The 57,671-nt window shown below is 31.9% G+C and carries 46 protein-coding genes and 1 pseudogene (1 of these 47 running past the window's edge); 22 read left to right on the forward strand and 25 right to left on the reverse strand.

Annotated elements, in window-relative coordinates:
* Positions 1–760 precede the first annotated feature (760 nt).
* The 3 genes from Q4Q35_RS19560 (at position 761) to Q4Q35_RS19570 (ending at position 3,088) form a co-directional block, all read left to right on the forward strand.
* Positions 761–1,702, forward strand: coding sequence for a hypothetical protein (locus Q4Q35_RS19560; RefSeq protein WP_303279720.1), 942 nt, complete (start codon positions 761–763; stop codon positions 1,700–1,702).
* Entirely contained in the window at positions 1,695–2,270 is a 576-nt protein-coding gene (locus tag Q4Q35_RS19565; RefSeq protein WP_303279721.1) for a hypothetical protein, read from the forward strand. Before Q4Q35_RS19560 ends, Q4Q35_RS19565 begins: the two co-directional genes overlap by 8 nt.
* Positions 2,271–2,665: 395 nt before the next feature.
* The gene (locus tag Q4Q35_RS19570; RefSeq protein ID WP_367892762.1) at positions 2,666–3,088 is read left to right on the forward strand and encodes a helix-turn-helix domain-containing protein; all 423 of its coding nucleotides are present in this window, start codon (positions 2,666–2,668) and stop codon (positions 3,086–3,088) included.
* A gap of 7 nt (positions 3,089–3,095) precedes the next feature.
* Here the strand turns inward: Q4Q35_RS19570 and Q4Q35_RS19575 are convergent, their stop codons facing one another.
* Entirely contained in the window at positions 3,096–3,524 is a 429-nt protein-coding gene (locus Q4Q35_RS19575; RefSeq protein ID WP_303279723.1) for a helix-turn-helix transcriptional regulator, read from the reverse strand.
* Between the two features lie 701 nt (positions 3,525–4,225).
* On the opposite strand from Q4Q35_RS19575, the gene Q4Q35_RS19580 reads away from it, so the two are divergent.
* From Q4Q35_RS19580 to Q4Q35_RS19595, 4 genes are read left to right on the forward strand one after another with little or no spacing between them, the layout of a single operon-like run.
* Entirely contained in the window at positions 4,226–4,840 is a 615-nt protein-coding gene (locus Q4Q35_RS19580) for a hypothetical protein (protein WP_303279724.1), read from the forward strand.
* 16 nt (positions 4,841–4,856) lie between these two features.
* Complete coding sequence (locus Q4Q35_RS19585; RefSeq protein WP_303279725.1) at positions 4,857–5,360, forward strand: hypothetical protein; 504 nt, start codon at positions 4,857–4,859, stop codon at positions 5,358–5,360.
* A 12-nt stretch (positions 5,361–5,372) separates the two neighbouring features.
* Positions 5,373–5,885: a hypothetical protein gene (locus Q4Q35_RS19590; RefSeq protein WP_303279726.1), complete on the forward strand. Its 513-nt coding sequence runs from the start codon at positions 5,373–5,375 to the stop codon at positions 5,883–5,885.
* 4 nt (positions 5,886–5,889) lie between these two features.
* A complete protein-coding gene (locus tag Q4Q35_RS19595; protein WP_303279727.1) occupies positions 5,890–6,381 on the forward strand; it encodes a hypothetical protein in 492 nt (163 codons plus the stop codon).
* 447 nt (positions 6,382–6,828) lie between these two features.
* Here Q4Q35_RS19595 and Q4Q35_RS19600 read toward each other — a convergent pair whose 3' ends face one another.
* The 6 genes from Q4Q35_RS19600 to Q4Q35_RS19625 form a co-directional block, all read right to left on the reverse strand.
* On the reverse strand, positions 6,829–7,170 hold the full coding sequence (locus Q4Q35_RS19600; protein ID WP_303279728.1) for a hypothetical protein: 342 nt from the start codon (positions 7,168–7,170) through the stop codon (positions 6,829–6,831).
* Positions 7,167–7,328: a hypothetical protein gene (locus Q4Q35_RS19605; RefSeq protein ID WP_303279729.1), complete on the reverse strand. Its 162-nt coding sequence runs from the start codon at positions 7,326–7,328 to the stop codon at positions 7,167–7,169. The genes Q4Q35_RS19600 and Q4Q35_RS19605 overlap by 4 nt, the downstream gene beginning before the upstream one ends.
* Positions 7,329–7,340: 12 nt before the next feature.
* The gene (locus Q4Q35_RS19610; RefSeq protein ID WP_303279730.1) at positions 7,341–8,174 is read right to left on the reverse strand and encodes an FRG domain-containing protein; all 834 of its coding nucleotides are present in this window, start codon (positions 8,172–8,174) and stop codon (positions 7,341–7,343) included.
* Between the two features lie 38 nt (positions 8,175–8,212).
* On the reverse strand, positions 8,213–9,382 hold the full coding sequence (locus tag Q4Q35_RS19615) for a hypothetical protein (protein ID WP_303279731.1): 1,170 nt from the start codon (positions 9,380–9,382) through the stop codon (positions 8,213–8,215).
* 246 nt (positions 9,383–9,628) lie between these two features.
* A complete protein-coding gene (locus Q4Q35_RS19620; protein WP_303279732.1) occupies positions 9,629–10,573 on the reverse strand; it encodes a hypothetical protein in 945 nt (314 codons plus the stop codon).
* Positions 10,574–10,740: 167 nt separating this feature from the next.
* The gene (locus tag Q4Q35_RS19625) at positions 10,741–11,169 is read right to left on the reverse strand and encodes a helix-turn-helix transcriptional regulator (protein WP_303279733.1); all 429 of its coding nucleotides are present in this window, start codon (positions 11,167–11,169) and stop codon (positions 10,741–10,743) included.
* Here Q4Q35_RS19625 and Q4Q35_RS19630 point away from each other — a divergent pair.
* Positions 11,170–11,883: pseudogene (locus tag Q4Q35_RS19630) on the forward strand (YifB family Mg chelatase-like AAA ATPase); the annotation flags it as partial.
* Between the two features lie 305 nt (positions 11,884–12,188).
* On the opposite strand, the gene Q4Q35_RS19635 reads toward Q4Q35_RS19630, so the two are convergent.
* Positions 12,189–14,036 carry a M56 family metallopeptidase gene (locus tag Q4Q35_RS19635; protein ID WP_303279734.1) on the reverse strand — a complete coding sequence of 616 codons (1,848 nt, stop codon included), beginning with the start codon at positions 14,034–14,036 and terminating at the stop codon, positions 12,189–12,191.
* Positions 14,037–14,038: 2 nt separating this feature from the next.
* Positions 14,039–14,398 (reverse strand): BlaI/MecI/CopY family transcriptional regulator, encoded by a 360-nt coding sequence (locus Q4Q35_RS19640; protein ID WP_303279735.1) that lies wholly within the window; start codon positions 14,396–14,398, stop codon positions 14,039–14,041.
* Positions 14,399–15,336: 938 nt separating this feature from the next.
* On the opposite strand from Q4Q35_RS19640, the gene Q4Q35_RS19645 reads away from it, so the two are divergent.
* Positions 15,337–16,875 carry a sulfatase family protein gene (locus tag Q4Q35_RS19645; protein ID WP_303279736.1) on the forward strand — a complete coding sequence of 513 codons (1,539 nt, stop codon included), beginning with the start codon at positions 15,337–15,339 and terminating at the stop codon, positions 16,873–16,875.
* Between the two features lie 148 nt (positions 16,876–17,023).
* Here Q4Q35_RS19645 and Q4Q35_RS19650 read toward each other — a convergent pair whose 3' ends face one another.
* The 6 genes from Q4Q35_RS19650 to Q4Q35_RS19675 all read right to left on the reverse strand — a co-directional run bounded on the left by Q4Q35_RS19650 (position 17,024) and on the right by Q4Q35_RS19675 (position 26,153).
* Positions 17,024–17,245, reverse strand: a complete 222-nt coding sequence (locus tag Q4Q35_RS19650; protein WP_303279737.1) for a hypothetical protein — start codon at positions 17,243–17,245, stop codon at positions 17,024–17,026.
* An 89-nt stretch (positions 17,246–17,334) separates the two neighbouring features.
* Positions 17,335–19,446 (reverse strand): geranylgeranyl reductase family protein, encoded by a 2,112-nt coding sequence (locus Q4Q35_RS19655; RefSeq protein WP_303279738.1) that lies wholly within the window; start codon positions 19,444–19,446, stop codon positions 17,335–17,337.
* 3 nt (positions 19,447–19,449) lie between these two features.
* Positions 19,450–20,427 carry a polyprenyl synthetase family protein gene (locus Q4Q35_RS19660; RefSeq protein WP_303279739.1) on the reverse strand — a complete coding sequence of 326 codons (978 nt, stop codon included), beginning with the start codon at positions 20,425–20,427 and terminating at the stop codon, positions 19,450–19,452.
* 1 nt (position 20,428) lies between these two features.
* Positions 20,429–21,898: a chymotrypsin family serine protease gene (locus tag Q4Q35_RS19665; protein WP_303279740.1), complete on the reverse strand. Its 1,470-nt coding sequence runs from the start codon at positions 21,896–21,898 to the stop codon at positions 20,429–20,431.
* Positions 21,834–25,583, reverse strand: a complete 3,750-nt coding sequence (locus Q4Q35_RS19670) for a PKD domain-containing protein (protein WP_303279741.1) — start codon at positions 25,581–25,583, stop codon at positions 21,834–21,836. The genes Q4Q35_RS19665 and Q4Q35_RS19670 overlap by 65 nt, the downstream gene beginning before the upstream one ends.
* A 6-nt stretch (positions 25,584–25,589) precedes the next feature.
* The gene (locus tag Q4Q35_RS19675; protein ID WP_303279742.1) at positions 25,590–26,153 is read right to left on the reverse strand and encodes a hypothetical protein; all 564 of its coding nucleotides are present in this window, start codon (positions 26,151–26,153) and stop codon (positions 25,590–25,592) included.
* 555 nt (positions 26,154–26,708) lie between these two features.
* On the opposite strand from Q4Q35_RS19675, the gene Q4Q35_RS19680 reads away from it, so the two are divergent.
* From Q4Q35_RS19680 to Q4Q35_RS19715, 8 genes are all read left to right on the forward strand, one after another.
* Positions 26,709–29,249, forward strand: coding sequence for a TonB-dependent receptor (locus Q4Q35_RS19680; protein ID WP_303279743.1), 2,541 nt, complete (start codon positions 26,709–26,711; stop codon positions 29,247–29,249).
* A 403-nt stretch (positions 29,250–29,652) separates the two neighbouring features.
* The gene (locus Q4Q35_RS19685) at positions 29,653–30,762 is read left to right on the forward strand and encodes a DUF2891 domain-containing protein (protein ID WP_303279744.1); all 1,110 of its coding nucleotides are present in this window, start codon (positions 29,653–29,655) and stop codon (positions 30,760–30,762) included.
* Between the two features lie 102 nt (positions 30,763–30,864).
* Entirely contained in the window at positions 30,865–34,098 is a 3,234-nt protein-coding gene (locus Q4Q35_RS19690; protein WP_303279745.1) for a S41 family peptidase, read from the forward strand.
* Positions 34,099–34,132: 34 nt separating this feature from the next.
* Positions 34,133–35,362: an Nramp family divalent metal transporter gene (locus Q4Q35_RS19695; protein WP_303279818.1), complete on the forward strand. Its 1,230-nt coding sequence runs from the start codon at positions 34,133–34,135 to the stop codon at positions 35,360–35,362.
* Positions 35,362–36,102 (forward strand): 5-oxoprolinase subunit PxpA, encoded by a 741-nt coding sequence (pxpA, locus tag Q4Q35_RS19700; RefSeq protein ID WP_303279746.1) that lies wholly within the window; start codon positions 35,362–35,364, stop codon positions 36,100–36,102. The genes Q4Q35_RS19695 and pxpA overlap by 1 nt, the downstream gene beginning before the upstream one ends.
* A complete protein-coding gene (gene pxpB, locus Q4Q35_RS19705; RefSeq protein ID WP_303279747.1) occupies positions 36,099–36,830 on the forward strand; it encodes a 5-oxoprolinase subunit PxpB in 732 nt (243 codons plus the stop codon). The genes pxpA and pxpB overlap by 4 nt, the downstream gene beginning before the upstream one ends.
* Positions 36,823–37,671 (forward strand): 5-oxoprolinase subunit C family protein, encoded by an 849-nt coding sequence (locus tag Q4Q35_RS19710; RefSeq protein ID WP_303279748.1) that lies wholly within the window; start codon positions 36,823–36,825, stop codon positions 37,669–37,671. The genes pxpB and Q4Q35_RS19710 overlap by 8 nt, the downstream gene beginning before the upstream one ends.
* A 66-nt stretch (positions 37,672–37,737) precedes the next feature.
* Positions 37,738–38,496 (forward strand): DUF6503 family protein, encoded by a 759-nt coding sequence (locus tag Q4Q35_RS19715; protein WP_303279749.1) that lies wholly within the window; start codon positions 37,738–37,740, stop codon positions 38,494–38,496.
* A 108-nt stretch (positions 38,497–38,604) separates the two neighbouring features.
* On the opposite strand, the gene deoC (Q4Q35_RS19720) is transcribed toward Q4Q35_RS19715, so the two are convergent.
* From deoC (Q4Q35_RS19720) to clpB, 6 genes are all read right to left on the reverse strand, one after another.
* Positions 38,605–39,270 carry a deoxyribose-phosphate aldolase gene (deoC, locus tag Q4Q35_RS19720; RefSeq protein WP_303279750.1) on the reverse strand — a complete coding sequence of 222 codons (666 nt, stop codon included), beginning with the start codon at positions 39,268–39,270 and terminating at the stop codon, positions 38,605–38,607.
* 151 nt (positions 39,271–39,421) lie between these two features.
* On the reverse strand, positions 39,422–40,075 hold the full coding sequence (gene deoC, locus Q4Q35_RS19725) for a deoxyribose-phosphate aldolase (protein ID WP_367892764.1): 654 nt from the start codon (positions 40,073–40,075) through the stop codon (positions 39,422–39,424).
* A gap of 196 nt (positions 40,076–40,271) precedes the next feature.
* Positions 40,272–40,787, reverse strand: a complete 516-nt coding sequence (locus Q4Q35_RS19730; protein ID WP_303279751.1) for an acyl-CoA thioesterase — start codon at positions 40,785–40,787, stop codon at positions 40,272–40,274.
* A gap of 49 nt (positions 40,788–40,836) precedes the next feature.
* Positions 40,837–41,433, reverse strand: coding sequence for a TetR/AcrR family transcriptional regulator (locus Q4Q35_RS19735; protein ID WP_303279752.1), 597 nt, complete (start codon positions 41,431–41,433; stop codon positions 40,837–40,839).
* 332 nt (positions 41,434–41,765) lie between these two features.
* Positions 41,766–42,161 (reverse strand): hypothetical protein, encoded by a 396-nt coding sequence (locus tag Q4Q35_RS19740; RefSeq protein WP_303279753.1) that lies wholly within the window; start codon positions 42,159–42,161, stop codon positions 41,766–41,768.
* Positions 42,162–42,456: 295 nt separating this feature from the next.
* Positions 42,457–45,063 carry an ATP-dependent chaperone ClpB gene (gene clpB / locus Q4Q35_RS19745; protein WP_303279754.1) on the reverse strand — a complete coding sequence of 869 codons (2,607 nt, stop codon included), beginning with the start codon at positions 45,061–45,063 and terminating at the stop codon, positions 42,457–42,459.
* 518 nt (positions 45,064–45,581) lie between these two features.
* Here clpB and Q4Q35_RS19750 point away from each other — a divergent pair.
* From Q4Q35_RS19750 to Q4Q35_RS19765, 4 genes are all read left to right on the forward strand, one after another.
* A complete protein-coding gene (locus Q4Q35_RS19750; protein ID WP_303279755.1) occupies positions 45,582–48,611 on the forward strand; it encodes a DUF8693 domain-containing protein in 3,030 nt (1,009 codons plus the stop codon).
* Between the two features lie 132 nt (positions 48,612–48,743).
* Positions 48,744–49,133 (forward strand): bacillithiol system redox-active protein YtxJ, encoded by a 390-nt coding sequence (gene ytxJ / locus Q4Q35_RS19755; protein WP_303279756.1) that lies wholly within the window; start codon positions 48,744–48,746, stop codon positions 49,131–49,133.
* A 60-nt stretch (positions 49,134–49,193) separates the two neighbouring features.
* Entirely contained in the window at positions 49,194–50,405 is a 1,212-nt protein-coding gene (locus Q4Q35_RS19760; protein WP_303279757.1) for a DUF3089 domain-containing protein, read from the forward strand.
* A 59-nt stretch (positions 50,406–50,464) separates the two neighbouring features.
* Positions 50,465–51,097: a LysE family translocator gene (locus Q4Q35_RS19765; protein WP_303279758.1), complete on the forward strand. Its 633-nt coding sequence runs from the start codon at positions 50,465–50,467 to the stop codon at positions 51,095–51,097.
* A gap of 140 nt (positions 51,098–51,237) precedes the next feature.
* On the opposite strand, the gene Q4Q35_RS19770 is transcribed toward Q4Q35_RS19765, so the two are convergent.
* The gene (locus Q4Q35_RS19770) at positions 51,238–52,419 is read right to left on the reverse strand and encodes an outer membrane protein assembly factor BamD (protein WP_303279759.1); all 1,182 of its coding nucleotides are present in this window, start codon (positions 52,417–52,419) and stop codon (positions 51,238–51,240) included.
* Positions 52,420–52,534: 115 nt separating this feature from the next.
* Positions 52,535–53,815, reverse strand: a complete 1,281-nt coding sequence (fahA, locus tag Q4Q35_RS19775) for a fumarylacetoacetase (protein ID WP_303279760.1) — start codon at positions 53,813–53,815, stop codon at positions 52,535–52,537.
* Between the two features lie 204 nt (positions 53,816–54,019).
* Here fahA and glyA point away from each other — a divergent pair, with 204 nt between their 5' ends.
* The gene (glyA, locus tag Q4Q35_RS19780) at positions 54,020–55,291 is read left to right on the forward strand and encodes a serine hydroxymethyltransferase (RefSeq protein ID WP_303279761.1); all 1,272 of its coding nucleotides are present in this window, start codon (positions 54,020–54,022) and stop codon (positions 55,289–55,291) included.
* Between the two features lie 118 nt (positions 55,292–55,409).
* Here glyA and Q4Q35_RS19785 read toward each other — a convergent pair whose 3' ends face one another.
* The gene (locus Q4Q35_RS19785; protein ID WP_303279762.1) at positions 55,410–56,420 is read right to left on the reverse strand and encodes a hypothetical protein; all 1,011 of its coding nucleotides are present in this window, start codon (positions 56,418–56,420) and stop codon (positions 55,410–55,412) included.
* A 475-nt stretch (positions 56,421–56,895) separates the two neighbouring features.
* A protein-coding gene (locus tag Q4Q35_RS19790; protein ID WP_303279763.1) for a hypothetical protein crosses the window boundary here: on the reverse strand, positions 56,896–57,671 show its final stretch. It continues 805 nt past the right edge of the window; the window shows 776 of its 1,581 coding nt (coding positions 806–1,581); its start codon lies off the right edge, out of view; the stop codon is at positions 56,896–56,898.

Below are 57,671 nucleotides of genomic sequence, written 5' to 3' on the forward strand. Positions count from 1 at the left end.
TTATTTAAAGAAAACCAAATACCCATAAGACCTAATCGCTCTTTTGAACGAAATTCAGGAAAATACCGCTCTCGAATCAAACCTAAAATATCTAAAAATCAAAAAGATAGCATATGATGAGGGCTTAACTTTATGACATTGGACGAGCGCTAACAAGGGGCTATGTCACCAAATTTGTTGAGGTAGATTTAATACATGAAAAAAAATAATTTATACTATAAAGAATAATATGTTGTGATATATATTATTAAAAGCAGCTATGATAGAGATCGTGCTTACCCGATCCATTACAATTTGAACATTTAGCACGAATTGGATCACCGCAATTATCACAATATCTAGACGGAAAGAGATTCTTTCCAGTACCATTACAAGGACCACATGTCAACTTCACATTCATTCCGCATTTTGGACAATTATCTGGGCTTAGATTTAAAGGTTTAAGAGGTTCAAAAAAAGTACATTTATAACAACTCATATTTTAATAATTTTTTAATTTCTATACCTTAATGTGTTTGCGTTATATTATTGTCTTGAGTAATTGTATGACTATAATTGCTTATATAGACAATTCCTTTACAAATATAAGTAATAGGTTGATTCATTTCTTTTTTTGATTTCAATGTTTTATTTTCTTATATTTAGCGCATATTGTATTGTAAACCAACAAAATAAACTATTATGAATAAGATTTGGCAAGACTAACAATTTTACAATCGGTTGATTTATTTAACCGATTTTTATTAAAAATATAAGCAGAATGGATTATTTTCTTATAGGTTGCCCTTATACAAAAATGAAACATTTGAGAAGAGCATTCGAAACTAATTCTTACCCAGATATTAGTATAATTAATATAGAAAATATTGGTAAAATAGATAAAAAATTTATTTATCTTAAGAATACAAATATAAAGGTGAAATTGTCTGACATAAAAAGCTGTCATATAAGATATCCCTATGATCTTATACCTCCTTTAACAGCAACTTTTAAGAGAAGAGAAGAAACCGAGTTTATTAAAACAATATGTTTATTATTTGATGAAGTTTCTGTTAATTCTTTTACGGCTTCATGGGTTTTTAGAAATAGAGCTTTTTCGTTATTAACTGCTGAAAAATATGATTGTAAAATAGCCGATTTTGAAATAATTAAAGAGGATAAATATTCAAAAATTAAAAGTTTAAAAGCCATAAAAGCTTTGGGTAACTGTTTTGTTTCTGAAGATTTAAAACCAACAAAAACATTGTTTTCAAAATATATCGAAATAGCTCAAGATGGAGAAGATGTAGCTGTAATATTTCCGGCATCCAAATTTGATAATAAAATGTTGTCTGAATATATAAAAGTCAATGGAATAGCTTTTATTCAAAACATTGTTAATTCTATAAATGAATATAGGACATACATTATAGGAAAAAATATTTTTATTTATAAAAGAGGTAAACATGATTCTTTTGACAAAAGTCCAGCTGAATATATTAAATCAGATTATAAATGTTCAGAAACAACAGAAGTTGGACTAAAAAATATGATGTCAGATTATAATCTTAATTATTTGTGTTTTGATATGATAGTAAATTCAGACGGTAGTGAGTTTATTATAGATATTAACCCATTTGGTGGGTTACCAAATTTTGAGGTTTTTCCAGAACCATCTATGGCATTATTTAATTTAATGCTTAAATCAGTTTATAGTGATTAATAAAAATATAATTTATAAACTAAAGGATTCCTTATTGGCTATTTATTCTGGTAATTCTGATGGTATTATTCATTTAAAAAATGCGATTGATTTCAATCTTAATCAAGAATCAATAGATGAAGTAAAGTTATTAAATTTTGAAGAGTCAAAATTTAATAATAGAATTGCTAGGTATGAAATTACTTTAGATAATGAAACTAATAATATTGTTCAACAATTATCTACGAAACTAATTTTTGTTCGAGATTATTTGAATTTAAGTTTAGATTATTCTTTTGAATCATTTGCATTTAAATATTATAAAGGACATTTTGTTCCCGAACATATTGATAGGGATAGGCACAAACTAATAGCCTTAACCTATTTTGGTGATTTCACAGGTGGAGATTATGTTTATTTAAGTAAAATATTTAAAAGAGAAATTAAAATCTTTCCAAAAATAGGAGATGTAATAATTTCTATAAATGAGGGAACAAAGTTTGATAATTTAAAATTGAAACATAAGGTCGACCTAATTCAATCGGGTATAAGATATACAATTGCTACTAGTTTGGTTTCTAATAAATAAAAAGATCACAAGAGTATAACTAATTTAATTTATTAAATCTTAATTTTTCAAGGAATGATATAATAATATCTTTCTTACAGGTACTAAAACACCATATACTATTAAGAAACCCACTAAATTCTCTCAATAGTTAACTCTGTGTGTTAATTAAAATAGTTGTAATTGTATATCTTTGAATTGAGTAAATGAAAATTCAATATTTTTTAGTTAATTTCTACTAATTATTGTATCCTATTTGTACCTCAAAGATATTTAGGTACTATAAATGTTAACATAATACATTTTGTATCAAAGTGTTAAAGCAAAAAGGATAACAATCTCAAATCATTGAGAAGCGCCTAGCACATGAAAAAATCTGATATAGATTTTCTTACCTTTCGTACCCCATTTTACCATTGCATCTAAAGTCGCCAAAACCCAAGCATTTTAAGTATCCCAAAGAAGTTATTACCGTTGGAGATGAACTAAGAAAAGTTAGGATGGATAGAGGTCTTACTCAACATAAAGTAGCTAAAATGATTGGGGTTAATCGCAACTTTGTATATGAAATGGAACTAAATCATCATACTAATACCATTTATGCTCTGCATAAAGTTTTTACATTTTTTGGATATACTCCAAAAACATTGAACATTAACGAATCTACACTGCAAGGTCAATTTTTTTCTCATCGAATTAAATATGGATTTACATATAATGTGATGGCACAAAAAATCGGAGTAGATAAAAGTACCATTGCTCGATTTGAGAGAGGAGGAAATATTAAAAAAGAGACAGAAATTAAAATCAATAACTATGTTGCATCAATCGAAAAATAAAGTTTGGTTATTTAATATATTCTTTAACTTTTTTACTCATTTCATCAGATATATACATTTCATTATTTTCAATGCGCTCAATAGTTCGTACTGAAACATTAATTTTTTGAGCAAGTTCACTCATAGTTAATCCATATTCTATGCGATACAATAAACATTTATTTGATAGTGAATTAGTATCATCATACCAATAGTTGAATCCTAAAAACTCAACTACCTTTTTTCTGTTTTTAATATGCGGTAAATATTGATTCCATTCCCAATATTGATAAGAATCTTTAAGTACTCCAAAGTACTTAGCTGTGTCGTCCTGAGACCATTCTAAGTCTAAACGTTTTCTTTTGAGTTCTGCACCTAAGCTTATATCGTTAGTGGCAGGAAAGGGAAGTCTATGTGGTTTTACAGCAGTTATAGTGATGTTACAAATGGGCGCCACACCACAAGTTTTTCATTGTGGCCAGAGGAAAGGATAAATCCACAATTAAAAGGAAACAGAAATTTATTATTAAAATGCAGCTACTCAAATCTCTCAACTAACTGTCCAGTTTTTTGTTGCAAGTCCAATTCAGTATAGGAGCTTGGATCGTGAGGGGTGGCTGGGGTGAAAACCTATTCATTATTTCTACGAAGTTACAAACTTCGCAGAGCTGGTAGTTTAAAATCTAATGATTGATAGAGCTTTTTAATTGTTAGTTATATTCTTACAAATTTCGATTGTTTTATTTATATTTAGAGAATTACAATAATTTAAACTACATCAAAAAATGATGCAAGCCTGTTATACTGTCGAAAATAAATAATAATGAACAAATGGATAATAGTAATTTGATAAAATTGAGCTATTTAAGAAAGCCATAGAACTTCTCATTCCATTTATTAAAGGGATTGTCATGATTCTGATAAAACTCTCTTAGAAAGAGTCTTTGATAAAAGATTTTCCACTTCAACATCAATTGATACGTTTTATAGAAAATTGTTAATTTCCACAAGAACCATTTTAAGTTGATAAGTAACAAAAATTCAGAAATAAAGACATATAAAAGAAAGTTCAGGGTGAGAAAACTATGTTGATTGTATTTATTCGTTATTTAATAATCACTAATAGATTTATACTAAAGACAAGAAAAAGAATTCATAATGAAAGAAATATTTAATAGAATAATAATTGATGGGGCAATAATTGCGGTATGTATAGGTGTTGTAGCTTTTGTGTTAAAACAATACTTAACTAAGATTATAGGATTTAAAATAGATGAAAAACTTGAAATAAAAAAAGTAGAATTAGAAATAAAAAAGGAGAGAGAATTAAACAAATTGAAACAAATAGGCTCAATATATCCTAAGGTTTTAGAATCAACTTATCGGCTTAGAAACATCGTAAGAGATTTTGTTAATCATATTAACTCAAAGAATTTCAACAACTCTTATATTAAGAAAAGAGAGTTTTCAAAAGATTTGGTTCAAAATATTAAACTTTTGAGGAAAAATTTTAAAACTTTAGATGATTTAGTAATTACTTCTAAAGCCTTTCTTGATACTGAAACTCATGATAAATTTCATGATTTTAAAAATCATGTTTTACAAATAGAAAAAGATATTACTTTATTAGAGTATAAAACTGATACCGATGATTTTGATTTAGATGAATTAATCTTTATTACTAACCAAATTAAAGAAGAGAGAGTAAAAATAGAAGCTCTTTTTGAAAAGATTACTGGGAATGTGAAAACTAAATTAAATACTTCTAAATAGCTTTATGAGTAAAAAAATGATATTAAGAAAAGCTGAGAGAAGTTATAAAGAATCTATTACAAAATTAGTTCCCTTTAAATTGAAGATTAGAGAGCTTTTCTCTTCTGTTTTGTTTGAAATAGGAGAAAAATATCCAACAAAATTTAATGGGCTTTTTGATGAACTCTTTTATCAATTTTATTCTTTTGAAAGTTGGTATAAATATGATAAATTCAATCAATTAGGGTTATCAATTAACCATGGTTTACCCAATGATAAGTCTAGAGAAGAATATCCGTCAATGTGTAACTCGAAATATGACGTATCTCATTATTTAAAGGCTGAAAGTAGTTTTTTAATTAATTGGGAGGAAGACTTTCATATAACCTCATTTAGTGAAGGAGATGAAGAGTTTATATATCAAATTTGTTTAACTGTTGAGGAGCAGTATGTAAAGCGTGTCTATTTGTTTTACAATATTTTAGATGAAGATTTTAATAGATTATTACTTCATCTTAAAAAAGTTAATGAGAGAAAGTAAAAATAATTTTAAATGAATAAAGAGCATTTCTTAAAAAAATCTGAAAAATGTAGCCTGGCTTATTTAGATATAACTGTACCAATAATTCTTGAGTTTAGGGATTATATATCAAAAATTGAACAAAAAATTACAGGACATTACCCAGAAAAATTTGAAAGCCTTAATCATGAATTGTTTTATCAAGTGACATGGTTACAAAATATATATCTTAATTATTCCAAAGGTTATTATCCAGCTAAAGACCGCATGAAAATGACAAAATATTTAAAGGATGTTTTTAAAAATTTAAAAGATACACAAGAAAAATATAATAAATCCCATAAACTTAGAGTGGGAGTTCATTTTACATTATGGATGTTTATTGAATTGAAAACACCCAAGGAATATGGTCACTTTATTCATGGGAACCATGAATTTTTTTATGAAATATTTAAGTCTTTCTCAGATGAACTAGCCCCTGAATTATATCAACTTTATCATCAAGTTAAGAATGATTTAACTATGTTAACTAAAAAAGTAAATTAATTTCATGTCAAAAGAAGACCTTTACTTATTAAAATCAGAAGAAAGTTATAAAAAATATATTGAACTAATAATTCCTCAGATACTAAAAATCAGAGAACTTTTCACTCAGATAGACCAGCAAATTACAGATGAAAAATATCACTCAAACTTTACTAATATACATGAAGAGTTGTATTATCAATGTCTCAATATTGAAGATTGGTATAAATTTGAATGGTGTAAACGTAACTTATCTATTTCAAATAAACGGAACAAATATGATTTAGCACATAAGCTAAAACATACTGCTGGATTTTTGTGCTATTGGCATAAGGAAATACAAAAACCGTTAAGGGAGCAGGAATTTACAGATGGTAACCCCGAAGTTAATTATGAGTTTCATATTGGGTTAGTGGAGGAATTTATTCCAGATATCGAATTGCTTTATGACTTTTTAAAACTGGACCTTGAACATTGGTTGATTTTTATGAAAAAAAAACTTGATGGAAACAAATGATTATTTGATCAGGGATTTAGAGATCTATTAAGGTTAATTGTTACTATAAAACTAATTATCTTGGGATTAAGAGAGTTAATCGGAAAAATTTCATAAAAAAGTAGCTTTATCTTATATTGATACTGAAAACCCATTTACTGGTTATTGGTTAATAGCAAGAAATGTTGAGTTTTTATTTGAAGGTATATTTTTAACTTTCTTTATATTGGCATTACGTAAACAATTTAAACAATAAAGTTTTAAGATTATCATGAATGATGTATTTCTATCCCAATCGAAAAAAATTTGTTTTGAAGATATTTCTCTAATTATATTTTTCTTTTTTTATATACATAGGTTTTCCCATTATTATTGCAAAATTTTTTAATAAGGAATTTTGGAATGTAATGATGTCTAGATGAATTATTGTTCATTGGACTTTGGATATTGGAATACCTCTACAGTTTATTAATAATCCTTCAATATAATGGAATTAATACTCTCTAATGCATTTAATTCTATAAAAACTTCATTGTACGAAGCATAATTCATTATCAACTTTAATTCTCCATAAAATTTCCCGTCCATAGATTCAAAAGATAGAGATTTTATATTCAAATTCATTTGATCAGAAACTATTTTAGTTATTTGGTTAACTAAATGAAAGTGCTGCGCTGTGTCTTTCTGTGTCCATTCTAGGGCTAAACGCCTCCTTTTTAATTCCGCTCCGAGTGAATGGTCATTTTCGGTTGGAAGTGGTAGAGCGTTTGGTTTTTCAGCCTTCAATTGAATGTTACAAATGGGCATCATACCACCTGGTTTTCGTAGAGGAAAAAGAAAAGGGCTAATCCATAATTAAAAGGAATACGAATATCTGTTGTTAAATAGTTGTATAAAAAGACACCAATATCATATACAGTAGCTTGTTTTTCTTTAAAAGATAATATGTTGAATTCGTAGAGTGTCATTAGGTATTTGGTTTATAACTCCCATTTTTTTGTTATGTCTTTTTCACTATACCATCTTGAAAGCCATTTCGAAATTCCATCCAACCCAGGATAAATAATACGTTCAGTAATATTAGCTTGGTCAAGTTTATCTCTTATTTCCCATTTTAACGAATGAGGAATAATAATTTTTTTATAAAGCTTAGGATGTTTTTTTAACCAATCCAATTTGTCTGTATCTGGATTTAACATGAATGAGAAAAGGGCAAACTGATTTACAATTCTATCATCAATAGATGGTGGCTCGAAAAAAATCAACCCATCTCCATTGTTTTTATTAAACTCAACAACCTCTTCGATGGTTTCTCCTATTTCCGTCTTTAACTCTGTTGAAGTAAAGGATAATGTCTTTTTCTTTGAAAAAGTATTCTGTAATTTTTTAGGTAAATGATTTTTCATTTCTATAAAATCGACCATCCAAATAACTCCATCAACATTAAATGTGGAAATGTTGTCTGTCATAAAGTGTAAAGCTACATTTGGCGAAAAAGTCCAATCTAAAAGTCTAGTGGGTAAGCCATGATGTTGACCTAAAGCAATCCAATTCCAAATGTTATTATAATTATCTATTAAAGTGTTAATAGGAGAATATTTTTGGAAATTTCTGATTAAATGATGCTCAACTGTCGATGGTTGTCTGCCAATTCTTTGTAAACTCGTTTCTAAACCATAATTTAAGTTAGCAACACCTCTATAAGCATATTTTGAACGATATCTATCTTTATCACTCTCATATACATCAAACATATAATTTTGTAAATCAATCCAACTTTCAGCTCGATATGTGTTTTTATCAATTTTTACCATAATAGAAATATACTTAAATATATAGTTTTTTTAATTTATTAATCATGTTTATACCTTGCAAAAGTATTGAAAGGAAAGCGGTCTAATTTATCTTTACCAATATCAACCAAAGCCTTGTAAAAAGGGTCTTCTTCTGGAGGAGGGATTAAGTAGTTTTCATTTGAAACCCCTTCAATGTCAAAATCCTTATCGAGATACATTATGAAATCACAATCAGTTAGAGCAGAGTTAAAATTATAATCGTTGAAAATTGGTAGAGCACACGATTGACGTATTGGTCTTTCAGGCTTTAGATGATCGAAAAGTGGCACATTATTTACCATATCCCTAGTTTTAACCAAAGAAGGATCTCTAAATCGAAATCCATAGAGAACGCCTTGATGTTTCCCCTTCTCGATAGGCTCATAAAAAGAATACCCTTCTTTATCAGTTTTAAATTTATGAGATGCGAAAAACAAAGCTGTACTTAATTCAAATGTAACATCCAACCCATAAGTAGGCATTCCGTAATGTTGCTCTATCAAAGGTAGTTGTCCAGTTAGATCTCCACTAACTTTTATTTTGCTCCATCTTTTACCATACTCTTGACTTCGTTTATCAGGAAACGACTCTAAGTCTGACATTGTATGAATACCATACCTTTTAAAATTTTCTTCTCCCAAATTATGCCAATTCTCAATTCCATAATAAACAAATTCATCTCCATAAATACTCTGAAAAATTGATTTCTGAAATCTTTCATTAAACCGAAGACTAAAATCATTAACAAATTTTCTGTAAAAAGATGGAATAACTAGCCTTTCTTTATTATTTGTATCAGCCATAAAAGGGTTTGGTATCTCTCGTTTAGTATGATATTCTCTAGCCTGACCTCTAAATGAAAGTAATCCCTCTTTAAACAATCTAGATGTTCCTTCTGCCTCATTTATTTGCTGCAAAGCATCTTTTAAACTTTTTACTTTATAAATAGGAGGGCTAAACTTTGGCGTGTTGTCATTACCTTTTAAGTAGGAAACAAAGGTTTCAAAATTAATATAACCGATCATCATTTTACTACCGTAAAAAGTATCTGAAATACAAGGCATACCATCTCCCAAGCCATAAAGTTTAACATTGGCTTTGTAATGGTAACCAGAATTAATAACTTTTTTGATAGTAATATCATCAATGCCAGCTTTTGAAAGAATTTCGATAGTCTGCTGTTTCATATGTATTCTTAGCTTTGGGTTATTTTAATAGATTATTCCATAGAAGTATGATTAAGATAATTATTACAACCCAAAACAACCTTTAAAGATTTCTTTTGTGAAGCTATTTGATTACTTAATAATAGTTTTTCATTCTCTACCTGTTTCCTATATGTCAACGTTTCCAAGTCTTTGTTACTAATTAGCTTCAATCGTTCCTTATGAATATTTCAAATTATTGTAAAATTATTTTTGAAACTAGCCTAGTTAACAATCAAGAAAGTCACAAAATGCTTTTTCTTTTTTAGATATACATTCCTCAAAAGTTTTAATATTCAATATTGTCTTTTTTCTGATTTTTACGGGATAATTCATGTAATCGGGGTTTATTATACATATCTTTTTATTGCTATTCTGAATGACTTCCCAAATATGACTATCTGATTCATTATAATGTACTCCAATTATTATAATTTTTTCGCACCAATTAATAATTGAATCATATTTTTTCACAAAGAAGTCGTGCATGTCATTACCTTGGACTTTTACCATAAATTTTTTTCCAAAAGTATAGAATGACATTAAGGGTATATAATAATCATTATTCCTATTTAAAATATCGATTGATTTTAGACGATCGTGAACAGTTAGAGAATCAATATTTAACTCGCCCATCTTTCTAACTCTTAAATTGTAATTTTCTTTAATAGAAGGAAGAAAATTGCTTCCTCCATGTAACTTTAATACATGTAATCTATCTGATGAAGGAGCTATTTGATTTTCGTTTAAAATATATTGAACAATGTAGTTTTGAGAGGCCGCAGTTTCTGCTAACATTTCATAATTTAGGCTAACTAAAAAAGGTTGAATGTTTTTACTTGATAGAATTTCAAATAGTTTACAATAATGATTATTTTCAATCGATGATATATTAAATTGCAAGAAATATTTTGCCAAATCAACCATGCTTTTTATAGGCGTTAAGTTCTCTATTAACTTTAGAAACCCTTCTTCAAAAGAATCATTTTTTTTGAAGAAGTTTTTTGCCTTTTCTGGTAATTGATTATAATAATCTGAGTAAGAGATAAGCTTGTCAAACAATTCATTTCCAAGTGGTGGTAAATATGGACTAACAGAATCTTTTCCACAAAAACTACTTGCTCCAGCTCCAACTAAGACACAAACTTTTTGATTGTAATTGTTTATTAACATATTTTATAAATTGAATTTTATTTATTTAGAACCGATTTATTATACTTTTGATTATTATTATAATTATAGTTTTTTATTGGAATTTCATATATACTTTTTAGTTCCGAAGTCTTCAATGTTAGTACAATAAAAAAATGAAAAGGGTGGTGTCTTTAATATAAAAAGTCTTAGTGATTAATATGCTCTTCAACTTTTTTGTTCATTTTTTCAGAAATATGTATTTCATTATTTTCAATGCGTTCAACAGTTCGTACTGAAACATTAATTTTTTGAGCCAATTCACTCATGGTTAATCCATATTCTATTCGATATAGCAAAACTTTGTTTGAGAGTAATTCTGTCCCATCATCCCAAAAGTTAAAACCTAAAAAACTAACTATTTTTTTTCTGTTTTTAATATGCGGTAAATATTGATTCCATTCCCAATTTTGATAAGAATCTTTAAGTACTCCAAAGTATTTTGCCGTGTCGTCCTGAGGCCATTCTAAGTCTAAATGTTTTCTCTTGAGTTCAATACCTAAGCTTACATCGTTAGAGTCAGGAAAGGGTAGTCTGTGTGGTTTTATAGCAGTTATAGTGATGTTACAAATGGGCAATACACCATTTCGGATGTTGCTTTAGTTGGAGGTGGTGCATTTCCACAACCCGGAGAGATTTCTTTATCGCATAATGGCGTGTTGTTTTTAGATGAATTGCCAGAATTTAAACGTGGTATTTTAGAGGTGCTACGTCAGCCATTAGAAGATAGGGAAGTGACTATTTCGCGTGCTAAGTTTACGGTAACATATCCCTCGTCGTTTATGTTGGTGGCGAGTATGAATCCGAGTCCAGGTGGTTATTTTAATGGTCCCAATGCTCCAGTAACTTCCAGTCCTTCGGAAATGCAACGGTATTTAAGTAAGATTTCTGGGCCTTTATTAGACCGAATCGATATTCATATTGAAGTCACGCCTGTGCCTTTTGAAAAGCTGTCGGAAGATAGAAAAGGGGAAACTTCGGTAGATATTAGAAAGCGTGTTACAAAAGCTAGGGAGGTTCAAACGGTTCGTTTTAAAGAATCGGATGTTGTGCATTATAATGCGCAAATGAATACGAAGCAAATTCGAAAATATTGTTTGTTGGATGAAGCATCAAAACAATTATTAAAAACGGCTATGGAGCGTTTGAATTTGTCTGCTCGTGCCTATGATCGTATTTTGAAAGTTTCTAGGACTATTGCGGATTTAGAGGGTGTGGAAGACGTTAATGGTTCTCATATTAGTGAGGCGATTCAATATCGAAGTTTAGATCGTGAGGGGTGGTTGGGGTAGTGAATTCCTGCGACATGTGCTGAACTTGTTTCAGTAAGGCAGGAATCTATATCTATTTTAAGATTAATGTAAAATATGTAGACTTTTTTTAGAACTAAACACTCATAAACGCCACTAGTTTTGGAAACTAGCGAAGAGCTAGGAAGCAGTGAGGATTTCTTAGCTTCATTGTTTAACAAAGTTGTTAAAGAAAAAAATGTTATTAAAAAGAAATAAAGGGCTGTCTAAAAAGCGATGAACTTTTTCATTCAGGATGACACTTTTTAGACAACCTCTTTATTGATTATTGGAGTTTTAAAATTAAGTTATTTCTTCTTTTTAGCAAGATTTACATCAATAGTTTTGTTCTTTTTTACCTCAAATTTTTGAGTTTCCATATCTTTAAAAGAAAATACAAGCTCATCACCTTCTATAGCTTTAATAGCATACTTACCAGTAGAATTAGTCATTACTCCATTGCTGGAGCCATTAAGAATCATAGCGCCTTGTATAGGCTTTCCTTTTTTATTAGAAACTATACCTGAGATTAAAAAGGTATTTTCATTTTGATTAGCATCTTTGGAATTCGGTTTATCATTTTTCGAACTCTTAGCTTTTTTCATGCTATCATGAAGTATTGTTCCAAATTCCTTTTTTGAAATTTTTTTGTCATTTAAATAATATATCGGTTTTTTTGGATTTGAAGCATCAATTGACAAACCGTTAGATGTTCTAAGTATTACATTTATATTTTCTTTATTCTTTACTTCAACTTCTTTAGAGACTAAAGATTTGCGTGAGAATGTAATTTTATCTCCTATTGAAGCTCTAATTTTATAGTTTCCATTGGAGTCAGTTATTACACTTCGACTCTTTTCTTTTATAGTAACACTACTATTTTCTAACCCTATTTTGTTATGTAACATAACCTTACCAAGAATAATAAATTCTTCTTGATTTTTAATTGAATTTATGGGCTTTCCATTTTTAGAAATATAACCAGTATCTTTTAAAACAGTAGTAGAATAAACATTGTTTTTAGCAATTTTTTTAAAGTCTTTTTTTGATAATTCTTCACCATCTATAATGTAAGGAGAGGTATTACCAGATTTAATGGTAGTAGGTTCTAAGACATTGGGTTTTAATTTACCTAAAGAGTTAGTCATAACGTCAGGCAAAGTTTCTTTAATTTCAATAGATGATTTTGGAACTGGGTTATCATAGATATCGGTAACTGTTCCATTAACAATAAATTCATCATTTTCTTTTTGAAATATTTGTTTGTCATTTTTTATAATTTTAGACTCTTCTTCAAGTGATGTTTCTACATAAACCTCTTCCGTGTTATAACTCATTAAGAGTAGAGCAAGAAAGGGTAAAACTAGAGCGTACTTAAATAGGTTGCTTTTTTTTGATTTTGATTTTTGTAACATAATGATTCGTTTTTTGATTAATGAATTATAAAAATTATTACTTAAAGTTATTTGATGAGTTGATATACTTGCTTTAAGTAAGGTACATTGATAGCTTTTTTTGCAATGAGATTGACGTTGTGCATTTTGGTCAGCAATAAACTCTAGGTTTTGTTTTAAATCTTTATTATAAAGCCATACAAAAGGATTAAACCATAGTACAATACATGCTAATTGCATTAATAAAATATCGATAGAATGGTATTGTCGTGCATGGACTTTTTCATGTGTAATTATTTGTTCTAACTCCGTTGTGTTAAATAGTGTTGGGTTATAAACAATCCAGTTGAAAAATGAAAAAGGAGATACTGTGTTTTTAGTTTCAATAAGTTTAAAATTATCTTGATTTTCTTTTTTATTATTAATTAATATGAGGCTTAATGAGACAAATTGAAATAGAAAACGTAAAGTAAAAAAGACGATGCCGAGTAAATAAACAAAGGGAATATATTCGAAAATATTAAATGGTTTTTCTGTAGTTTCAATAATAGTGAGGTCTTCACCTAATTCGTAATTTGTAATTGGAGTAGGGGAATATTCAATATATATGGGAATAACCAAAAAAGGGATTGTAAAAGCAGTAATTAATCCTAATAATAAAAACCCTCTGTTAGCTTCAAAAAAAGTATCAAGTTGTAAAAATAATTTATAACACAAATAAAATATTGTAATAACTGCACTTGCTTTAAGTAAATACTCCATAATTAATTGTTTTTTTCAATTAATTCTATAATCTCCTTAAGTTCATCCACACTTATCTTATCTTCTTTAGCAAAAAAAGAAACCACGTTTTTGTGAGAATTATTAAAATAATTATGAACAGCTATATTCATAAAACGTTTTCTATAATCTTCCTTGGTTATAATAGGATAGTATTGATGGGTCTTCCCATAGGCTTGGTAAGCAACAAATCCTTTCTCTTCTAAATTTCTAATATTGGTTGATAACGTGTTATAATGTGGTTTGTCATCCGTTATCTCGTTAAGTACATCCCTAACAAAAGCCTTTTCTAGCTTCCATAAAATATGCATTATTTCTTCCTCTTTATTTGTGAGTTTTTCCATTGCAAGTGTTTATTTATTATTTCCTCAAAAGAGAAAATCTTATTAATTCAAGTTTTCTTTGCGTAGCTATTGGGGGATATCTAAAACGCATTACAAACATACAACTATTTTTTTAGTTATACAACTAAATATACAGTTATATAACTAATATTTTAGTTTTAAGCCACGACCAGGTATAGTATATTGTTATCTAAATTTTTTAACTTGTGGCGTTAAATATTGGCAGTTAAGGGTATAGTAAGGAATAAAAAAAGAGAAAGCTTTTACAATTAATGATAGATAAACTGTATTTAAATAAATTTAAGTGTAGCTTTTTTATATGTAACAACTATTATTCTTTATTATTAAGAAATTGCAAACTTCGCAGAGCGGAGGTAACTAATTCCTGCGACACGTGCTGAACTTGTTTCAGTAAAATAAGAATATTATTTGATTTTTATGAGAAAGATGAAATTTATATACGTGTACACTCATAGGTCAATATTATCTACAAAGTCAGTAGCTTAACAGATTTAGGGTATTAACTTCTTAACAATTATATAAGTACTTTTTCATTTAAAAAAAGACCTTCAATAAAGATGAGTTATTCTTTTGAAGTATGATCGGAACGTACTTAGAATACAGAATCCATAGGCTTTAAATATTCTGTAAATTTATACTTACAATTAATAGTAAATCTCAGTATAGTTATAATTTAACACTAACACATTTACAAGTTGTTGAAAACTTTATTTGTAAAAATAAGACTACATGTTGATTCTTGAATTCTAATAAGCTAGTTTAGTAAAAAAATTACATATCAAGTAGTTATGTTTAAATAAAATGACAATGTCATACTCCTAGGAATTCTGTGTCTAATAGTAAAACAGAAATACAGAGAACCACAACTACTAACAATAAAGTAACATCATTATTTAACACTAAACTAAAAAAGTAAAATGGACACTATTAAACAAAAACTATCACAAATTGGTGATAAACCAGACATGATCTTAATCATCACAGATGAGCAACGTGCAACACAACATTTCCCGCCAGGATGGGAAGAAAAAAACCTTCCTACGCTTACTTTTCTTAAAAAGAATGGATTTAGTTTCGATAGAGCTTTCTGTAATACCTGTATGTGCTCACCAAGTAGAGCTACTTTATTTACCGGTCTTTACCCTGCCAAGCATGGTGTTACTCAAACATTAACCGAAGGCGGTCCTTTATCGCCGTCTGAAGGAACTCTAGACACTTCTTTACCAACCATTATGAATGTGCTTTGGGGAGATGGTTATGATGTACAATATCGAGGTAAATGGCATATGAGTAAGGGGGTTGCTGCCAATGGTGCCACTACAAATTATGATCAACTTGACGATGCCGATATTGCGCTTTTTGCAGCAATGGGTTGGGAAGCTCCAGATGCTGGAGAAGATGTAGATCCATTGAATTTTGGAGGCGGTTATGCCAATCACGATGCAAAATATACAGCACAAGCTATAAAGTTTCTTAAAGAAGTAAAAGCCAAAAGAGCAAAGGGTATACATCAACCTTACTGTCTTGTGCTTTCTTTGGTTAATCCACACGATGTATTAGCATATCCAAAAACAGCAGGTACCTCAGGATACCATCAAGATAGCTGGTCTGGTAGAGAAATTGGGCTTCCTGATACAGTTAATGAGCAGTTATTACGAAATAAAAAGCCTATGGCTCAAGAACAAATTCTAATTGCTATGGCTGGAGGATTAGGCGCTTTACCCACTGATGAGGATAAACTAAACTACGTTAATTTTTATGGCCATTTGTTAAAGCATGTCGATAAAGAAGTTGGTGCTTTTATTAATGAATTATACGCCGAAGATGCTTCTGGTAAAAGATTAGCAGATTCTGCTATAGTTACCTATACTTCCGATCATGGAGAAATGGGACTAGCTCATGGTGGTTTGCGTCAAAAAACCTATGTTGCTTACGAAGAGGCTATAAGAGTGCCTTTGGTTATTTCTAATCCTATATTATTTAATGACCGTACTATACAAAACACTTTTTCCTTAGCAACTTTGGCTGATATTTTTCCAACATTTATCGACATAACGAATGTTCAAAACCCTCCTACAGGTCTTGCTGGTAAAAGCTTACTCCCTGTACTGGAAGATGGAACTCCGGTTCAAAAGAGTATTTTGTTTACTTATGATGATACTAAAGCAGGATCTAACAACAGTTGGTCGTTAGTAAAGGCTGCAAACCGTATTCGTTGTATTAGAACAGAAGAATGGAAGTATGATATTTACTTTGATGCATTAGGCGCTTATTATAACCAATATGAACTTTATGATCTTATAAACGATCCACAGGAAATCACCAATTTGGCCTATGACCCGGCTTATAAAGAAATAAGAGAGAAATTAGAGAAAGAACTTCATGAGTTAGAAATTAAAAAACTAAGGAATATTTCTATTAATAAAGAGAAGGAAGCGTTAGTATTTGCTAATTAGTTTCTGCCCAATTTCTCTTACTGTTTTTTAACATAGAGGAATGGCTGAGTGGTTTTGAAAAAGCTTAACTGATATGTTAAGCTTTTTTTAATTTGTATTTATCCGAAAGAAGTAAATAGATTGAATTATCGAAGCCTAAAGTATAAATTTATTGAGGTTTTATCGTCCCAATAAATTCTAGTTTTATAGGAATACCTTTCCAATTTGATATAACTTTTTCGTTTGGTTTTAGTTTATTTTCGAGATAAACAACAATGACATATTGCGTTCCATCTTTACCTATTCCAGCACCCGTGGCATTATATTTTTCTATAATGAGGGCTTTGTCTTGTTTAAATACAGCTCTAATATCTTCTAAAGGATGGTTCATGACATTTTTTTTGTTTTTGCAATTGATAAATAATAATCCAATTAGTATGAAACTCCCGAATATTAAAATAATTCGCATCAGTCTAATTTTTATAAGGTGATTGTTTCATTCTTCTCTAATATTAAATCACACAGGTTTCCTAAAGTAGTCTTAACAAATATATCTTCTATGTTTTTAAGGTGCTTTTTTGCCAATTTGATCTCATTAATTGCTGTTTCTTGACAAATATTTACACTTAATCTTTCTTTTTCTTTAGGAGTTCCTTTTTGATCTTTAAGTAAAACTTCAATCAATCGCATCTCATGATTACCTAAAGATATAGAATTTAATTCGGTTTTAGAAACAGTATTTTTGTTTTTAAGGTAGTTGAGAGTATCTTCCACTATAAAATATGCCGTTCCGAAATGTTTTCCAAATTCTTTAAGTATTAGAGTCTCCTTTTTGGTGCTTTTTTTAGCCATACTTCCCAATTGTAAACACAATTCAAAAGTATATTTGTTTTTTAAATAGTACAATTCCAGAAAATCATTAATGGAGATTGTTTCTTTATTTTGAATTTTATTCTTCAAGAGAATCATTCCTTGATTTGATTTGCTAATTCCTTCAGAAATAATTTTTGTATAAGATTGATCATAAAATGAAATAATTTCAAAAGACCGACTTAAAAGATAATCTCCTACCAAAATAGCTATCATATTACCCCAATTTCCACTGCTAGTGGTATCATCATTTTTCTCTTCAGAAACGCTATCGTGACATATAGCTGCAGCCAAACCTAACTCAACAGCCATTCCCAGTTGGGTCAATTCGTTTCGGTTCGTTTGTGTAGAATACCCAGCAATAAGAATTAATAAAGAAGGTCGAAAAGGAATACCAGGTGTTATTTGTCCTGCATTAAAAAGTCTCGATAAAAAAGGCCAATCTTCTCGGGTCATTTGAATGAGACCTTGACCTACAGATAGCATATCCGAACGAATATGCCCTCGATGCTCAGAAATTTGATCACTTACATTTTCTGTATAATAATTAAAAAAGGATTCATTAACACCTTCTGGGAAAACTGTCGCTTGTCGAATGGCATTAAATAAAGGCTTATCATTTTGAAAGGTTCCTTTTAGTACTTTCCAAATAAGGTGATATCGGTTGATTGATTCTGTACCTGCTTCAAAATAACCTTGATATTTTGAACCTAATAGATCGCCATATTTTGATAAGTCATTAAAATCTTCGTTAGGATCTTTTTTCAATTCTAAATAAAAATTAGCTGCATGAATTCCTGTTTCTAATGCATACCCGATACCTTCACCAGTAAATGGATTAATCATCCCTGCAGCATCTCCTACCAGTAAAATTCCTGGAGCATAAGTGCGTTCTGGTTTAAAATCAAAACGCATAGGACCACTCATAAGAGTGCCTTGTAATTGTAAGTTGCTAAATCGGGAATCTTTCTTTTTTAACGTGTTCATGAACATATTAAAAATAGTATCGATATCGTAAATTTCGTTTTGTTCGATAAGCCCAACTCCAATATTTACAATATTTTTTTCAACAGGAAATACCCATCCATAAGAAGGAAGTACCCGTTTATTGGAACGATCTAAAATAGGGAGAAACATTTGAAGCGTATCGTCTGTTTCTGCAATCTTAAAATAGCCACGAGTTCCGATTCCCATTTTATCAATAGGAGTTATAGGTAAAGAAGCTTGGTAAGCAACATTGGAAGTAGCTCCGTCGGCACCAATCACAATATCGGCATAAAACGTATTGCCATTTTTGAGGCGTATTCCTGCTGCTTTTTGGTTGATGTAGATCAAGCTGTCAAAAAGAACATCCCCCATAAAGAAGACGCCCTTTTCTATGGCTTTTTTTACCAATAGATAATCTAATTCCTTTCGTGGAATCACCAATCCATAATTGGGATCGGTCATATGGTCAGGGTATTTAAAATTTCTACTTCCTTTACCCTTTACGGTTATTCTTGTGTTTTCAGTTCTTTTAAATATAGAAAGTTCTTCTTTAAGTCCTAAATCATAAAGAATTTTGGTAGCTGTTCTAGTAAGCCCATCTCCACAGCTTTTTGTTCTAGGAAAGGAGTCTTTATCTACTAATAGAACATCATATCCTTTAGCAGCAATCTTTAGGGCTGAAGTACTTCCTGCTGGACCAGCACCTACAATAATGACATCGTATTTAGTTTTCATGGTTTAATGATCTCTTGCAAGTATAAAATGGGTTAAATTCAATAAAGATGTTTTGGTATTATTATCTGGAAGTATAGACAAAGCATTTTTTGCTATTTCTAAATGTTCTTTAGCTTTTACTTTTGCAGCATTAAGGCCTCCACTAAGACTAATTAATTCAATGGCTTCCTGAATATGTATTGGCTTCATATCATCAAGCGTTAGCAGATGAGTTAGTTTATTGGCGTGATCTGTTTCATGTAAGGTATAGAGTGTCGCATAAGTATATACGCCTTCTATAAGATCGGTTCCTACTGTTTTTCCTGTTTTATGTGGATTGCCCTTAAGATCTAAAAGATCGTCGATTAATTGAAAAGCAATGCCCATATGTTTACTATAATTGGTTATGGCCTCAAGAATATCGTCACTGGCTCCCGATAAGAGTGCTCCAAGTTTACATGGAAGCTCAAAAAGAGACGCCGTTTTTTTTATAAGGACATCGATATGATCCTCATAACTCAATTTTAAATTATAAGCATTCTCTGCTTCTTTGAGCTGACCTAAACAAAGGTCTGAAATGTAACCACAGGTTATTTGGTTTACTGTTGTATCATATTGAGACAATATAGAAATTGCTTTTGAAAACAAATAGTTTCCAGAATAAGTGGCATTCAAATTTCCCCATTCAGCATTAACACTCGTAGCGTTTCGTCTTAGATCGGCTCGATCCATTACATCGTCGTGGTGTAAAGACGCCACATGGATCAATTCTAAAGCTGCTGCTGGTGTTAAAAGCTCTTTGCCATAATAATCACCTGTATTCAATGCCAAAAGATATAAGGATGGGCGGAGTTTTTTTCCACCCATCCTTGCTGTATGTAATGCCAATTTTTTAAAATTGGTATCTGAGGCATCAATGATCTCTTCCATGATCGCATTTATAGAAGCCAATCTGGCTTTCGAAATGTTGCATAGTAACCAATCGGATGATGCTTTACTCATTTTAACAATCTTTTTTTCTTAATGTATCATTTCCAGAAACGATCTTCACAACTTGGTTGTAGAGCCTTTTATCGTCTAACATTTTTAAAGCTTCTTGAGTTGTTTTTCCTTCAAACTCATAGGCTAATTTAAACAGACTTTCAGCCGAGCTTTGCTCACTCTTGCTCAAATATCTTTTTAATCTGCCAAAGTTTTTCTCAGCTTCTTTGAATACGTTAGAAGGAATCTTCTCATTACTTTCTATATCCAATGCCATATTTCTGAATGTTTTAGCATACTTGTCGTATAAGTAACGTGCATATTCAGCATCTTCTTCACCTATTTTTTCATCTTTGAATCTTTGATTTAGATAGTCTTCATTATCAAAGAATGTATCTACGACATAACGCCCAGTTAGTGTATGGATTAAATGTTTTTCTCTAAATGATTTTTCAGCGGCAACATCAGAACGAAGGTCTTTCTTTAGAAAAATAGAAGCACTTTGTGTTGATTGACAGCTCCCACAATGATCTTCATTTCCTCCTTCTCCTCCTCGGCAGACAATGGATCCAGAATCTCCTCCATCAGACATCCAGGCTGTTACTATTTGATCGTCGAAAGTAGCAGATCCAAAATCATAACCAATCGTTACAGTAGCATCGATTTCCATAATAGTAGAAGATGTATATTCTGTGGTTCGTCCTACTTTTTCAACATTCATATCTATTTCTCCTGGTACAGTAGCTCCAGGACCTCCATTAATGAAATCAACCTGAAGTGTATCTAACACATCTTGAATCGGATTCATTATTGTACGACTACATGATCCAGCAAAAAGTAAGCCTACAGCAGGGTGATTGGGGGAAGGTACGTCCATCAAATTGTTTTTCATCTGATTGATTACGTCTGCAATATTATTGACTTCCGCAATAGCAGCATCCATAATGTTTCCCGTAGCGTTAATGATTTGAAACCTCTTTAACTGAGCAATGACATCGCTAGGAACAACGCCTCCGTCTGCAGATCCAGGTTGAATAATATTATCACCTATGCTTGCTGCATTTTGATCGGCAAGCACATGATTATTACTCAAAATACAAGTGGAACCATCGGTAAGATCTTTTACCAGACACCCTAATGTACCTGCGGTGATATTTGGATGTCCAATACTAATTCCAGAAGGAGCAGGACGTTCTCGAGCTGTAAAAGCAAGTGGGTTAAAAGGACCTGTCTCTACAACATCTACATGAATGTAGTCGCCACCAATAAAAACTTTGCTCGGTAGAAGTTGAGACGGTGGAATAAATTGCTTAGGTAATTTTTTCATGACATAGACAACCAAAGCAGGTTCGTCTGTAATTTTATTGTGTACAATTTTACGTCCGTAGGACATGCCTACCACGTTTTGGTTTTTAAACAACCATTGATCAATGTGTTGTTTCTTTACTGTTCTTGTAAGCAATCGATGCTTCTGAAATTTGTTTACGTCCATTTTCTGTTATTTTATTTGTTAGTACTAATGTTTGATTGGTAGATCTGTTCCTTTTTTGAAAACAGAGTCCGGCCAAAGCAGCTTCTTCACCTCTGATAAGAAGCTGTACTCTTTTGATTTCATTTCCTGAAATACGGAATGTGGTATTGGGGTGAGTCAATTCTTGTTGATCGACCGCTAAGAGGTTTCCTTTTACATCTTGTGAAACGGTCTTTATGTAAAGGCTTTTATAATACCTTAAGGAGAGTACCAGTTCGGAAACAGGTTCATCAAATTCTAAAATAATCCCTTGTGATAGATGCAAGGATTGTATTTGATCGGGTGGGAGGTTTTGCACCAATCGATGTGGTTCTTTTCCCATTGCTAAAAAATCTACTTGTTTGTAAGACCATTGATAAGGTTCAACACTTTCTGGATTAACGTTTTTAAAGTCAATACAGGTTTTTTCCTCAGTTGGAGGAGTTACAAGCGCTTCGCAGTGTATGTTTTGCATGGCAGTGAGTTTGATCTCATCAAAACAACAGTCGACTTCTGCTTCAGATAAGGCTTTGACTCCTAGGAAAACAGTAATGAGATCGGCTTTTGCACACGTTCGTTGTAGTAGGTGTGACCATTTTTTGTCTGTGATACCTTCTGCCCAAACAATATTTGGTGAACTAGGGTCTGTTTCTCCATACGGATCGATTCCCAGTTTAGCGACACCCAATTGTTCTTGAAGCATATAAAGACCTTCTACTTGATAAGTCCAATCTTTGTTAGCTCCTAATTGTTGATAAATTCCGATAAATGCTTCTCTTACAGTTTTAATTTTCTGTGAACTCAATCCGTCATAGACATAGCATTTTTCACAGAAAAAAGCTTCTTTGAGTGAAAGGGTGCTATTTTGACGTAATGCGATTTCAGATTTTTTTAAGGAAGTTATAAAAGGAGCCCAGAAATTAGCTATTTTTCCAGCACGATGAAAACTGAATCCATCATTAAAAGCAGCATTCTTTAAATCGATAACCTCTACTATCGTTTGTGCTTTTCCAATAGCTCCATCGTCATCAATAATTGTGTTTTCTGCATAGTAAGTGCTACATTTTTTATAAGTGTGTGATGCCGTAGCAGTACCTTTACCTGCGGGTGCATTATGAGTTTCTTTAATTACAGCCATCTTAGTTTCAGAACAATCTCCAAAACGCCAAGTGCCAGTGTGTGTATCGCACCATCCAGGATCCATAAAATGACTCACTAATGTAATAGGACTACATGGGTATGCATATATCTTTTTTTGAGTTTTTACAATAGGAGCAACATTTAGCACATTAACGATCATAGAAGCTGTACCAACCCCTCCATTATTATCGATAACTTGTACCCCTACATGATAGATGCCATTATCACACCAAGCATGTTGTACAGTGGTTGTACCAATGGCTTTGGGTTTTGTATGAGTCTCTTCTATAAATCCTTTTTTAGGGGCATGATTGTCTCCGAAACTCCATATAGACCAATGCGTATCGGTATATTCTATATCTTCAAAATGTGCTTCTAATGTGACAACCTCTCCTTCATTCACTGTAATCTGAGGAATCATGGTTACTATGGGTGGTACATTTTTTACTCTAATAGTTGCAAAATGACGAGATTTGGCACCTCCATATTCAGTGACTTTTACACCATGTTTGGCAAGATATATGCCGCTGATATCATAAGAGTGATCAATATCTCTAAATAATTGATCAGCTCCACCGTCTCCAGTATTCCAAAAGAAATCAGCTTTGTTATAGAATTGCAGGGCTTTCAATTGAATATTTTGAGCAGCTTCTACAGTATATTTCCCTGCGGTGGTTGCAGGCACTACTTGTGTGGATTCACACGAACTGATAATCTCCATCTGTCCAGAGATAACAAGTCCAGTAGTAGAAATGTCTATAGGATCAAAGAAAACAGCTTTAACTCTACCAATATTGGATAATTCTGGAGGCCAAGCAGTGATGCCGTCAATGGCTCCTGTAACACCATCGACTAAAGAATCACTCCCGATGTTTTCAACAATCGCTTTAACAATTAGAATTACAATAATGGTAATAACACCAATTAAAACACCTCCAACGCCAAAAGAAATGATGGCTAAGATGATGGCAATGATCCAAAAGGCAATGCCTTCATCTACATCTACATCGGGATCTCCAATCATATGATGATCCATGGCTTGAAACCCTGAAGCATTTAAAACGCCGTCGGGTGTCCAGTGAAACCCTACATCTGTAGTAAAAGAAGCATCCACGTCAATGCTTCCTAAAACAGCATCGATCACTGTTACGGTACCTTGTAATCGTACGGCATTATTGATTATAGAGATATTCAACGTATTTAGGTCTACATCTTTACCATCTTCTTCAAATCGTTTGGGTAGATTATTGAAACCACTATCTACTAGTGATTCATCAATTTTTTCTTGTAGAGAATCTCTGCTCATAGCTATACTAAATTCCATTCCAGCTGGAATAAAATTGGTAATGGCATTGCTGTCTGCACCTCCAGTATTATTAAGTGCAATGTTCAAAGAATCTGAAAAAACCTTTACATCAACTGAGTCTACAGCAAATTCATCATTACTGGCAGATGGTGACCAAATGGCTAGATAGTCTCTAGATACTAATTCATCGAAGAAGATATCGGCCACCTTTTCTTCAATATCTGCTTTTGAAGGGATATCAACTTCTTGGTTACCAAGATCGTTGGCAAATTGTAACCCTTTGTTTTTTAATTCTGTACTTAGTTGTGCGTCTAGATCTTGTGCAAAACCAGCCAAAGTGGTTTTATTATTTTCATAATAAGTAGCTTCGTTAGGATTCCCAGCAATATCTGCTCCTGCACCTGTAATACTACCGATGCTTACATCACTACTTGTGACATCTGCAAATTTTGCAATGTATTTATCTGAAAGCCTTTCAAAAGGAACTTTGATAATGATCCTGGTTTCTATTCCCATAGGAGCATCCAAATTGAATGTATTTGGAACGAAGGCGTACATTCTTAAATAGATTGGAATTGAAACTTCCAAAGTATTTGGGTCTGGAAAAGACGTAAGGATCTTTCTGGCAAGATTGGAGGCATCATCAAAGATCTGGGTAGTAGCCCCCATAGTATCTAGAGGGCCAAAAGGAATGTTGCTTTCCGTGATTACATGAGGAATCTCTTCATTTTCATAAGCCACATGTATATAATCGTTTAATAACTCCTCAATGCTATCATCTAGTGGGTGTCCTTGATCTAAATCTGCCCATACATTGGGTCTTAAAATATCTTTTAATAAGATTCCTACATCTTGAGAATCTGGTAAAGTTCCAATTGGTGCTTTTGCATGTACTATGGTATGAAAATCTAGGAGTTGAGCAGAAGGAACAGGTGGGTTTCCAATTTCTATCTGTATATTCATTCCTAAAATCAATTCTACACCATTGACATCGGTCGCAAACTCAGCATTTAGTTCTTCTTGTGGAATCTGTAGTTGTCCATCTACGATGGTAAAGCCTCCAATATCATCCCCAGCTGGGATATCCATAAATTCTGGGATTCTTCCTGTATTATCGATTTGATCTGGACAATCGGACGATTTCCAAGCTCCTTTTAGAGCTTTTACTACGACGCTTTTAGCGGTTTGGATGATTAATTCAAATCCATGTGTATCTGCCATGATTTTTTATTTTTTGTTCTTTTTTAATTGAACCTTTAATTGTAGGTTCGAATGTTTTCCATAATTCCCTTTACGTATTTTTTGATACGTATAAGAATCGCAGAAACTAAATACAGAAGCATCTATTTGCCTAAAAGCCAGAAGCGGTTCAATGATAGGGTGTAGACCTGTATAAGTTTCAAGAGAATCATTATCATTTCCTTTTTGATAAGGAGGTAGAGACTTACAGATAGGACATCCGTTTGCATCATAAGCTTCTAACTGAAAATCTTCAAACAAGACCTGTTCTAATTGCTCTTTAGATCGAATATCAAAGTGCTTTCCTGCTATTTTAATAATGGTTGCCCTCAATTTTTTTAGCTTGGCAACTTGTCGGGTCTTAAACCTCATTTTATCTTCAATGTGTCCAAGAATATCGTTATGAATTTTATAGCCTAATTCTTCAAGAGCAAAAATTGGATTTGAAGCAGCGGCAATCAATAAATTTTGGTCTTTGTTCAACCGTCCTGTTATGGTGGTTACATTTTTTTGTAAATCCTCCCATGAATTTATAATATTTGTCTTTGCCATATTTTAAGTCTTAATTTCTTTGTATGGTAGTTGTGATAATTGATTGCAATAACCAAAAAAGATGACTGAAAAGCGTAGGAGAACTCCCCTTTTTGGTTAAGGTAAAACACCCACTTTTTTATGGTTTTTTAACTAGCTTTTTTGTGTAGGGCAAGTTATATAAGGAGTTAAGAGGAATTGAATAATTGGATTTAAATTTGGGGATAATTTAACGTAGAAGATTGGATAGGGAGGAGTTGTTTGGATTTATTTGGTTTATATTCAATTGTTTACATCTTGCAATTAAAGAGCTAAGGAAGCGATTAGCTTTTAAAGAATGTGAACTCAAACACCTATAAGTCTTAAAGAAATGCTAGTGCTGTAATTGATTTCAATACCCCCTTATTTAGAATCCCAATTTATGAAATCAATAATATTTTAGATTGATTGTTTAGATTCTTTTAATAAAACTGTTTTAATAAAAATAATCCCTGAAATTTTATTGATTTCCCAGAAGCATTATGCTTCAAAAACACCTTATTATTTACATTTACTGTCCCTAAAACTTAAACACGTATGTATAACATCATAAGGTTAGATAAGATGAAATCAATACAAGGTATTCTACTAGCTGCAATATTTTTTTTAATAGTAAATAATCTATCGGCTCAAATCTCAGGAAAGATTATTGAATCTGAAGATAACTACCCACTAGAGTATGCCACAGCGGCCTTATATAAGAATCTAGATAATAGTTTAGTAACAGGTGTTATAACCAATGTAGATGGTGTTTTTTCTATAGAAGGCGTAAAACCAGGTAATTATTATTTAAAAGCGTCTTTTATGGGGTACACCACGAAACGAATAGGAGATGTTATAATAAGCAGAAAAAATGAAATCATTAAATTAGGTGTTATAACGTTACAATTAGGAGGACAGTTAAATGAAGTCGTTGTAAAAGGACAACGTGCTTCGGTTGTACATAAGATAGACAGACAGGTATTTGATAGTAAAAAGTATCAAAATAGTCAAGGAGGTAATGCTATTGATGTGATTAAAAACTTGCCATCGGTAACCATTGATGGTCAAGGAGGTATAAGCGTTCGTGGAAGTCAAGGTTTTGCTGTTTTAGTAAACGGAAAACCTACCCAAGGTGATGTAAGCGCTATTTTAGCACAACTACCGGCAAACGCTTTAGAAACAGTTGAGTTAATTACAGCACCTTCATCAAAATATGACCCGGAAGGTAAAGGCGGTATTTTAAATATAATTACTAAAAAGGGAGCTGTTAATGGTACCTATGCACAAGTTAATATTCGTGGTGGATTTCCATCAATAGAAACATACGATACCCAAAAAGCAGCACAACGATATGGGATTGATGCTACTTTAAATAAACGTACAGATTTATGGAATATCTCGTTAGGAGGCAGCTATCAAAGAAATGATAAAACAGGTAGGAGAGAAGGCGACATGTTTATAGTAAACAATGCAGAAAATACTACGACATTCTTACCTTCGGACGGAGAGCGAAGTTTTGATGAAATTACATATAACGGTCGGTTAAATGTAGATTTTACTCCTAATGATAACAATACCTTTTCTTTAGGCTTTTTTGCTGGGAAGCATACCAAAGAAAGACTTGCCGATATTGTGTATTTCGACAATCATGCGGTATCTCCAATAGGAAGCGAAAACAGGCTTTATACCTTTGCGTATTTCAATCATAATTTAAGAATTAGAAAAGGTGATTTTGCTCTGGGAAGTTTTGATTATACTCATACATTTAATGATAAATCGGAGCTATCTACTTCATTTTTATATGAATATACTTTTTTAGGAGGTCCAACCGAAAACGATAATGTAGGTTTTCCAGATAATAGCATTGTTTATCAACAAGAATATAACACTAATGATAACCCTTTATACGGTACTCGAATCAATGTAGATTATGCGTTGAAGCCTTTGTCTTTCGGAACCATTGAAACCGGTTATCAATACCGGGATTTAGATCATACAGGCGATTTTGTTTACGAACGTGATGGTAATTTAGTTCCAGAATTCTCTAGTAATATCAAGTTAAAAAGAACGATTCACTCGGGGTACGCGCAACTTACAGGAGCAAAAAACAAATGGAATTATGCTGCAGGCGTGCGTTTAGAATCTATGGATAGAACTTATACAGAGGCTTTAGAAAGTGAAAATAACAGCAATGTTTTTAAATACGATTTTCTAAAATTATTCCCTTCAGCATCTGCACAATATGCCGTAAATAAAACAACCGATTTAAAAATGGCGTATAGTAAAAGGGTAGAGCGTACCACCACATTTAAGATGAACAGTTTTGCCGAACGTGAACATTCCGAAGTTTTTGAACAAGGGGATAACACCCTGCTTCCAGAGTTTATTGATTTGGTTGAATTAGGAGTGACAAAAAAGTTGAAAGGCGGAAATTCAGTATATGCTACTACATATTTTAGACACGTAGATAACGTAATAAATCGCGTAAATACGTTAGCTTACCAACCAAACGGTGTAGTTATAGATAGTATTATAAACAGAGTTTATTCTAATGTTGGAAAAAGTAATTCGATTGGTTTAGAAATTGGAGCTACCATAAAACCTACTAGAAACTGGACTAATTTTATAGGTGCGAATATTTACAATTATGCTATAGACGGTGTTTTAAATTTTAGACACAGAGACGGTATAGACAGATCGTACGATATAGATACGAAATCGACCATTTACTCTATAAATCTAAATTCAACCGTTAGCTTTTGGGAAAATGCCTCTTTACAATTTACATTTAATTATTTATCAGACAGAAATACAGCTATGGGGGAAGATTCCAGATATTATTCGCCTAATCTAGTCTTTAGAAAAACGTTTCTTGATGATAAATTAGTGGCGACCCTACAATGGCAAAATATAGATATGGGATTATTAAATACTAACGAACAACGTATTACGACATCCAGACCCAATGAGTTTTTTACCACCACCAATTATGTTTACGAAGTAGATATGGTGTTTTTAAATCTGTCGTATACATTTAATAAAGTAAAAAACAAATCGAAGTTTATTGAAAGCGAATTTGGTAAACGCGAGTTTTAGCTCTATTTATATTATTCTGTGACCTTCAAAAAGTTAAGTTATTACTCTAAATCTTTCCCATTTTTACAGAATCGCTAAGATATAAGTAGTAATTGCCATTATTTTTAAATATATATACAAAACTTCCCACCCGTTTTTATTTTTTATTGTATTAAAATTAGTACAAACAATATAAGAATAATCTTTTGTTTGTATTTAAGTAAATATCCTCAAAAGATAAATATCATAATACAGAATAGAAACTGCTTTAACACAAAGGTTAATAAGTATTTCAGGAGGGCTTTCTGCTAATATAAATCCTAAAGCAGTTTCTATTCTGTATTAAGTTGTTTTAGAATAATTTACTCTACTTTATAATATAACTATTATTGTATAATAGGGCTGTAATGCTTAAATTTACGGCATGAAAAAACATATTATGTTATGGCTAGTCGTTTTAATATTTGGCTGTCAAACTTCAAAAAAAGAAGAACAAAAAGAACCATCTGCTTTAACCCAAATTCAAGATATTCCAAAACTTAATTTAAAAGGCGCTAATACTTTAGCAGAACTGCCTTTGCATTGTATGAATACCGAGTATCCAAATAGGCTGTCTCAAACTTTAGGAGGTGAAGATGATTTAAAAACACCGAGTGTATTGCATCCCGCTTTTTATGGTTGTTTTGATTGGCATTCGGCAGTTCACGGACATTGGAGTTTAGTAAGTTTACTAAAATCATTTCCAGAAATGGATAAAGCCGAAACTATTAAGCAAAAATTACTTCAAAATATATCAAAAGAAAATATAGAAATAGAGGTATCTTATTTTTTTGGAAAGCATAACAAGTCTTATGAGCGTACATATGGTTGGGCTTGGTTATTAAAATTGGCAGAAGAATTGCATTCTTGGGATACAGAAATAGCAAGAGAATTAGAAAATAATTTACAACCTTTAACCGATTTAATTGTCGGGAAATATATTGAATTTCTTCCTAAATTAAATTATCCAATTCGAGTAGGAGAACATCCAAATACTGCTTTCGGACTTAGTTTTGCGTGGGATTATGCCAATACCGTAAAGAATGATACGTTAAAATCTTTAATAGAGCAACGTGCTAAAGATTTTTATTTAAAAGATGTTGGCTGTCCAATAATTTGGGAGCCTAGTGGTTACGATTTTTTATCACCCTGTTTAGAAGAAGCTGCTTTAATGAAACGCGTGTTAACTACCGCAGAATTTAAAGTATGGATTCATATGTTTTTACCACAATTAAGAGATGAAAACTTTGCATTGGAAACAGGAAAAGTATCCGATAGAAAAGATGGAAAGTTGGTACATTTAGATGGTGTTAATTTTTCGAGAGCATGGAGCTTAAATAAGATTGCTGAAGGCTTATCTGAATACGCACATCTTAAACCTATCGCAAATCATCACATAAACCATTCATTGCCAAGTATTGTTGGAGATAGTTACGAAGGCGGACATTGGTTAGGAAGTTTTGCTATTTACTCGCTAAATTCGGTTAAAGAATAAATTGATAAGTAAAGCTTTAGCAAGTGTTAAAGAAACCCTAATAAACGATTCATAAAACATAATATTTCTAGATTTGATGAATATATAAATTAATCATCAAAAATGAAGTTATTTTTCAAATCGGTATTAGTGCTTAGTTTTCTATTAAGCATTAGTATTTCTGCTCAGAATCCATTAATCAATTTTCCTTCAATAAGCCCAAACGGACAGTCTATAGCCTTTAATTATCAGGGAGATATTTGGACTTCAGATATCACCGGACAAAATGCAAAGCGACTTACAATACATGAAGCTTACGATACAAATCCGATTTGGAGTTTCGACGGCAAGTCAATAGCATTTACAAGCAATAGATATGGCAATAATGATGTGTATGTTATAGCATCTACAGGAGGCATTGCAAAGCGAATAACCTATCATTCTACAAGTGATAATATTACAGATTATACTAAAAAAGGCGATATTCTCTTTTCAACACGAAGAAATTTTGCTCAGGTTGAGCGGGAATACGAAACACATATAGTAAACGAAAAAGGCGGTACTCCATATAGATATATGAGTGCTTTGGGGTTTCAGGCAACCGTATCACCTAACGGCAAGTTTATAGCTTTTGTAAAAGGGGGGTGTAGAATACAACGCGAAGACTATAAAGGGCCCGCAAACAATGATATTTGGCTATACAATATTGAAAAAGATACTTACAAACAGCTCACTACTTTTAATGGTCAGGATTTTTATCCACAATGGGGTAACGATACAACTATTTATTTTCAGTCGGCTAGAAGTGGCAAGTATAATATACATAAACTAGAAATTGATAGTGCAGGAGAGAAGCAAGGAAACGTAACATCAATAACTTCATTTAAAGACATGGGCATTTTTTCATTTCATATAAGCAGAAATGGAAAAGATTTGGTTATGACGAAAGGCGATCAAGTATTTTTAGTGAATGCAGCCTCAAAAAAACAAAAGGAGGTTAAAATAAACATTTCTTCAGATAATAGATTAGACCCCATAGAGCACAAAACCTATAGTAACGGAATTAGAGATATAGCCTTGTCTCCTAATGGGAAGTATACAGCTTTAGTAATTAGAGGAGAAATTTTTATAAGAGAAAACAAAAAAGAAAAATCCAGAACAGTTAATGTTTCTAAGTCATCTTATAGAGATAGAATACCTACATGGTTAAACGATAGCACTTTAATTTTTGTATCGGATAGAGATGGGCAAAATGATTTATATCTTGTAAAATCTCAAGATGATAAAGAAACTAATTTATTCAAAACATTAAAACATAAAGTAGTAAGATTGTCTAAAACGGATGTACAGGAATCTAACCCCGTACTTTCACCTAATGGGAAATTACTTGTTTTTAATAGAGGGCGCGGGAAATTAGTCGTTGCAAATATTAATAAAGAAGGCAAATTATCTAACGAAATAACATTGTTAGATGGTTGGGATACTGCTAGTAATGTGTCTTGGTCTCCCGACTCCAAATGGTTAGCCTATAGTTTAAAAGATTTAGATTTTAATGCCGAAATATATATACATAAAGTCGATAATAGTGCAAAACCAGTAAATATATCGATGCACCCTAAACAGGATAGGAGTCCTATTTGGAGTCCGGATGGGAAAAAGTTAATGTTTTCATCTAATAGAAATAATAGTGATTATGATGTTTGGTTTACATGGCTGAACAAGAAGGATTGGGAAAAAACAACATACGATTGGGAAGAAGATTCAGAAGAAGAACCAAAGAAAAAGGACAAAAAAGATACAAGTAAAGAAGATAAAGAAAAACAAAAAGATGCTGTAGAAGATGTTGTTATCGATTTTCAAGATATTCATGAGCGTCAAGTTCAAGTAACATCATTTGTAGGAGGCGAGTTTGGTCGCGCCTTTTCTAAAGACGGAAAAACTATTTATTACACAACAGGAAATGGAAGTAGAGGAGACGCTAGTGTCGAATCCGATTTATTTAAAATTTCATGGGAAGGGAAAGATAAAAAAGCAATTACAACAAAAAATAGTAAACCTTCAAATATTATAGTTGATAAAAAGTATTCTAAAATATTTATGACGAAAAGTTTTGGTAGTCTTACCAGTATAAACTTATCAAATAATAAATCAGAAAGCCTGCCTATTAAAGCGAAGTTAGATGTTGATTACAATTTAGAGTCTAATCAAATCTTTAATGAAGCCTGGAAAGCTATTAATGATGGGTTTTACGATCCTAATTTCCATGGAAAAAGCTGGAAAAACCTTAAAAAAAGGTATAAACCTTTGGCTATGAAGGCATCCACACGTATCGATTTTCAAAATATGTTTAATTGGATGCTGGGCCAGATAAACGCAAGCCATATGGGCTTTAGAAGTGGAGAACAAAGAGAAGATTTGCAAAGAGAAAGAACAGGTTTATTAGGACTGGAATTGATGCCGGAAAAAAACGGAAGTCTTAAAGTCGCATCAGTCGTTAATAATATGCCAAGTGATAGAAGTACAAGCAAAGTATTTCCTGGGGACGTTATAACTGCCGTTAATGGTACAAAACTTACTAAAAACCTAAATATATATAGTCTATTAGAAGGCACTTCAGACGAAAAAATTTACTTAGAAGTAAATAGAGGTGGTACAACTAAAGAAATAATTATAAGACCAAAGAGTAGCAACCGCGTTGAAAATTATAATGCCTGGGTTAAAGAACGTAAGGAATTAACTAATAAATACTCTAATGGAAAGTTAGGGTATATTCATATACAAGGTATGAACTGGTCAAGTTTCGAGCGTTTCGAGCGAGAACTTACAGCAGCAGGACTAGGAAAAGAAGGTATAGTAATAGATGTGCGTTTTAATGGAGGCGGTTGGACTACCGATTATTTAATGGCAGTACTTAATGTAAAACAACATGCTTATACAGTGCCTAGAGGTGCAGCAAAAGATTTAGAAAAAGAACATAAAACGTTTAAAAACCATTATCCCTTTAGTGAGCGATTACCACTAGCGGCTTGGACAAAACCATCTATAGCACTATGCAACCAATCCAGTTATTCTAATGCCGAGATATTTTCGCATGCTTATAAATCATTAAACATAGGAACACTGGTTGGAGTACCAACTTTTGGAGCTGTTATCTCTACAGGAAGTGCATCGCTAATTGATGGATCCAGTGTTAGAATGCCTTTTAGAGGATGGTATGTAAAAGATTCTGAGTCTAATATGGAATTAGGACCAACAGTGCCAGATGTTTTAGTCTTTAATAACCCAGATGATAAGTCTAAAAAAGTAGATACACAGTTAAAAAAAGCGGTGGATGTTTTATTAACCCAAATAAAGTAATAAATTTAGGCTAGAAAATTAATTCTTACGCTACCTGAAAAATATTTTTAAAAATATAGGCCCCGGACCATTAGTCGCTGCAGCGTTTATTGGTCCTGGTACTGTTACTGTTTGTACACTTGCAGGTGTTGGCTTTGGGTATTCGTTATTATGGGCGATGTTGTTATCTATAATAGCGACAATTGTGCTTCAGGAAATGTCTGCGCGTTTAGGTATTATTACACAACAAGGGGTATCACAAATTATCCGAACAGAAATCAAGAGCCCAATTCTAAAATGGTTTACCATTGTATTAATTTTATCTGCTATTGTAGTTGGTAATGCAGCGTACGAAGCAGGTAATATAAGTGGAGGTGTTTTGGGATTACAAACTATTGTTGGAAATCCGAATATAGAAATAGCTGGGTTTTCTTTGAATGTTTTAAGTGTGGTAATTGGAGCAATAGCCTTTGTTTTGCTGTATATAGGTAATTATAAACTACTTGAAAAAGTATTGATAGGATTGGTAACATTAATGAGTTTAGCCTTTTTAATTACAGCCATTATTACTAAGCCTGATATAATCGAAATTTTCAAGGGTATTTTTGTTCCAAAATTTTCAAACGATAGTATATTAACTGTTATCGGATTAATAGGAACTACGGTAGTGCCTTATAATTTGTTCTTACATGCAGCTTTGGTTAAAGAAAAATGGCATAAAGTAAGCGATTTAAAACATGCACGAAAAGACACTGTTATCGCTATTGTTTTAGGAGGTTCGGTGTCTATGTGTATTATTATTTCAGCAGCTTCCATTCAATCTCAAGATATCAATAGTGCATCAGATTTAGCAAAAGGATTAGAACCTTTATTCGGAAGTTTTGCTACATATTTTTTGGCTTTAGGGTTATTTGCAGCGGGTATTACCAGTGCGATTACAGCACCTTTGGCAGCTGCCTATGTAGCGAGTGGTTGTTTGGGTTGGCATTCTAATTTAAAATCTAAAAAGTTTAGAGGTGTATGGATGTTCATTTTGTTATTAGGTGTTTTGTTTTCGTCATTAGCAATAAAACCTATCGATATCATTAAATTTGCTCAGGTGGCTAATGGTATTTTATTACCCGTCATTGCTGGCTTTTTAATTTGGATTATGAATAAATCATCTATTTTAGGGACTTATAAAAATAATATAAAACAGAATATCTTCGGATTTATAATTCTAGGAATTAGTATCTTGCTATCTATCGCAACGCTTAACAAAGTTTTTCAACTAAATATATTTTAGTGATACCTAATGCTATTGATATTAATGTGGATGTAGGTGAAGGGGTTGGTAATGAGTCACAGCTCATACCGCTTATTTCTTCATGTAATATAGCATGTGGTGGCCATGCAGGAGATACCAATACGATGCAAAATGTTGTTAGGTTGGCTAAAGAGCATCGTGTAAAGATTGGAGCACACCCTTCATTCCCAGATAAAGAGAATTTTGGCCGAATGAGTGTAGACATGTCCTGTGCGGCGTTATTTAAAAGTATAAAGGATCAAATTGACAATTTAACAGATATTCTTCGCGAGGAGCATAGTACTTTACATCACGTAAAGCCTCATGGTGCCTTATATAACTTAGCAGCAGTTGATGAAAAAGTTGCTCATGTTATAATAGAGGTCATGAAAACCATGATCGTGCCAATTAAGCTTTATGTCCCTTTTAAGTCTGTTATTGAAACATTAGCCAAATCCCAAAACATCCCAATTATCTATGAAGCCTTTGCAGATAGGAATTATAACGATGATTTAACATTAGTTTCAAGAAAAAATAAGTTGGCATCCATACATAATGAAGACCATTTGTTTGAACATGTTTTTAATATGATTTCAAAACAACAGGTAAAAACAATTACAGGTAAAAATATGGACATAAAGGCGCAAACATTTTGTATTCATGGAGATAATCCTAATGCTATAAATTTAGTTAAGAATTTAAGAGTCCGTTTAAAAAATCATGGCATTGAAATAAGATGACTTATGAGCTCAGATATAAGCCTTATGGAGAACGTTCTATTTTAATTGAATGGCCAGCAGTTATTGATAAGAATATCCTTTCTGATATTATTAGATTTAAGGAAAAAATTCAAAATTCAAATATTAAACATTTAGTTGAAATAAAGAATGCATATAATTCATTATTAGTTGTTTATGATTTTTATTTTGTTGATTTTGAAAATGAAATTAAAACACTTCAAGAGTTATATAATCAAATAACCCCAGATACTAAATCAATACTTAAACAATGGAAAATACCTGTATGCTATGACACTCTTTTTGCTATAGATTTAGAAGAGATGGCTTTTGAAAAAGGACTATCTAAAACATCTATTATTACTCTACATTCTCAAACAGTTTATACCGTTTATTTTATCGGTTTCTTACCTGGGTTTATGTATTTAGGGGGATTAAATGAAAAACTTTATACGCCACGAAAAGCAACACCAAGATTAAAGATAGAAAAAGGAGCCGTTGCTATTGGAGGTGAACAAACAGGGGTATACCCAAGTGAAAGTCCCGGTGGTTGGAACATTATAGGGAATTCTCCTATAACATTTTTCAATCCCAAAAATGACCCCCCTTGTTTTGTAAATGCCGGTGATACTATAGTTTTTGAGCCGATTTCACTTAAAAAGTATAAAGATATTAAAACACTGGTTGATGCTGGTGTTTACCAATTAGAAAGCGAGGTGGTTGATGGTTAAAGTTTTAAAAGCAGGTTTATATACTACCATCCAAGATTTAGGTCGTTATGGTTATCAGGAATATGGTGTGCCGTATTCTGGGGTGATGGATGCTTACTCGGCATCTATGGCTAACATTTTATTAGGGAATAATGAGAATACTGCTGTAATGGAAATTACGATGTCAGGGCCAACCCTTGAGTTTAATTGTCATACAAGTATCTGTATTTCAGGAGCAGATCTATCACCTAAGTTAAATAAAACCCCAATAAAAATAAATAATCCCATTCCAGTAAAAAGTGGTGATATAGTATCATTTGGTAAACATATTTCCGGATTTAGGTGTTATTTAGCTGTTACAGGTGGTTTTAAGACTGAAAAAATGATGAATAGCCACAGTATGTATCAAGGAATAACAAAACAGCCCTTGTTATTTAAAAACCAGGAGCTGATAATTGATGCCACATTAAAAGATTTTGACAAAAAGCATGCTGCAATTAAAATAAACACTTCCCATTTTAAGACTAAAGAACTTGAAGTTTTTAAAGGCCCGGAATTTGATAAACTTTCAAAGGCACAACAAGACTTATTATTTTCGCAACACTTCACTATTGCAAAAGAAAACAATAGAATGGCTTATCAACTGCTAGAACCATTGGAAAACAGTCTGGAGGCCATTATAACATCTTTGGTACTACCCGGAACCATTCAGTTAACGCCTTCGGGAAAACTTATTATTTTAATGAGAGATTGTCAAACTACAGGTGGGTATCCAAGGGTTTTACAGTTAAAGGGGGCTTCCATTAATATTTTGTCACAAAAATTTACAGGAGATTCGATACGGTTAACTCTAAAAGAATAAGTTTAAGATAATTTTATTAATACTATGTTAAGTAATGATTCCCCTTTGCGACTTACAATAAAAAATATGAGGCTTTTTAAACAAGTTATCCAATTTTGCTGTGTAATACTACTCTTTACAAGTTGCAATCATACAAATAATGATCCGCAATTTATTATAGACCAATCTATTAATGTTTCCGGTGGGGCATTGTTAAACACATCGAATATCAATTTTAATTTTAGAGATAAGCACTATATCGCTAAGCGTGATAAAGGTGATTTTTTGTACGGGCGATTGTTTACGAATACGGCAGATTCTATTTTAGACCTTTTAACAAATAAAGGTTTTGAGCGTTATGTGAATAACGATTTAGTTTATACACCAGATAGTATGGCTGTGAAATATAGCAGTTCTGTAAACTCTGTCCATTATTTTTCGGTACTACCGTATGGTTTAAACGATGCAGCAGTAAATAAAGAATATTTAGGTGAAATTAAAATTAAGAATAAATCTTATCATAAAATAAAAATCACTTTTAATAGAGAAGGGGGTGGTGAAGATTTTGAAGATGAGTTTATATATTGGGTAGAAACTAAAACTTTTAAAGTAGATTATTTAGCATATTCTTATGCTGAAGATGATGGTATGGGATTACGATTTCGAGAAGCTTATAACGAGCGCTATATAAAAGGAATTCGATTTGTAGATTATATTAATTTTAAACCGCTCGATAAAAAAGCAAATTTGTTATCTTTAGATAGTTTGCATGTAACTAATGGCTTAAAAGAATTATCAAGAATCAATCTTGAGCAGATAAAGGTTGAAACTATTGTAAATAATTAAGCATATAAAAGAATAAACTGGTTATCGATTTTATTGTTAAAGATTATTTTAGATATGTGTAAAACTCAAAACACTTATGAGTTTTTTGAGATCCCAGTAGTTCTTACTTTAGAAATTAGAATTTAAAACAAGCCCTTTTATAATATCAATTCCAGAAGAAGTACCTATACGATCAACTCCTAAATTAATATACTCTAAGGCTGTTTGGTAATCTTTTATTCCCCCTGAAGCCTTTATTTTGGTATCATCTGAACAAACGCTTTTAATAAGTTTTATATCATTTAATGTAGCGCCTGCAGTTCCATAACCAGTAGATGTTTTTATAAAATCTGCTCCACTTTGTATAGCTAATTCAGTGGCTTTAATTATTTCTAATTCTTCGAGATAGCACGTTTCTATAATAACTTTTAAGATATTATTTGGCATGCATTTTTTTACAGCTTCAATATCTTTCCAAACTGCATCAAAGTTTTTACTTTTTAATAAACCAATATTGATAACCATATCAATTTCATCAGCTCCATTTTTTAAAGCTAAAGTTGCTTCTGCTACTTTTGCATTAGTACTCATAGCTCCAAAAGGAAACCCAACCACGCTACAAATTTTGACACCACTATTATCTAAAAGCTCTTTGGCTAAAGACACATAACAACTATTTACACAAACAGAATAAAACCTGTATTGCTCTGCTTCTTCACAAAGCTTACCAATATCGGTTATGGTAGCTGTAGTTTTTAAAAGTGTATGATCTATATATTTATTAATTGGTTTCATAAATTTAAAGTAATTATATAGGTTAATAAAGTATATGCATTATAGTTATATACGAACAATGGCTTTAATCAGTTTTTTAAGATTGAAAAAAAAATAAAAGGCTTTTAAAATTTACATTTTAAAAGCCTTTTATTATAAGCATATTGTAAAATTACTTTTGGGTAACACGTTTTTGTTTAAATTCTGTTGAAGCAGAAATTCTACTAACGCCTATATCAATATATTTTTTTGCAGTTTCAATATTCTTAATACCATCTGATGCACATATTTTAATATGGTCTTTAACTGTCTTTTTAATAATTTTTACGACAGTTAATGTGGCACCGCTTTTTGAAAAACCGCTAGATGTTTTAATATAATCTACATTGGCATCCAGACAAATTTCGCAAGCTTTTATAATTTCATTTTTATTAAGCTCGGAAACTTCTATAATAACTTTTAAGATTTTATCTCCAATAGCGAGTTTAACATCGCTAATATCTTTTAAAACAGAAACATAATTTCTACTTTTAAGAAACCCAATATTAATTACCATATCAATTTCATCAGCTCCATCACTAATAGCTTGTTTTGCTTCGTAAACTTTTGATGCTGTTGCCATAGAACCAAATGGGAATCCAATAACAGAACAGACTTTGGTGTTCGATTCTTCTAATAATTGTTTTGCTAATAAAACATAAGAACTATTAATACAAACAGCGTAGAAACCATTTTTTTTTGCTGTATAACAGAGGTCTATAATATTTCGTTCTGTTGAAACAGGAGTTAAAAGAGTATAATCAATATATTTGGATATATCCATCATGATAAGTAGGTTTAGTGATATTATTCATAGCGTAAACCATGAATTAGTTAGGGTTGTTGTAGGTTTTCAGGGTTTATGCTAACACAAATTTACATAATTATGTTGATACAAAATCTACAAAAACTATTTTTTTTTTCACAAAAACTATACCATATACCTCCTTTTTTAGGGTTTGTCGATGAATTTATTGCCTAATTTATTCTGTAACAAAAGTAGTCTTAGGTTTTTGTGTAATTTTAGATTTTAGTTTAATTATACGTTCTTCAAATGTAGCTGCATTCACAGGGTTATTTACATTCTCGAAAAGTAGCATTAAATCTTCTGTATGCGTTTCTCTTTTTTGTTTTAATAGATCGAAATAGACAAAACCACACCAAATAATAGCTTTTAAATGACTTTTATCTTCATTATACATACGCATTTCTACATATAGCTCACTATTAGTAAATCGTATTAATTGAGACTCTAAAACAATGGTCTCCATTAAAAATGTAGGTTTTAAATAAGCTATCTGGTTACTGCTAGACACCCAACTTTTGCCTGTTTCTTTTGCCATTTTATAAATATCGATATCGTAATGCTGTATGAGGACATCTTCACGATGATTCATAAAGTAATTTATGTAACTTCCATTGTTTAGATGGTTAAAAGGATCGCAGTCTTGAAATCTGACTTTTGTTTTGCTTTGTAATACGTTTAATAATTGGTTCATGTTTAAGTTATTTAATATACCAATCGGTATATTTTTGATTAAAAAAATATTATATTTTAAGCTCTTTAATTATCATGTTATCGACCAAATTCATAGTATCCTGTATGTAAAAATTATCATCCATGGTATAAGTCATAAATATGGCGCCTTGAATCATAGTATCTAATCGTTTAGCAAAATCCATAGCATTTATTTCTGATGAGATTTCTCCAATTTCAATGCCATCTTCTATTATTGTTGCTACTTGATCTTGAATTTTTTCTATAACGTGTCTTACTTTTTGAAGTAAAAGAGTATTTTGGTTATTGGCATCTACACCAATATTTAAAACCGGACAACCTCCAAGCTGTTTACTGTAATCGTAATAGTTTCTATAAAAATCTGTAATGAGAAATAGCTTTTCTATAGGGGAGTCGCTTTTAGACAAATGATCTGCAATTTGTTTCAGCATGTTTTTAACGGTAAATTTAAAAGAAGCTATAGCTAAATCTTCTTTATTTTTAAAATTACCATATATAGCACCTTTTGTTAAGCCTGTGGCACTGGTAACATCGCTTAGGCTGGTAGCAGCATAGCCATTTTTATTAAAAATAGGCGCTACTATTTCTAGTATGTATTGCGATGTGAGTGCTGCTTTTGTGGTCATATTTTACAAATATATAAAAAATATACCAATTGGTATATTTTTTTTAAAACAATATTATTAACTGTTTATGCTGACCATTTATGATTTATATTGAACTGAAGTTTCGGTCGTTAATCAAAAAGAATTCCTCGAGGCTCTGCCTCGGGGTTTCGGTTGAAATTGTCATTCCCGAGAATCCCGATAGCTATCGGGAGGGAATCTAAATAAAGAAATTTCGGTTTTTGACCCAATGGTCAAAATGAAACGAGTGAAATATCTCTATGTCCCGATAGCTATCGGGACTGCCTCGAGGATAGTTCGTTTCAAGAAATTTTTTATTAATAAACAACAAATTATTGAAGTGAGACAGGTTTATTTTCCATTATGATTTGATGTGCCCAAGCTATAGCGAGACTTAAGGAGTCGAAAATTTGACAGGGCTTGTCAAAAAACTTTAATTCATATTCTGCATTATTACGCATTAATTGATTTTCAGCAATAACAGCGATGGCCAATAAATTAGGTATTTTTTCGGCTTCTGAATAAATGAGTGGATTTACAGAATAAGATTTTACCCTGTTGGAAATATAAACCATGTTTTTACCGCTGAAATATTTTTGCACAATCTCATTCAATTTATCATTGTGATGACTTTCAATAGATGCACCCTCTTTCATTTGGTTTATAATAAAGTCATCAAAAACAAAAACTTCGGTGTCTTTTAGTTTAATATATTTTATTATCCCCATGTGGGAATTTACGCAATAAATTAATTATAAGCAAATTATAATATTTCAAAAATTCTGTATTAAAAAAGCAACAATTATCTTAATTTAAAGATTCATGTTGCTTTTTCTACTAACCAACCATTTAATAAATCCATGAAAAACAGTTTGTTATATAGCTAAATCAAAATAAATCGTCATTAATTAGATTTACTTCTTTCGAAAGACCTGCTAGGTTTTTAAAACCTGGCAGGTCTAATATAAAATTCCGCCTATGTCAAATTATGATGATTTAGCTATAAATAGGGTCTATTAAATTTTAAAACTCTTCTGTAACTAAATAACCTTGATTTCTAAAAATTAATTCATCATCAAAAGTGTCTAATAAAATAACACTATCCGTTGTAATTTTTCCTGCTAATATTTCTTTACTTAAAGCATTTAAAACTTCTTTTTGAATAACACGTTTTACAGGTCTTGCTCCGTATTCTGGATGATATCCTTTTTCTGCTAAATATGCTATAGCTTCTGGTGTCGCATCAAAAATAATATCTTGTTGCGCTATCATTTTTGTAAGTGCTTTTAATTGCAAACCAACAATAGCTGTGATGTCCTCTTTACTAAGAGGGGTAAACATGATAATATCATCTATTCTATTTAAAAACTCTGGACGCACACTTTGTTTTAATAGCCCTAAGACATCTACTTTTGCCGTTTCAATAGCAGAATGAATATCTTTAGTTGCTTCAAAACGTTCTTGTATTAAATGACTTCCTATATTTGAAGTCATTATAATAATGGTGTTTTTAAAATCTGCGATACGACCCTTGTTATCAGTTAAGTGACCTTCGTCCAATACCTGTAATAAGATATTAAAAGTATCGGGATGCGCTTTTTCAATTTCATCTAAAAGAACCACAGAATAAGGTTTACGTCTTACAGCTTCGGTTAATTGTCCACCTTCATCATATCCAACATATCCTGGAGGTGCACCAACCAGTCTACTCACCGCATGACGTTCTTGATATTCACTCATATCGATACGAGTCATCGCACTTTCATCATCAAAAAGATACTCTGCCAAGGCTTTAGCTAGCTCTGTTTTTCCAACACCAGTGGTTCCTAAAAAAAGGAATGTACCAATTGGTTTTTTCGAATTTTGCAAACCTGCCCGGCTTCTTCTAACCGCATCACTAACCGCTGTGATAGCTTCTTCTTGTCCTACGACACGTTTGTGTAAGTCATTTTCAAGTTTAAGCAATTTTTCTCGTTCACTTTGAACCATTTTAGTTACCGGAATACCTGTCCATTTTGCAACGACTTCAGCAATATCTTCATAAGTAACCTCTTCTTTAATCAATGAGTTTTCAGACTGGGCTAGTAATTGCTTTTGAAACGTTTCTAGTTGTTCTTGTGCATCTTTAATTTTTCCGTAGCGTAATTCAGCTACTGTTCCATAGTCTCCATCACGTTCGGCGCGTTCGGCTTCTAACTTGTAGTTTTCAATATCTTGCTTTGTATTTTGAATATTGTCAACCACTTCTTTTTCACTTTTCCATTTAGCATTAATTTCATTTCGGTCCTCTTTTAAGTTGGCCAAGTCAGACCGGAGTGATTTTAGTTTATATTCATCTTTCTCACGCTTAATGGCTTCAATTTCAATTTCCAACTGCATGATCTTTCTATCTAAAACATCCAGTTCTTCGGGTTTGGAATTAATTTCCATACGTAATTTAGATGCTGCTTCATCCATTAAATCGATGGCTTTATCTGGTAGAAACCGATTGGTAATATAACGTTCGGATAATTCTACTGCACCAATAATAGCCTCATCTTTTATACGAACTTTATGATGTGTTTCATATTTTTCTTTAATACCACGTAATATGGAAATGGCACTTTCGGTATCTGGTTCGTTTACCATCACTTTTTGAAAACGACGTTCTAAAGCTTTGTCTTTTTCAAAATACTTTTGATACTCGTCTAAAGTAGTCGCACCTATAGCACGAAGTTCGCCTCTCGCTAAAGCAGGTTTTAAGATATTTGCGGCATCCATGGCGCCTTGTCCACCACCAGCACCAACAAGGGTATGAATTTCATCTATAAATAAAACAATATCGCCTTCACTTGTAGTTACTTCTTTAATGACAGCTTTTAACCGCTCTTCAAATTCGCCTTTATATTTAGCACCTGCAATTAGGGCACCCATATCTAGGGCAAAGATTTGTTTGTCTTTAAGGTTTTCTGGAATATCACCGTCTATAATTCTATGGGCTAATCCTTCTGCAATGGCTGTTTTACCGGTTCCGGGCTCTCCAACTAATATAGGGTTATTCTTAGTTCTTCGTGATAATATTTGAAGGATACGTCTAATTTCTTCGTCGCGACCAATAACAGGGTCTAATTTGCCGTCTTTGGCTAATTGATTTAAGTTTTTTGCGTATTTGTTTAGCGAATTATAGGTGTCCTCTTGGCTTTGAGAGGTTACATGTTCTCCTTTGCGCAACTCTTCAATAGTCTCTTTTAGGTCTTTTTCATTGACTCCTTGATCTTTTAGCATTTGCGCTATTTTGCTATTCGATTTAAATACTGCCAGAATAAGATGCTCTATAGAAACGAAGTCATCTTTCATTTTTTTTGCAATGATGGATGCTTCATTAAGGCTTTTTCCTGTTTCGCGTGATAGCATTAATTCACTACCAGAAACTTTCGATAAACTTTCCAATTGTTTATCTAAAGCTTGTTTAAGTATGGGAATATTTACATTTAATTTTTTTAAAATAAATGGTAATACGTTTTCGTCAACTTCAAAAATGCCTTTAAAAAGATGTTCATTTTCAATTTGTTGATGTGAGAAACTTTGAGCAATTTGTTGTGCTTGCTGAATGGCTTCTTGAGATTTTATGGTATAATTATTTAAATTCATCAATATATTTTTTTAGGACTTTTTGTTATTATTAATTTTCAATTACAACATCATGAAGTCAATAATCTTACCAACACATTTTTAAGGACAAAATGTCGTGTAAAACGAATAGCGTGCTGACTTTTAGTCAGTTTAAAGGTTAAGAATTTGTTTCATTTAATTAAGATATTGAATAAATGTGAATATGAGTTTTTTTTAAACTTAGAAGGCGTAATTACCTTCTAATTAATGTGATCTAGTTGTCGTTGTAAGAAATCACATTGTTTTTTTTGCAAAATTCTGGGATTATAAGCTCATAAGAACTATTTAAAAGACAGTTGTTTATTACATTTATAGAAGTCTTATTCTTTCTTTGCGTTATATATTGACAGTTATTTTGTACGCATTAACTTCAATTTAATAGAAATCATTAACAATCTCAAAATTAATAGAGGCTTAGTAATCAACTGAATAAATTTAGCAGTAATTTACGATGAATTTTTTAAACCTCAAATTATCAAACTCTCAACCCCCAAATTATGTTTAATCTCAAAAACCTATTACTGCTAATAGTATGTTTTGCCTTATTTTTAAAATCCAACTCTCAAACTGGTCCAGGAGGTATAGGCGACGGATCTGCAAATTTAATGTTATGGCTACGTGCCGATGTAGGCGTTGAATCTTCAACTGGTATTGATGCTACAAATGGCGACAATGTATCTTCGTGGCTAGATCAAAGTGGCGATAATAATGATGCTATTTCAATTAGTGCGCCTAACTACCAAACGGCTCAACATAATGGTTACCCTGCTGTACACTTTACAAGTACAAGTAGTGAGTATATGAATATTCCTGATTATACTAATTTTCCATCGGGTAACGAAGACAGGACATATATATTTGTTGGAGAAGGTTCTTCTGGTGTTGGAAATCAAAACCTTCTTTATCATGGATCTACCAACGCTACTGTAGCTGGTTATGGAAGGCGAATTAACATAACGAATAATCATAATGAAATTAGTATGGCTATAAGTGGCCACAGGTACGGAAGTACTTTAACAAGTTCTACAGCTTTACGTGTAGGGACTATTGTTTTTCCGGTAGGTAGTACGGATTCTGATGAGTTTACATTTTATGATAATGGTGGACTTACAGCTGCATCTGGTCTTGCCGGCAACGTCCAAACTATAAACACAGATAATCAAATTGCTAGGATAGGTGCTAATCGTAATATTACCCGTTTTTATGATGGTGATATGTGTGAACTTATTGTATTTGATAGAGAAATTAATGATGCAGAGTTTATTATTATTCATAACTATGTTTCTGCTAAATATGGTACCACACTTGCTGCAAACGATTTATATACACAAGATGATTCTGGGAACGGAGATTTTGACCATCATGTAGCTGGTATAGGTCGAGTTAATGGTTCTAATTCTCATTCAGATTCTCAAGGTACAGGTATTGTTAGAATAAATAACCCTTCTGCGCTTTCTAATGGTGATTATTTATTTTGGGGTGAAGACACTAAGGATTATACTTTTTCTACTAATTCTTCAACATACAGAGAACACTTAAACTCTAAATGGCGGGTTAGTAAAGTAAACGATTTAGGTACTGTTACTGTTTCTTTCGATATCTCTGGTGTAGATTTATCGGCTAAACAAAGTTGCCAAGATTTAGAATTTGTTGTCGATAATGATAGTGATTTTTCTTCGCCTACAGTATACAGTTTAACTATTTCTGGGTCTACAGCTACAGCAACTTTGGTGAGTTTTAATGATGGAGACTATTTTTCTCTTAGATATCTAGATCAAATCGTGTGGGATGGTACTTCTTTTTTTAATGGTTCTGGTATTGCTAATGCCCCTAACAGCACAGATAACTGTTTAAAACTTACTGTAAAATCTGGTATAACTGGTTCGCTTACTTCTGATGCTTATATTCGCGAAGTGGAAGTGGAGTCTGGAGGTATATTAAATGTTGCCGATGGTATCTTGTTAGAAGTGGATAATCAAGTTGTTATTGATGGGGTTCTCGATTTATTAGGTGAATCACAGCTTATTCAAAAACATACTAATACAACATCTAACTCTGGTTCTGGAGTCTTAGTTAAAAGACAACAAGGATCTAATAGCTTATTTAATTACAATTATTGGAGTGCGCCTGTAAATACTGGTGGTTTTTGGCAAATTGGGTATCTAGAAGATACTGCTGGCGTTATAAATTTTCATAGTAACGTTGATGCCAATCCTGCTACTTCTCCCATTACGCTTAGTAGTAGATGGTTATATGGGTTTAATGGATTGATAGGTGCTTATTCAGAATGGAGCGCATTAACAACAACAAGTGATTTATCTCCGGGTATTGGCTATTCTATGAAAGGATCCGGTACCACAGACCCTGAGCAAGAATATATATTTAAAGGCACACCTAACGATGGTAATTATTCTATAGCTGTTAGTGCTGGTAATGAGATTTTAATAGGGAATCCTTACCCTTCGGCTTTAAATGCGGATCAATTTATAACTGACAATGCTTCGGTTATTGAAGGTACATTATATTTCTGGGAGCAGGCAACAACAAATAGTAGTCATCATCTAGTTCAATATATAGGAGGGTATGCCACCTATAATTCATTAATGGGAATCGCTGCTAGTGCAACATCAGATGCATCGGGACTTACAAGTGGTACTAGTTTTTCTGCAAAAGGAATACCAACTGGTAATATTGGTGTGGCTCAAGGCTTCTTTGCACCTATAGATAATACTGGGAGTATTGTTTTTAATAACCAACAAAGAATATTTGCTAAAGAATCTGATATTACAGATGCTCCTATATTTCATAAAAATACAAATAACAAAACGGCAAAAACAAATAGAGATAATGATTTAAGACCAAAAATGTGGTTTTCCTTTACAGACCCTAATCAATTTAAGAGCTTTTTAGGTTTAGGATACGATTCTAATAATGCCACTAAGGGATATGATAAAGCCTACGATAGTAAATTATACGAGGAAAATAGTAATAGTATGTATTGGATGTTAAATGATGAAAAATTAGTCATTCAGGCTTTACCAAATATTAATATTGAAGATGAATTACCGATCACTATAAAAGTAACAGATGAAGGCTTATATAAATTTGCTATTGATAAAATGGAAAATGTTCCTGAGGACTTAAATATTTTCCTGAAAGATAATTACAGTAACTCTTATTATAATTTAAAAAATGAGACTACCGAATTATTTTTACAAAGCAATACATACGAAGATCAATATACTATTGTATTTCAAGAAAATAATAGTTTAACTACAGATACTTATCAAAGTAAAACCCTTTCGGTTTTTTATGATAAGAAAACTAAAAATTTAATAATAAACAACGATACCATTTTAAATGAGATAGAATCTATATCTATATATAACTCTATAGGTCAAGAAGTACTAAACCTTGAATCTTTAGATACTAATAGAATAAATATGTCTAAATTTAATGATGGTATCTACATTATTAATGCTAATACAGTTACCAATAAAAATATAGCTAAGTTTTTAAAACATTAGAATATTTAAAATTTTCAATAAAATATTATACTACGTTTTTAAGGCGTTTAAGGATCATATTTTCTCTAAAATTATTACATTGGCATAATTGAATACATTAATGAATTTGTATGCTATAGAAAATTTTAAATTATGGGATTACTTAATAAAATATTTGGAGGAACTAATGAAACAAAAGAAGAGAAGGTTATACCCTGGATTCCTTTAAATGAATTACCTCAATTAGATCTTATAGACAAAAAATCTGCTACCAAAACACAAGTAATCTTTAAACATTCTACGCGTTGTGGTATTAGCAGTATGGTTATGAGGCAGTTTGTTAGCAGCTATAATTTAACTGAAAAAGACTTAGACTTATATTATTTGGATCTAATAAATTATAGAGAGGTTTCTAATGAAGTAGGGTATAAGTTTCAAGTTATGCATGAATCCCCCCAGTTATTAGTCATTAAAAATGGGGTAGTTGTTGCGCATGCATCTCATGGTGCTATTAATGAGATTGATTTGAATAGTTTTGTGTAAATATTAGATTTTAAACCTTGTTGTAATTTTATAGTCTAAAGAAAAAAATCAACTAAAACTATGAAACCTACAATTTTAGGAATATTTATTATTCTGTTAACTTTTTTAAGTTGTTCAAAAAAAGAGACTGAAGACACTCCAGAAGAAGAATCTGACATTATTTCTAATTTAGATTATTCACAAATGGAAAATTGGGCGTTCCACCCAGATAATAATGCTACTATTATAAATGGTTATAATCTCGATATAGCAGTAATTGATGAAAACCTTGAGGTTGAAAGTATAATCCCAATTGAAAACAATTCTTTTAAAAATACTGGGGTAGATGTGTTTTTTGTACATCCTACAGTTTTAGCTCAAATTACAGACCCAGCTCAAGCTATAGATATAGAAGAACAACAGGGTTTACTAATTTCCTTAACCATAATAGCGCAAGGAGGTTTATTGTCTAAATACGGACGCTTGTTTGCGCCACGATACAGACAATCTACAGGACAAACTTATAGTAGTACCATATCAAAAGAGTTACAAGCATCTGTACTAGAAACTAGCTATAGTGATATAAAAGCTGCATTTTTAGAGTATTTGGACAATTATAATAATGGAAACAAAATTATACTTGCAGGTCATTCTCAAGGATCTTATTTGTTGGCAATGTTATTACGCGATTTATTTGATGAAAATCAAAGTTTACGAAATAAATTAGTGACTGCTGCTTTAGGAGGTATGGGGTATATTTATTCAGATAAAGATACTTATTCTGATGGTTGGTGGAAAAACATATCTTTATGTAAAACAGAAGAGGAGTGTGGTTGTGTTAATAATTGGGCAAGTTTTGAAGAAACCCAAACATTACCAGATATAAATACTGGTTTGCCAGCTTTTAATGAGATATTGGTAGATAAAGGTCTTGTATATAGAACCATTGACGAAACAAATGATTGGTTTATACAAGATTCTAGTTATTATGGAGATGAACCGACACCTTTAAGGTATTATATTGCACCAGATGCCGCCTATGACTTTGCAGACGAAGCTAATTTTATAGCGTTTGATAATTTATATACTGCTAGATTTAGAAGAGATGGGTTACTAAATACGGCTTTAAGTATTGAATATTCACCATTAGCGAATGATAATAGACCAAATGATTTGGCCGAAGCTCAAAATCATCCAAACTATAATAATTGGGGTTACCATACAAAAGATTACCATATATACTTATGGGCTCTTATGGAGCAAATAGATATGAAACTCCAAAATTGTTTTTAACAAGGGTTTATTCAATTTTTGTAAGAAAAGTTTAGCTTTGCTTAACATAAAAATAAACTATGATACCAATTAGTGATTTACTATTATTTGCATTAGCATCGTTAATTATGGTTTTGTCTCCTGGGCCGAATATGATTTATTTGATTTCTAGATCTTTATCACAAGGAGAAAAAGCAGGGATTATATCACTTTTTGGAGTCATGTGCGGATTTTTATTCCATATCCTTATGGTTTCATTAGGGTTAACAGCTATTTTTTTTGCTGTGCCTTATGCCTATTCCATAGTTAAGTTTCTTGGTGTTGGATACTTACTCTATTTAGCTTATAATACAGTTACATCGAAAAATAAAATATTTGATGCCGACAATAATCTTAAATCGGACAAACCGCTCAAGCTTTTTAATATTGGTTTGTTAACCAATGTTCTGAATCCAAAAATGGCGGTTTTTTACTTGTCATTTTTCCCTCAATTTATAAAACCTGAATATGGCTCGATTTTTAGTCAAAGCTTTCAACTCGGAATTATTCAAATAATAATTAGTTTTTCAGTTAATTTTCTGATTGTAATATCTGCTGCGAAAATGTCAAAATGGTTCTCAAAGAAACCAATTTGGTTAAGAGTACAGAAATGGTTTATGGCTTCTGTATTAACAGGACTTGCGGTAAAAATGGCATTGACCAAAGCGAAATAAACTATCTCACTAGCAATATATTTTTAACACCTTAATTGTCCGGTTGAGCCTTTCGGCTTCGCTCAGACAGGCTAAAGTCGAAACTTCTTTATTTATTAGAATGATGAGTTCTCGATTACACTCGAACAGGATTAATAGCCTTAACTTCTAACTTTATAAGAGCTAATAATATCCTTAAGTTTGAGTTTTAGGTCTTCACCCGTATCATAAACCATTTGTTCATTACTAGGAAAAGGAACTCTTCTGTTATTCAATATTTTTATGTCTCTGGAATCTAAAGCTCTTTTATCACCTCGTACTCTGCCAAAAAAGTTTTCGAAAACAAATTCACTATTAATAGTAAAAGTATCGATTACTTGTTTTGTCTTTACATCGAGATACACAACATCTGCAATAACCTGAGTTGATTTTGTTTGAGCAAATTCGTTATATCTAGCTTTTACTTTAACTATTTTGTCAATCTTAATATCATTGCCCAAACTATCTTTGGCAACATTACCCTTGTTGTCTAATTTGTATTCCCAACCGTCAACGATTTCTTTTTCTCTTATAAACACACGTTCTTTAATGTGCTCTGGTGAGATATTAATTTGCTTTAATTGTAATTGCATGGCATAATCGTAAGCAACATCTTTATTAGGTTGTGCATGGTATACCGTCCAAAACTGATTCAACCCATAAGTATCAAAGTTTAGCAAATCGTTTTCTAAACGTTGTGGGATAACTTGATTGGTACGATTTTGAATCGTGACACTTACATAGGCAGTTCCACGTTCGTGAGCCTCTTTCATTAAGTCTCTGGTCAGCTCATAATTTGGGTTTATGGCCTCTATATAACTTAAGACACTGTAAGCTTCTCTAATTTGTTCTTTGTCGTTTAATTCTAATAAAGCCAGTCCTTTTTCATAGTAATAATCAGAAACGCTTTCACGAGACTGCACAATATCAGTGCTATAATCGGTGAATTTAAAACGAATTTCTTTTCCATTGACCACTAGTGGCAATATAGGCTTGATGGCTTCCTGACGGGCATTTAAATCCAGATAAATTTCATAAATATCTTTATATAATTCAGGATTCTTATCTTTTTTTAAATGATTTATGGTGTTTAAATCTCGTTCTACCGATTTATAGTATGCGTCTTGCAACATTAAAACGTAATCAGATTTACGCTTTTTGTTCTTATTTGTCCTAAGTTTATTTAAAGCGATAGTAATAGCCTGATCGTAGTTACCAGAATTAACCGATGCTTCAACTTGTTTTTTGCTGCCACAAGCTGTAAGTATAGCAAGAGCTATGGTGATAAGTAGTAGTTTTTTCATAGTGTTAGGGGTTACAGTTATGATATTTATATGCCAAATATAATGCCAAAGCTTTAAAAACAAAATTTCCGGACATGTTTTTTCGACTTAAACTACTGATTTTTACAACGTTGTGTTATTTTTTGTACACAGGAAGCAATTTTGTAGATACTTCACCAAAACCAATACGTGTTCCATCTTTTTCGCAAAACCCCCTCATTATAACTGTATCATGATCGTTTATAAACTTACGCTCCGTGCCATCTTTCATCTTTAAAGGTTTTTCACCTCGCCATGAAAGCTCCAGCATAGAACCGTAAGAATCTGGTGTGGGACCAGAAATAGTACCACTTCCCATCATATCACCTGAATTTACAGGACAACCATTAACGGTATGATGCGTTAATTGCTGCGCCATATTCCAATACATATATTTAAAATTCGATTTACTTACTACCGTTTCTTTAGCTCCTTTAGGTTGTATACATACTTCTAAATTAATATCGAAGCTCTTTTTTCCTTTATATTGAAGGTAGTCTAGTTGTGGTTTTATAGGCTTAGGACCTTCAACTCTATAAGGTTCTAAAGCGTCAAGTGTTACAATCCACGGAGAGATTGATGATGCAAAGTTTTTAGCTAAAAATGGCCCTAATGGTACATATTCCCATTTTTGAATATCGCGGGCACTCCAATCGTTAAATAAAACAAGCCCGAAAATATATTCTTCTGCTTCTTCAATAGGAATAGACTCTCCCAAATCGTTAGCATCAGTAGTAATAAAAGCCATTTCTAATTCAAAATCGACTAATTTACTAGGTCCGAAAACGGGTTCTTTAGCGTCTCCGGGTAATGTTTGTCCTTGTGGCCTGTGCACAGGAATTCCCGAAGGAATGATAGAAGAGCTTCTACCGTGATACCCAACAGGAATGTGTAGCCAGTTTGGTAATAAGGCATTATCTGGATCTCTAAACATGGTTCCTACATTGGTAGCATGTTCTTTACTTGAGTAAAAATCGGTGTAATCTCCTATATGTACAGGTAATTGCATTTCTATTTCGTCTAAACGAAATAATACAACCTCTTTATTCTTTTTGTTGTTTTTAAGTGTCGTATTTTCAGAATCGAAAATTTCTGCAATTCTGTTACGCACCAAACGCCATGTTTTTCTACCGTCTGCAATAAAATCATTTAAAGTATCCTGAAGAAAAATATCTTCTGTTAAAGGGATACCTTCAAAATATCCTAATTGGTGCAATGCACCAAGGTCTATGGCTGTATCTCCAATACGAGTTCCTATGGTGATAATATCGTCTCTGGTAAGAAAAACTCCAAAAGGAATGTTCTGAATTGGAAAATCTGAATTTTTATCTACGTGTAACCACGATTTTCTATCTGGATTGTTAGCTGATAATGGCATAACTTATTATAATATTTATAGTTTATTAAATTCGTACCAAACCTACACATTTTTTTTATTTTAATTGAAAAAATGTGTGAAAATGTAGATTTAATATAACCGTTAATAAAAAGGTTAAAAACTTAGTCGTAAATAAGCCTTTTTTAATGTAATTAACTATTCTATTTCCTATTTTTGCCAAATATTTAATCATAATTTAATTTTATGCAACGCGACGAACAAATTTTTGAACTTATTCAAGCTGAAAAAGAACGCCAATTACATGGTATTGAACTTATTGCATCAGAGAATTTTGTAAGTGACCAAGTTATGGAAGCTGCCGGCTCTGTGTTAACCAACAAATATGCAGAAGGTTACCCAGGTAAGCGATATTATGGCGGTTGTGAAGTTGTTGATGAAGTTGAACAAATCGCTATTGATAGAGCAAAAGCATTGTTTGGTGCTGCATACGTAAATGTACAGCCACATTCTGGAAGTCAGGCAAATACGGCTGTGTATCATGCATGTTTAAAGCCGGGTGATAAAATTTTAGGTTTCGATCTATCTCACGGTGGACATTTGACACATGGGTCTCCAGTAAATTTTTCTGGTAAACTTTACAATCCTGTATTTTACGGAGTAGAGCAGGAGACAGGTGTTTTAAATTATGATAAAATTCAAGAAGTAGCAACTAAAGAGCAGCCAAAATTAATTATCGCTGGTGCATCTGCGTATTCTCGAGATATTGATTTTAAGCGTTTTAGAGTAATTGCAGATAGTGTTGGTGCTATTTTAATGGCAGATATCTCACATCCTGCTGGATTGATAGCTAAAGGTATATTAAACGATCCGTTACCACATTGTCATATTGTAACAACAACAACTCATAAGACATTGAGAGGTCCAAGAGGGGGTATTATAATGATGGGGCAAGATTTTGATAATCCGTTTGGAATTACTTTAAAAAATGGAAACTTACGTAAAATGTCGTCATTATTAGACTCTGCTGTTTTTCCAGGAAATCAAGGAGGTCCTTTAGAGCATATTATTGCAGCTAAAGCGATTGCTTTTGGAGAAGCCTTAACAGACGATTTTTTAAACTATCAATTACAAGTAAAGCAAAATGCTGCAGCTATGGCAGAGGCTTTAGTTTCTAAAGGGTATAATATTATTTCTGGAGGAACAGACAACCATTGTATGTTGATTGATTTGCGTAACAAGAACCTTTCTGGTAAAGATGCTGAGCAGGCTTTAGTGAAAGCAGATATTACAGTAAACAAAAATATGGTGCCTTTTGATGATAAATCACCATTTGTAACATCTGGAATTCGCTTAGGTGTTTCGGCTGTTACCACACGTGGTTTAAAAGAAGATGACATGCTAGCTATTGTAGAATTGGTAAACGAAGTGATTACTAATTTTGAAGATGAATCCGTTTTAGAAACGGTCAAAAATAAAGTTAATGCTATGATGAAGGATAAACCTTTGTTTATATAAACTTTAATTTAAGTGTTAATTGAAAATCCTGCTTCATGCAGGATTTTTTTGTTTTTAATATATAATTCAGGTATGGTGCGTTAGCTTCCCGAAGGGGGCAAATGAATTATACAAATTGTTAATTGTTTTTCTTTTTTAAATATATTATATTCTGAAAGGAGAATTTGTTAGTGAATTTTGGTATTAATTTCGTCTGAAATTTTTGTTTAAGAACCCACTTTTCTATTTTTTCATTTAGAGCCTTTTCTGTTGGTAAATTGATGCTTCCATCTGTTATATTTTCTCCTTTTCTGGCGTCAATAGAACAAAATTTTACTATTCCTTTTTTATTTATAAGAATAGTAATCCATATTTCCATGTTTGCGTCTTTAGACAAAGCATCAGGCAGCTCTGCTTTCAATAATTTAGAGAGAGAATGTCCAATTGTATTTTTATCCGATAATAAAGGGAAATCGAATTTATCAGGAATTCCTTTTTTAATTATTTTCAGTTTTCTTTTAGGTATTAACTCTAAATAATATTCAATTTTATTTTGCTCCAGTTTTTTAGAAGCTAATTGTTTACGTGATGATAAATCAAAACTTAATATTTTGTTATCTATAGTAAATACATAAAGAATATTATCCTTGATATAAGTTGGAGATTCTATGAGTTTTATATTTTGGGTGTGCCATAAAAACTCAAAATAATTCTTTTTTAATTCTGAAGGATCGATTTTTAATTCTTTAAAATCAATGCTCCAATATTTCTTGCCATTTTTGTAAACAACTATTGCTTCCCTTTCATATTGTTGATTTTTTATTTTGTTACCTTGATCATCAACCTCATAATTATTAGGACTTTTTTGTTTTATACTGAAATTCAAAGAAACAAGATACTCACCAGACTTATTAATATCTATCCAGGGAGAGAAATATTGTTCAATAGAATACAAAAGCTTATTTTTCTTATAGACTTTTGTTATGCCCCAATCCCATCCATTATGTACTCGATAAGGTATACTTGTTACTTTTATATTTTTCTCTGTTTTTAAAGTCCAAGGATATGTGCGCCAACTACCCGCCAATAATGAAAAGGGAATTAATAGAATAAAAAATAAGATTTTTGTTTTCATCTTTTTAATTTTCAATGAACTTTATCGATTGTTAAACAAAGTTAGTTGAATTTTTTTATAGCGTTAAGATTAAAAAAGTGTTTTAAACCGTATATAAATACGACTGTAAACTAAATGCTTAGCTCCAAGGTAATTAAGCCACGAATTGCACAAATTTACACGAATAGAGTCCCAAATTCGGTTGAGAACTATGTTTGGTATAAACACGAAAAAACTTATATAGGTTTTGAAATCTGCTGGTAAGCAGGAAAATTAGTGAAAATTAGTGAAATTCGTGTCAAGTTTTTTACAGCATTTTTTTGTATATCTATACATTATTGACCTACTGTCAAATAGGCTTTTTTCATGTCTCAAATAAGATGTTGTAGTAATCTTTAAAACTTTAACTATAAGTATATTTTTACCTATAAGTATATTTTTATGTAAAGCTTTAATTAAAAAGATTATTTAGGCCATACTTCCTTCATAATAATGACGAAAACAAGAAAATTTAGTTCTCTATACTTTGATCTTCTTCAGGAAACGTAATATGTTGATAGGCACCTAAATCTGGAGAAGTCGTTCTGTTTACATTTAAAATATCTGTTGGTACTTGTGTCGCAAAAGTTGATAAGCCTTGGTTTATAGCTGCTGATTCTTCTCCTATAACAAGCTTATTTAAATCTGTATCAAGAAAATTAGGGTTTTCATTAAAAATATTCCCTTCATAATGATTGGTATCGGTTAAATCATAATTAGGACCTGTAAAATTGCTGTTAGTGTCTTCAAAACGAATTAAGCAGTTTGTAAACTTAAAATTAAATGCAATGGCATCATCTTCAATTTCGTCAAGTAAAATTTCAGGGTTATCGTTTCCGTAGATAATACAGTTATTAAAATTGGCTTCTGTTAAATCTGTTATAGTTGCATTATTATCTTCATCTAAAACAAAATTGTTGAGCAATACGGCAGGGAATTGCCTAAAACCATTGTCCCAATAGTTTGCAATCGTACTGTGTGTAAAATTATATCGGCCTCCTAAAGTGCCCGCAAACGATGAGAGCCCTGTATTATTGATGACTACATTTTCTCCTGTAATAGAAGTGTTTCTTCCTAGTAAACCAAAATTACTGGAATTATAAATTTGAGAATTGGTAATGGTAAGTTTATCAGATACTTCATTAGGATTACCATCACATAATATTCCAACGGATGCATTTTTAATGGTAGCGTAGTTTATAACGTTATTAATACTGCCATCTAATAACCAAATAGTACCCCACTGGC

The organism is Flavivirga aquimarina, from assembly GCF_030540835.1.
Lineage (GTDB): Bacteria > Bacteroidota > Bacteroidia > Flavobacteriales > Flavobacteriaceae > Flavivirga > Flavivirga aquimarina.

Excerpts from the sequence above, each read along its gene's own strand:
- Q4Q35_RS19770 (WP_303279759.1), bottom strand. The coding sequence starts at position 52,419 with ATGAAAAAACTACTACTTATCACCATAGCTCTTGCTATACTTACAGCT.
- Q4Q35_RS19640 (WP_303279735.1), bottom strand. The coding sequence starts at position 14,398 with ATGGAAAAACTCACAAATAAAGAGGAAGAAATAATGCATATTTTATGG.
- pxpB (WP_303279747.1), top strand. The coding sequence starts at position 36,099 with ATGACTTATGAGCTCAGATATAAGCCTTATGGAGAACGTTCTATTTTA.
- Q4Q35_RS19710 (WP_303279748.1), top strand. The coding sequence starts at position 36,823 with ATGGTTAAAGTTTTAAAAGCAGGTTTATATACTACCATCCAAGATTTA.
- Q4Q35_RS19680 (WP_303279743.1), top strand. The coding sequence starts at position 26,709 with ATGTATAACATCATAAGGTTAGATAAGATGAAATCAATACAAGGTATT.
- fahA (WP_303279760.1), bottom strand. The coding sequence starts at position 53,815 with ATGCCATTATCAGCTAACAATCCAGATAGAAAATCGTGGTTACACGTA.
- Q4Q35_RS19610 (WP_303279730.1), bottom strand. The coding sequence starts at position 8,174 with ATGGTAAAAATTGATAAAAACACATATCGAGCTGAAAGTTGGATTGAT.
- Q4Q35_RS19750 (WP_303279755.1), top strand. The coding sequence starts at position 45,582 with ATGTTTAATCTCAAAAACCTATTACTGCTAATAGTATGTTTTGCCTTA.
- glyA (WP_303279761.1), top strand. The coding sequence starts at position 54,020 with ATGCAACGCGACGAACAAATTTTTGAACTTATTCAAGCTGAAAAAGAA.
- Q4Q35_RS19590 (WP_303279726.1), top strand. The coding sequence starts at position 5,373 with ATGAATAAAGAGCATTTCTTAAAAAAATCTGAAAAATGTAGCCTGGCT.
- Q4Q35_RS19735 (WP_303279752.1), bottom strand. The coding sequence starts at position 41,433 with ATGACCACAAAAGCAGCACTCACATCGCAATACATACTAGAAATAGTA.
- Q4Q35_RS19690 (WP_303279745.1), top strand. The coding sequence starts at position 30,865 with ATGAAGTTATTTTTCAAATCGGTATTAGTGCTTAGTTTTCTATTAAGC.
- Q4Q35_RS19660 (WP_303279739.1), bottom strand. The coding sequence starts at position 20,427 with ATGAGTAAAGCATCATCCGATTGGTTACTATGCAACATTTCGAAAGCC.
- Q4Q35_RS19685 (WP_303279744.1), top strand. The coding sequence starts at position 29,653 with ATGAAAAAACATATTATGTTATGGCTAGTCGTTTTAATATTTGGCTGT.
- deoC (WP_303279750.1), bottom strand. The coding sequence starts at position 39,270 with ATGAAACCAATTAATAAATATATAGATCATACACTTTTAAAAACTACA.
- Q4Q35_RS19730 (WP_303279751.1), bottom strand. The coding sequence starts at position 40,787 with ATGAACCAATTATTAAACGTATTACAAAGCAAAACAAAAGTCAGATTT.
- Q4Q35_RS19620 (WP_303279732.1), bottom strand. The coding sequence starts at position 10,573 with ATGTTAATAAACAATTACAATCAAAAAGTTTGTGTCTTAGTTGGAGCT.
- Q4Q35_RS19605 (WP_303279729.1), bottom strand. The coding sequence starts at position 7,328 with ATGACACTCTACGAATTCAACATATTATCTTTTAAAGAAAAACAAGCT.
- Q4Q35_RS19740 (WP_303279753.1), bottom strand. The coding sequence starts at position 42,161 with ATGGGGATAATAAAATATATTAAACTAAAAGACACCGAAGTTTTTGTT.
- Q4Q35_RS19645 (WP_303279736.1), top strand. The coding sequence starts at position 15,337 with ATGGACACTATTAAACAAAAACTATCACAAATTGGTGATAAACCAGAC.
- Q4Q35_RS19595 (WP_303279727.1), top strand. The coding sequence starts at position 5,890 with ATGTCAAAAGAAGACCTTTACTTATTAAAATCAGAAGAAAGTTATAAA.
- Q4Q35_RS19655 (WP_303279738.1), bottom strand. The coding sequence starts at position 19,446 with ATGAAAACTAAATACGATGTCATTATTGTAGGTGCTGGTCCAGCAGGA.
- Q4Q35_RS19760 (WP_303279757.1), top strand. The coding sequence starts at position 49,194 with ATGAAACCTACAATTTTAGGAATATTTATTATTCTGTTAACTTTTTTA.
- ytxJ (WP_303279756.1), top strand. The coding sequence starts at position 48,744 with ATGGGATTACTTAATAAAATATTTGGAGGAACTAATGAAACAAAAGAA.
- Q4Q35_RS19665 (WP_303279740.1), bottom strand. The coding sequence starts at position 21,898 with ATGGACGTAAACAAATTTCAGAAGCATCGATTGCTTACAAGAACAGTA.
- Q4Q35_RS19670 (WP_303279741.1), bottom strand. The coding sequence starts at position 25,583 with ATGGCAGATACACATGGATTTGAATTAATCATCCAAACCGCTAAAAGC.
- Q4Q35_RS19650 (WP_303279737.1), bottom strand. The coding sequence starts at position 17,245 with ATGAACCATCCTTTAGAAGATATTAGAGCTGTATTTAAACAAGACAAA.
- Q4Q35_RS19635 (WP_303279734.1), bottom strand. The coding sequence starts at position 14,036 with ATGGAGTATTTACTTAAAGCAAGTGCAGTTATTACAATATTTTATTTG.
- Q4Q35_RS19580 (WP_303279724.1), top strand. The coding sequence starts at position 4,226 with ATGAAAGAAATATTTAATAGAATAATAATTGATGGGGCAATAATTGCG.
- Q4Q35_RS19765 (WP_303279758.1), top strand. The coding sequence starts at position 50,465 with ATGATACCAATTAGTGATTTACTATTATTTGCATTAGCATCGTTAATT.
- Q4Q35_RS19600 (WP_303279728.1), bottom strand. The coding sequence starts at position 7,170 with ATGATGCCCATTTGTAACATTCAATTGAAGGCTGAAAAACCAAACGCT.
- Q4Q35_RS19615 (WP_303279731.1), bottom strand. The coding sequence starts at position 9,382 with ATGAAACAGCAGACTATCGAAATTCTTTCAAAAGCTGGCATTGATGAT.
- Q4Q35_RS19675 (WP_303279742.1), bottom strand. The coding sequence starts at position 26,153 with ATGGCAAAGACAAATATTATAAATTCATGGGAGGATTTACAAAAAAAT.
- Q4Q35_RS19560 (WP_303279720.1), top strand. The coding sequence starts at position 761 with ATGGATTATTTTCTTATAGGTTGCCCTTATACAAAAATGAAACATTTG.
- clpB (WP_303279754.1), bottom strand. The coding sequence starts at position 45,063 with ATGAATTTAAATAATTATACCATAAAATCTCAAGAAGCCATTCAGCAA.
- deoC (WP_367892764.1), bottom strand. The coding sequence starts at position 40,075 with ATGATGGATATATCCAAATATATTGATTATACTCTTTTAACTCCTGTT.
- Q4Q35_RS19715 (WP_303279749.1), top strand. The coding sequence starts at position 37,738 with ATGAGGCTTTTTAAACAAGTTATCCAATTTTGCTGTGTAATACTACTC.
- Q4Q35_RS19585 (WP_303279725.1), top strand. The coding sequence starts at position 4,857 with ATGATATTAAGAAAAGCTGAGAGAAGTTATAAAGAATCTATTACAAAA.